The sequence below is a fragment of the Streptomyces sp. NPDC005784 genome (genome assembly GCF_042871525.1).
Classification (GTDB): Bacteria; Actinomycetota; Actinomycetes; order Streptomycetales; family Streptomycetaceae; genus Streptomyces.
This window is the reverse complement of sequence record NZ_JBIAIQ010000004.1, coordinates 433,295-488,701: the sequence shown is the minus strand read 5'-3', so window position 1 is coordinate 488,701 and position 55,407 is coordinate 433,295. Positions and strand designations below refer to the sequence as shown.

Below are 55,407 nucleotides of genomic sequence, written 5' to 3'. Positions count from 1 at the left end.
TCGACTCGATCTACTCGCCGGTGCTGAAGGTCACGTACAAGGTCGAGGCGACCCGTGTCGAGCAGCGCACCGACTTCGACAAGCTGATCGTCGACGTCGAGACCAAGCAGGCCATGCGTCCCCGTGACGCCATGGCGTCGGCCGGCAAGACCCTGGTCGAGCTGTTCGGTCTGGCCCGCGAGCTCAACATCGACGCCGAGGGCATCGACATGGGCCCGTCCCCCACGGACGCCGCCCTTGCCGCCGATCTCGCGCTGCCGATCGAGGAGCTGGAGCTCACGGTCCGCTCGTACAACTGCCTCAAGCGTGAGGGCATCCACTCCGTGGGTGAGCTCGTCGCCCGCTCCGAGGCCGACCTCCTGGACATCCGCAACTTCGGTGCGAAGTCCATCGACGAGGTCAAGGCGAAGCTGGCCGGCATGGGCCTGGCCCTCAAGGACAGCCCGCCCGGATTCGACCCGACCGCCGCCGCCGACGCCTTCGGCGCCGACGACGACGCGGACGCGGGTTTCGTGGAGACCGAGCAGTACTGAGCCAGTACTGGGACGGCTTCCGTCCTCCGGGGTCCTTCGGGACCCCGGATCTTCGACGGGCAATCGCCCGCTCGGACACTGTCCCCGGTACCTGATACGGCCGGGGCAGACACCTAGGAGAAACAATGCCGAAGCCCGCCAAGGGTGCCCGTCTGGGCGGCAGCGCCGCGCACGAGAAGCTGCTCCTCGCGAACCTCGCGAAGTCGCTCTTCGAGCACGGCCGCATCACCACCACCGAGGCCAAGGCCCGTCGCCTGCGTCCCTACGCGGAGCGTCTGGTCACGAAGGCGAAGAAGGGTGACCTTCACAACCGCCGTCAGGTGCTCTCGGTGATCACGGACAAGAGCATCGTGCACACGCTCTTCACCGAGATCGGCCCGCGTTACGAGAACCGCCCGGGTGGCTACACCCGTATCACCAAGATCGGTAACCGCCGTGGCGACAACGCGCCCATGGCTGTCATCGAGCTGGTGGAGGCCCTGACCGTGGCCCAGCAGGCCACCGGTGAGGCCGAGGCGGCCACCAAGCGTGCCGTCAAGGAGACCGAGGCCCCGGCCAAGGTCGAGGACACCAAGGTCGAGGACGCCGCTGAGGCTCCCGCCGAGGAGTCGAAGGACGCCTGAGGCACTGCCTTGCTGTGAGCGGGTCCGTCCCTTCGGGGGCGGGCCCGCTTTCGCGTTGCCGGGGAGGAACCCGGTCCTGAGAGGATCTAGGTGTGAGTGACGAAGCGGAGCCCGGGTTCGTACGGGTGCGGTTGGATCTGTCGTACGACGGGACCGAGTTCTCCGGATGGGCCAAGCAGGCCGGGGGGCGCAGGACCGTGCAGGGCGAGATCGAGGACGCGCTGCGGACGGTGACGCGGACCAGGGACACCACGTACGAGCTGACGGTGGCCGGACGGACCGACGCCGGGGTGCACGCGCGCGGCCAGGTGGCCCATGTCGACCTGCCCGGGGAACTGTGGGCCGAGCACCGCGAGAAGCTGCTGAAGCGGCTGGCCGGAAGGCTGCCGAAGGACGTACGGGTGTGGTCGCTCACCGAGGCGCCGGCCGGTTTCAACGCGCGGTTCTCGGCGATCTGGCGGCGCTACGCCTATCGCGTCACCGACGAACCCGGCGGCGTCGACCCGCTGCTGCGCAGTCATGTCCTGTGGCACGACTGGCCGTTGGACGTCGACGCCATGAACCAGGCGGCCGAACGGCTGCTGGGTGAGCACGACTTCGCCGCCTACTGCAAGAAGCGCGAGGGCGCGACGACCATCCGTACGCTCCAGCAACTGAGCCTGGTGCGCGGTGCGGACGGTGTCATCACCGCCACCGTGCGGGCCGACGCCTTCTGCCACAACATGGTGCGGTCGCTGATCGGGGCCCTGCTCTTCGTGGGGGACGGGCACCGCGGGCCCGAGTGGCCGGGGAAGGTGCTCGCCGCCGCCGTACGGGACTCGGCCGTTCATGTCGTACGGCCGCACGGGCTGACGCTCGAAGAAGTCGGTTACCCCGCGGACGAGTTGCTGGCCGCGCGGAACAAGGAGGCCCGGAACAAGCGGACGTTGCCGGGTGCGGGCGGCTGCGAGACCTGCTGAGGGAGCCTCGACCGAGAGTGCTTCAACTGCCGGGTGCCGGGATCCACTTGACGACCGTGAACGATCGCGGGTGATCGTGGGTGCCCCGGCGGGGGTGGCGGAGCGGGGCGGCGGCCGTTGTTCGTCGGCCGCCGCCCGGAACCGCTACTGGTTGGCGGCGGCCGATGCCTGGGCCTGCCCCCGTCGGCTGATCTGGCGGAAGGTGAACTCCGCGAGATCGTCGCCGGTCGTGAACACCGCGGTGTCCTTCGCCGTCACGTCCTTGCCGTTGGTGAAGCCGGCGAGGGTGAAGTAGGCGTAACGGCCGTAGGCGTTGGTGGTCGAACGGCAGACGGCCGAATCGCAGAACGCCTTGATGCCGTTGCCGGGGAGCGAGGCGATGATGCTCTTGTTGTCCGCGTCGCCCTTGGCCTTGGTCGCCTGGGCCTCGGTGTCGAAGACCGCGACGCCGACCGTCACCGCCACCCCGTCCTTGACGTAGGTGACGCGCAGGAAGCGGGTGCAGCCGTCCTTGGTGAGGACCGGCGGCAGTGTGCCCTTCGCGGCCGAGGAGCAGTTCTTCGTGTCGGCCGTCGGACCCTTGCGGTACACGCGGTTGCCCATGGTGAGCTGCGTACCGGGGAAGAGGATGTCCGGGCTCAGCGGCGCAGTGTCCTTCTGCGCGCTGGCTATGAACTGCTTCGGATCCAGCGGCGGCGGAGCCGAGGTCGGCGCGAAGGACGGAGCCGGCGTCGTGGCACCCGGGATGTCCGCGCTGGCCGGCAGTTTGGACGGCTGATTCCCCGCCTGGTTACTCCCGTTCGCGTTGGCGACGGCCATGGCCACGGCCGCGCCGACCGCGACGGTGGCCAGCGCCCCGCCCACGATGAACAGCACTTTGCGGCGCCTGTTGCGCGTTTCGGAAGCCTCTGCCATTGCGGCCCAGTCGGGATTCCCGCCGGACCGCTGATTGCCCCACTGAGGCGGTTGCTGAGACCCCGGCTTCCAGGGGTCCCACGGGGGCTGCCCCTGCCCACCCTGCCCATAACTCATGCGCCGCATCTTAGACGGGCGTTGGGGGGTGCCGGTCCGCTCCACCGGGCACTTGAGCCCCTAGCGTGATCTGAATGCGTACGGGCAAAAGTGACATCTCCGGGTGGTTGGTACGTAGGGCCTCCTGGCGCGCGTGGGCGGTGTCGGGTGCGGTGCTCCGCGCGCATGCCGTGGGGGTCGCACGACACCGCGACAGGCGGGACGGACAACGCGATCCGCCTCGGGGTGCTCGGCCCCGCCCGGCTCGCGCTGGGCTTCGCGCCCTTCGGGCACCTGGTCCCGCTCGGCAACTGGACGGTGACCACCGCCGCGGCGCTGCCCCTCGCCCTGCTGCCGGCCGCGTGGGAGCGGTGGGGGTGGGCCGGTGTCGTCATCGGCGCGGCCCTCGTCCTGAAGCCGCGGCCCGCGTCCTGAAGCCGCTGCTCGCGCCCGTGGCGCTGCTCTTCCTCTACCTCTTCGCGCACAGGTGGCGGGGGCCGGCCGCGGTGGTCCTGGCGTCTGGCGCTGCTGATGCACGATCCTGCGGGATTCGTCACACGGACGCTGCCGTTTCTGCTGCGGAGCCATGATCGATTCGTACGTCTTTACGAAGCTTCTCCGGTGGTGGTGCTGCCGCGGCTCGGGGTGCCGTCGTGGGCGGCGGTCCCGCTCGCCTGCGCGGCGGCGGGTGCCGGGGGTCCTGGGCGCGTACCGCCGTTGGGCGCGCGGGGTTCCCGGGCCCCCGCGGCTCGTTGGGGCCGCGGTGCTGCTGATGCTCTCGGCGTTCCTGGTGTCCCGGCCGCCGTATGACCACCATCTGCTCGTCGTGGTGCCGCTGCTGCTCGCGGGGCTGCCGTATCCCGGTTCGGCGGCCCGTGGGCCCTGGTTCCGGCCGGCTCTGATGCCGCAGGTGCCCGGCGCCGACTGGCCCTGGCTGGAACCGATGACCCGGCGTTCCTTCCGTGACTGCTTTACCCTGTGTGTATTGACTGCATCGGTGGCGCTCCGGCGTCCCCGGCATCTGCCGCTCGGCGGCCCCGACCACTTCGTCGCTCCGCGACAGGGACGACGGGCCACGAGGGCGTGAGCACTCGCGTTTTGACCCTTCCGGGGCAGCGCGGGTAAGCTTGCAGTTCGTTATGTGTATTGGCTTGCTCATTCTCACGTGAGGGGCCCTTACACCGGTCCACCGGGGCTGATGACCAGCGACCAGCACGCGGTATGCGTCACCGCAGTGCGGTCAGGGCTGTCGTGATCGTCCGTGGTGGCCATGTCAGGACCCACTCACTGAAGAAGCGAAGGCTACGACCGTGCGTACGTACAGCCCCAAGCCCGGCGACATCACTCGCCAGTGGTACGTCATCGACGCCCAGGATGTCGTCCTGGGTCGTCTGGCGACCACTGCTGCGAACATTCTGCGCGGCAAGCACAAGCCGATCTACGCGCCCCACGTCGACGCTGGTGACTTCGTCATCATCATCAACGCCGACAAGGTGCACCTCTCCGGCAACAAGAAGACCCAGAAGCTGGCGTACCGCCACTCCGGTTACCCGGGTGGTCTGCGCTCCGTCCGTTACGACGAGCTGCTGGCGAAGAACCCCGAGAAGGCCGTCGAGAAGGCCATCAAGGGCATGGTCCCCAAGAACACCCTGGGCCGTCAGGTGCTCTCGAAGCTGAAGGTCTACGCGGGCGAGAACCACCCGCACGCTGCGCAGCAGCCGGTCCCGTTCGAGATCACCCAGGTCGCGCAGTAGTTCCGGCCACCCCCTAAGACGAAAAAGAATCTGAGGAGAATCGTGGCCGAGACCACCGTTGAGCAGCCGGTCGAAGAGACTGAGACCGAGCTTGTCGACATCGAGAGCTACACCAGCGAGTCCGAGGTGCCCGTCGAGGGCGAGTACACCTCCGAGTCGCTCGCGGGCCGCTTCGGCGACCCGCAGCCGGCCGCCGGCCTGGGCCGTCGCAAGAACGCCATCGCCCGCGTCCGGATCGTCCCGGGCACCGGCAAGTGGAAGATCAACGGTCGCACCCTTGAGGACTACTTCCCCAACAAGGTGCACCAGCAGGAAGTCAACGAGCCCTTCAAGGTGCTCGAGCTCGACAACCGCTACGACGTTGTCGCCCGCATCTCGGGTGGCGGCGTCTCGGGTCAGGCCGGTGCCCTGCGCCTCGGCGTGGCCCGCGCGCTGAACGAGGCCGACGTGGACAACAACCGCGGCGCCCTCAAGAAGGCCGGCTTCCTCAAGCGCGACGACCGTGCGGTCGAGCGCAAGAAGGCCGGTCTCAAGAAGGCCCGTAAGGCCCCGCAGTACAGCAAGCGTTAATCTTCGCCGCTTGTTTCTGCGCGTAGTACGCGTAGCTCCGAACGCCCCGGCTGCACGCCACAGTGCCGCCGGGGCGTTCGTTTATCACAGTGGTTGGGCGTATAACGGCACAAGGTGCTCAAAGGCTCATGTGATCGGATGACCTCCGTATCCTTCGGGGGACTTCCGTACTCTGCAGCTTTTCTCAGGAGGACAAGTGGGACGACTCTTCGGCACGGACGGCGTGCGCGGTGTCGCCAACGCGGATCTGACGGCCGAGCTCGCGCTCGGGCTTTCCGTGGCAGCGGCGCACGTACTCGCCGAGGCGGGCACGTTCGCAGGTCACCGGCCCGTGGCCGTGGTCGGGCGGGATCCGCGCGCGTCCGGGGAGTTCCTGGAGGCCGCCGTGGTCGCCGGCCTCGCCAGCGCCGGCGTCGACGTCCTGCGCGTCGGTGTGCTGCCCACCCCGGCGGTGGCCCATCTCACCGGGGCGCTTGGCGCCGACCTCGGTGTGATGCTCTCCGCCAGCCACAACGCCATGCCCGACAACGGCATCAAGTTCTTCGCCCGCGGCGGGCACAAGCTCGCCGACGAGCTGGAGGACCGCATCGAGGGCGTCTACGAGGAGCACCGCACCGGCGCTCCCTGGGACCGCCCGACCGGCTCCGGCGTCGGCCGGGTGAACTCCTACAACCAGGGCTCCGACCAGTACATCGCCCACCTCATGGGCGTTCTCCCGAACCGCCTCGACGGTCTGAAGGTCGTCCTCGACGAGGCGCACGGCGCGGCCGCCCGGGTCTCGCCCGAGGCCTTCGCGCTGGCCGGTGCCGAGATCATCACGATCGGCGCGGAGCCCGACGGGCTCAACATCAACGACGGTTGCGGCTCCACCCACCTGGAGCTTCTCAAGGCCGCCGTCGTCGAGCACGGCGCCGACCTCGGCATCGCGCACGACGGCGACGCCGACCGCTGCCTCGCCGTGGACCACACGGGCGACGAGATCGACGGCGACCAGATCCTGGCCGTTCTCGCGCTGGCGATGCGGGAGCGTTCCGCACTGCGCTCCGACACCGTTGTCGCGACGGTCATGTCCAACCTGGGGTTCAAGCTCGCCATGGAGCGCGAGGGCCTTGCCTTCGTCCAGACGGGGGTCGGCGACCGCTACGTCCTGGAGGAGATGAAGCGGCACGGCTACGCCCTCGGCGGCGAGCAGTCCGGGCACGTCATCATCCTCGACCACGCCACCACCGGCGACGGCACGCTGACCGGCCTGCTGCTCGCCGCCCGGGTCGCCCAGACCGGCCGTACGCTCCGGGACCTCGCCTCGGTCATGGAGCGGCTGCCGCAGGTCCTCATCAACGTGCCCGACGTCGACCGGTCCCGGGTGGGCACCTCCGCCGAGCTGGCCGCCGCGGTGGCCGACGCCGAGCGCGAACTCGGCACCACCGGACGGGTGCTGCTGCGCCCCTCCGGCACCGAGCCGCTCGTCCGCGTCATGGTCGAGGCCGCCGACATCGACCACGCCCGTTCGGTGGCCGCCCGTCTCGCCGACGCGGTGAAGTCGGCGCTCGGCTAGGACCGGACAGGTCCTGCACTTCCGCCTGAATCCGTGAGGCCCGCCGCCCCAGGTGTCTACCTGGGGCGGCGGGCCTCACGGCTGTGCGCGGCGGGCGCCGCCGCCGGGTGGTCTGTTGCCTGTTACCCGGCGGGGTCCGGCCGGGCGACCCGGCGCTTGCGCTGCATGGCCCAGAACCACTTCTGGGCGAGCAGCGTGAGCGTGCCGGCGACCACGATGCCGAGCAGGTTGAACAGCAGCTGCTTGGTGGATCCCCAGGTCTGGGCGTAGTCCGAGTAGCTGAGGGCCACGGCGGCGTTCGCGGCGGCCGGGACCGTGGTCACCGAGATCGCGACGCCGATCAGGGCGCCCGACTTGGCGGACGTGAGGGACAGCGTCCCGGCGATTCCGGCGAGGAACGCCACCACGAACGACATCCAGTCCGGCTTCCAGATGAACGCCGTGTTCGGCCGGGGCGCCTCCACCATGGACTTCTCGAACAGCCCGAAGACGTCCATCAGCCAGCTGAAGCCCGCGGTGATGACCATGGCCGCGGCGAAACCGGCGAGCAGCGCCCACAGCGACCGCCACACGAGATGCGGGGCGCGCTGCACCAGCGCGGTGCAGATGCCCGCCAGCGGTCCGAACTCAGGGCCCACGGCCATCGCGCCGACGATCAGGATCGCGTTGTCGAGCATCACACCGCAGGCCGCCAGCATCGTGGCCACGGTGAGGAACGCGAGATAGGTGACGTTGAGCGTCGACTCCTCGTGCGTCGCGTCCCGCAGCTGCTCCCACAGCACCGCGTCCGCGCCCTCGCCAGGGGCCTCCTCCTCCGCCCGGTCGGCCCGCTCCGACAGCGACAGCTCGATGGTCTCGACGGCGATCGACCCGGTCCGGTCGAGCCCCGACTCCCGGAGCGCGCCGATGAGTTCATCGCCCGCCTCGCGCGCGACGTCGCACATCACGACATCGCCCGCCGGATTGCGGGCGGCACCCGGGAGCACGACGAGGTGCGTGGTACCGACCGTCTTCTCGATCAGGCGTACGACGTCGTCGGTCCGGTCGGCGGGAGTGATCAGGCGCAGGTGCAGCATGGCCGCAGACTAGTCGGACGTATGGGAGCGCCGTACGGGCGGTTGTACGAGGCCGACGCTCAGGACGGTCGCACGGGACCGGCCGTCGGGGGACTACAGCTTGCGCAGGCTGAGGCGCTGCACCTTGTGGTCCGGGCCCTTGCGCACGACGAGGGTCGCCCGGCCGCGGGTGGGGGCCACGTTCTCCAGCAGGTTCGGCTTGTTGATGGTGCGCCAGGTCGTACGGGCGTAGTCGAGGGCCTCCTCCTCCGAGACCTGGGTGTACCTGCGGAAGTACGAGTCGGACTTCTGGAAGGCCGTCGCGCGCAGCTTGCTGAAGCGGTTCAGGTACCAGCGCTCGATGTCCTCGGGGCGGGCGTCGACGTACACGCTGAAGTCGAAGTAGTCCGCGAGGCCGACGCGGGTGCGGCCGTCCTTGCCGGGCAGCGCCGGCTGCAGCACGTTCAGGCCCTCGACGATGAGGATGTCGGGGCGGCGGACGGTGAGCCGTTCGCCGGGCACGATGTCGTAGATCAGGTGCGAGTAGACGGGCGCGGTCACCTCGTCCTTGCCCGCCTTGATGTCGGCGACGAACCGGGTCAGGGCCCGGCGGTCGTACGACTCGGGGAAGCCCTTGCGGGACATCATCCCGCGCGCTTCCAGTTCCTTGGTGGGGAGCAGGAAGCCGTCCGTGGTGACCAGCTCGACGCGGGGGTGCTCGGGCCAGCGGGAGAGGAGGGCCTGGAGCAGTCGGGCGACGGTGGACTTGCCGACGGCCACGGAACCGGCGACGCCTATGACGAAGGGGGTGCCGGACTGCGAGCCCTTCTCCCCGAGGAAGGTGTTGAGCGCGCCTCTGAGTCCGTCCGTGGCGCCGACGTACAGGTTCAGCAGTCTGGACAGCGGCAGATAGATGTCCCGCACCTCGTCGAGGTCGATGACATCGCCCAGGCCGCGCAGTTTCTCGAGCTCCTCGGCGTTCAGCGTGAGCGGCGTCTTTTCACGCAGCGCGCTCCACTCGGCACGGGTGAGATCGACGTAGGGAGTCGCCTCCGGCTTTGACCGGTGGGCGCTCCGCGGCAACGGGGAGACCGGAGAGATCACAGTCCATTGTTAACGGAGTTTGAACGGGGTGGGAGGTGGGGTGCGTCACGTGGGGCCCGCGCCCCGACGTGCGGGGGTGGGTCACGCGGGTGCCGGACCCCCGACGTGCCGCGTGGGGCGGGCGGAGTCCGCCCCGCCCCGCCCCGCGCCTCGGCGCCAGTCGGTCCGGTCGTTGAATCCTTCGCCCTCGTGGCTGCTGGAAATTTCCGATATCGGGCACGGTCGGCCCGATTCGGAAGGGCGATGAACCGTACGCTGCCGCCATGTGCGGAATCGTGGGTTATGTGGGGTCGCAGTCGGCGCTCGACGTGGTGATGGCCGGACTGAAGCGACTCGAGTACCGGGGATACGACTCGGCGGGTGTCGCCGTGCTGGCGGACGGGGGGCTCGCCGTCGCGAAGAGGGCCGGGAAACTGGTCAACCTGGAGAAGGAACTGGGCAGTCGGCCGCTGCCGGCCGGAACGACGGGGATCGGGCACACCCGCTGGGCCACCCACGGGGGACCCACGGACGCCAATGCCCATCCGCACCTCGACAACGCGGGCCGGGTCGCCGTCGTCCACAACGGCATCATCGAGAACTTCGCCCTGCTCCGCGCCGAACTGGCCGAACGGGGCCACGACCTGGCCTCCGAGACGGACACCGAGGTGGTCGCCCATCTGCTCGCCGAGGAGTTCTCCGCGTGCGCGGACCTGGCGGAGGCGATGCGGCTGGTGTGCCGACGTCTGGAGGGGGCGTTCACGCTGGTCGCGGTGGACGCCGACGATCCGGACGTGGTCGTGGGCGCGCGCCGGAACTCGCCGCTGGTCGTCGGTGTCGGCGAGGGCGAGGCCTTCCTCGCCTCGGACGTCGCCGCGTTCATCTCCCACACCCGCTCCGCGATCGAACTGGGGCAGGACCAGGTGGTCGAGCTGCGCCGCGACGGTGTGACCGTCACCGGGTTCGACGGCAGGCCCGCCGAGGTCCGCTCGTACCACGTCGACTGGGACGCGTCGGCGGCGGAGAAGGGCGGCTACGACTACTTCATGCTCAAGGAGATCGCCGAGCAGCCCAAGGCGGTCGCCGACACCCTGCTGGGCCGGATCGACGCGGCCGGTTCGCTGACGCTCGACGAGGTGCGCATCCCGGTCCAGGTGCTGCGCGAGGTCGACAAGGTCGTCATCGTCGCCTGCGGGACCGCCTTCCACGCCGGGCTGATCGCCAAGTACGCCATCGAGCACTGGACGCGCATCCCCTGCGAGGTGGAGCTGGCCAGCGAGTTCCGCTACCGGGACCCGATCCTGGACCGCCGTACGCTCGTCATCGCGATCTCGCAGTCCGGCGAGACCATGGACACGCTGATGGCGCTGCGGCACGCCCGCGAGCAGGGCGCCCGGGTGCTGGCGATCTGCAACACGAACGGCTCGACGATCCCGCGCGAGTCCGACGCGGTGCTGTACACGCACGCGGGCCCCGAGGTCGCCGTCGCCTCCACCAAGGCGTTCCTGACCCAGCTCGTGGCCTGCTACCTGGTGGCGCTGTACCTGGGCCAGGTGCGCGGCACCAAGTGGGGCGACGAGATCCAGGCCGTGATCCGGGAGCTGTCCCGCATCTCCCGCGAGGTCGAGCGGGTCCTGGAGACCATGGAGCCCGTACGGGAACTCGCGCGCTCCCTCGCCCACAAGGACACCGTGCTGTTCCTCGGGCGGCACGTGGGCTATCCGGTCGCGCTCGAAGGCGCCCTGAAGCTCAAGGAGTTGGCGTACATGCACGCCGAGGGCTTCGCGGCGGGCGAGCTGAAGCACGGCCCGATCGCGCTGATCGAGGAGGACCTGCCGGTCGTCGTCGTGGCCCCCTCGCCGCGCGGGCGCTCGGTCCTGCACGACAAGATCGTCTCCAACATCCAGGAGATCCGGGCCCGGGGCGCCCGCACGATCGTCATCGCGGAGGAGGGTGACGAGGCGGTCGTCCCGTACGCCGACCACCTCATCCGTATCCCGGCCACACCCACCCTCCTCCAGCCGCTGGTGTCGACGGTCCCCCTCCAGGTGTTCGCCTGCGAACTGGCGACGGCCCGCGGCAACGAGGTGGACCAGCCGCGCAACCTGGCGAAGTCGGTGACGGTGGAGTGAGCGGCGCCGCAGCATGAGGCCGGGCCGCGGTCCCGCCCTCTAGGGTGCGGACATGAGCATCATCGGGGTCGGTATCGACGTGGCCGAGATCGACCGGTTCCGGGCTTCGCTGGAGCGGACGCCCGGGCTGGCCGAACGCCTTTTCGTGGAGCGCGAGTTGCTGCTGCCCAGCGGTGGCCGGCGGGGCATCGCCTCGCTCGCGGCCCGGTTCGCCGCGAAGGAGGCGCTCGCCAAGGCGCTGGGCGCCCCGGCGGGACTGCACTGGACGGACGCCGAGGTCTATGTGGAGGACAGCGGCCAGCCGCGGCTGCGCGTGAAGGGCACGGTGGCGGCCCGAGCGGCCGAACTGGGCGTTCGTTCCTGGCATGTGTCGCTCAGTCACGACGCGGGGGTGGCCTCGGCGGTGGTGGTGGCGGAGGGGTAGCCGGGGCGGCCCCGGGGCCGCCGGTCCAGGAGGGCCCGCCCGGCCAAGTCCGCACCGCGCCCGGCCCGGTTCTGCGCCGCACCGCGCCCGGCCAGGTCCGCGCCGCGTCCCGCCCGGCCAGGTCCGCGCCGTGCTGCGCCTGGCCAGGTCCGCGCCGCGCCCGGCCAGGTCCGCGCCGCGTCCCGCCCGGCCAGGTCCGCGCCGTGCTGCGCCTGGCCAGGTCCGCGCCGCGCCCGGCCCGGTTCCGCGCCGCGTCCCGCCCGGGCAAGTCCGCGCCGTGCTGCGCCCGGCCAGGTCCGCGCCGCGCTGCGCCCGGCCAGGTCCGCGCCGCGCTGCGCCCGGCCAGGTCCGCGCCGTGCCGCGCCCGTGCCAGGTCCGTGCCGCGCCCCGCCCGGCTCTGCCCTGTGCCGCGTCCCGGCCGGCTCCGTTCTGCGCTGTGTTCCGTCCGGTCCCGCCGTGCCGTGTCCCGCTGCGCCACGCTCTGCCGCGCCGTGTCCTGCCGCGCCGTGTCCTGCCGTGCAGCGCCCTGTCGTGCAGCGCTCCGCCGCGCCGCGTTCCGCTCCGGACAGGGGTGGCACCGCGCGCCGGGAGGTGTTCTGGACGGGGCGCACGGTGGGGGTCGGTGCGGGAGACTCGGCTGCATGCGTACTGCGTACAGCGTGGAGACAGTGAGGGCCGCCGAGCGGGAGTTGATGGCACGGCTCCCCGAGGGGGCGTTGATGCAGCGGGCGGCCGCCGGGCTCGCCGCCGCCTGCGCGGATCTGCTGGGCCGGGTGTACGGCCGCCGAGTGGTGCTGCTGGTGGGCAGCGGGGACAACGGCGGCGACGCCCTGTACGCGGGGGCGCGCCTCGCCCGGCGCGGCGCCGGCGTCACCGCGGTGCTGCTCGCTCCCGAACGGACCCACCCGGGGGGACTGGCGGCGCTGCTGCGCGCCGACGGCACCTCGGCCGTGCCCGGCGCCGCCGAACCGCTCGTGCGGCGGGCCGATCTCATCGTGGACGGCATCGTCGGGATCGGCGGCAAGGGCGGCCTGCGGCCGGATGCCGCGCGGCTCGCCGAACTCGCGCACGCGTCCCGTGCCGCCGTCGTCGCCGTCGACCTCCCGAGCGGGGTCGAGGCGGACACCGGAGAGGTGCTCGGCGCGGCCGTCCACGCCGACCTCACCGTCACCTTCGGCACCCACAAGCCGGGGCTGCTCGTCGACCCGGCGCGCGGGTACGCCGGTTCCGTACGCCTCGTCGACATCGGGCTCGACCTGCCGGACCCGGCCGATCTGGAGGCTCTCCAGCACGCCGACGTCGCGGCCCGGCTGCCCCGGCCGGGCGCGGAGAGCGACAAGTACCGGCGCGGGGTCGTCGGGATCGCCGCGGGGTCCGCCCGCTACCCGGGAGCCGCGGTGCTCGCCGTGTCCGGGGCGCTGCGGGGCGGCGCCGGGGCCGTTCGGTACGTCGGGCCCGCCGCGGACGCCGTCATCGCGCGCTTTCCCGAGACGCTGGTGTCCGACAAGGGGCCGTCGAAGGCGGGCCGGGTACAGGCCTGGGTGGTGGGCCCCGGGGCCGGCGACGACGCCTCGGCGGTGGCGGAGGTGCTGGACGCGGACGTGCCGGTGCTGGTGGACGCGGACGGGCTGCGGCTCGCCGAGCGGGGGGTCGTGCGGGCTCGCACCGCGCCGACGCTGATGACCCCGCACGCCGGGGAGGCCGCCGCGCTGCTCGGGGTCGCCCGGGAGGCGGTGGAGGAGGCCCGGCTGGCTTCCGTACGGGAGCTCGCGGGGCTGTACGGGGCGACCGTGCTGCTCAAGGGGGCGACGACGCTGGTCGCCGATCCCGTGGGCGGGGCGGTGCGTGTCAACGCCACGGGGACGGCGTGGCTGGCCACCGCGGGGAGCGGCGACGTGCTGTCGGGGCTGGCGGGGTCGCTGCTCTCGGCGGGGCTCTCCGCGCTCGACGCGGGAAGTGTCGCCGCGTATCTGCACGGACTCGCCGGCCGCTTCGCCGCGGACGGCGCGCCCGCCGGCGCCCACGACGTGGCCGCCGCCATCCCGGAAGCCTGGCGCGACACCCTCGACTGACCAGCCCCGCCCCGCGCACGCCGTCCGTGTCGGCCGGGCCGCCCCGCCTCACGCGGGTTCCGCCTCACGCGGGTTCCGGCTCACGCGGGTTCCGGCTCACGCGGGCTCCCGCTCACGCGGGCTCCCGCTCACGCGGATTCCCCGCCTCACGCGGGGTTCCCCGGTCACGCGGGTTCCCCGGTCACGCCGGGCTCCCCGGGCCCGTAGGGCCGCCCCGTTCACGGTCTTCACGCCCGCCGGGGTGTCCTGCTCACGCGGTCTCCGCGCCCCCGGACCGGCGCCCGGGGAGGCCGCGCGCGGGCGCACCGGCTTCGGTCCGGGAGGGACCGTCCGCGGGTGTCGGACGGGCCGGGGATCGGGCGGCGGACGCGTTGCCCAGATCGGGGGACCCTTTCCGCGCGGCTCACCTGGGGGCGGCGCGTTATTGCGTATGGCTGTTCGCATGATGAGCAGACGAAAGGTGTGCCGGGGGATCGCGGTGCTGCTGGCGGTGGTGGTGGCCGTGCCCGTGGGGACGGCGGCGGCCGCGTCCGCGCCGCCGCTGCCCGCCGGGCCCGTCGGCCGGTCGCTGCCCGGTGCGGCGAGAGGACCGCATCCGTTCCGGCAGGGCGAGATCCCGGGCCGCCCGGTGCCGCGACCGGCCGTGGACAGCGACGTGGACACCGCCGGGGAGAACGCGCGGAACGCGCCCGAGGGCGCGGGCGCGCCGATCACGTTCGTGCCCTTCGGGGAGGCCGACGCCCGTCCGGCGGCGTGCCGCGGGCGCAGAGGCCCGTACCAGCGGCAGGCCGAGCGGTGGCTGAAGCTGAGGGTGGACGGGAAGCAGTCGGCGGCCGACTGCCGGGCCATCCGTGCCTTCCAGAAGAAGCACGGCATCAGGCCGGTCACCGGAATCGCCGGACCCGTGACCTGGGCCCGCATGCGGATGCTGTCCGCCCGGAGCGCCCCGCACGTCACCCGCGGTTGCCCGGCCCGCTCCTACCGGGTCGCCTGCGTGGACCTCACCCACGGGCTCACCTGGGTGCAGCAGCGCGGCAGGATCCTGTACGGGCCGGTGCCGATGCGCAGCGGCGGGGCCGGACACCGCACCAGGACCGGCTGGTTCAGGATCTTCTGGAAGCACCGGTACCACTGGTCGACCCTGTACAACACCCCCATGCCGTACGCCCAGTTCTTCAGCGGCGGGCAGGCCTTCCACGCCGTCTACGGCAGCATCCGCACGGTCGGCGGTTCGATGGGCTGCGTCAATCTTCGGCTCGCCGACGCCCGCGCGCTCTGGAAGGTGCTCAGGACCCGCGACCGCGTCTACGTCTGGGGCCGAAGGCCCGGCAGCTAGGACCGGTCCGGCGGACAGGTCCCGTTGCCGTCGCAGCGGCCGGAGCCGTCCCCGGGCCCGTCCCGGGGACCGGTGCCGGAGGGCTGTCCTGCGCCTCTGAGACACTGGGGCGCGATGACAGAGACAGCACACCCGCGGACAGCGCCCCTGCGCGCCCGCGCCGAGATCGATCTGGCCGCCCTGCGAGCCAACGTGCGGACCCTGCGTGCCCACGCGCCGACCGCGGCCGTGATGGCCGTGGTCAAGTCCGACGCGTACGGCCACGGGGCGGTCCCGTGTGCCCGCGCGGCGCGCGAGGCGGGCGCCACCTGGCTCGGCACGGCCACCCCGGAGGAGGCGCTCGCGCTGCGGGCGGCCGGCCTGCCGGGGCGCATCATGTGCTGGCTCTGGACCCCGGGCGGCCCGTGGGCCGAGGCCATCGAGGCCGACGTCGACGTGTCGGTCAGCGGGATGTGGGCGCTGCGGGAGGCCGCACTGGCCGCCGAGGCCGTCGGATCGCCCGCCCGGGTGCAGCTCAAGGCCGACACCGGCCTCGGACGCGGCGGCTGCCAGCCCGCAGACTGGCCGGAGCTCGTCGCCGAGGCCCTGGGCGCCGAGGCGCGCGGACTGATCACCGTCACCGGGCTCTGGTCGCACTTCGCCTGCGCCGACGAGCCGGGGCACCCCTCGATCCAGGCCCAGCTCGCGCTCTTCCGCGAGATGGTGGCGTACGCCGAGGAGCAGGGGGTGCGCCCCGAGGTGCGGCACATCGCCAACTCGCCCGCGACGCTGACCCTCCCCGAGAGCCACTTCGACCTCGTACGGACCGGGATCGCGGTCTACGGGATCTCGCCGAGCCCGGAGCTCGGCACCCCGGCCGACTTCGGACTGCGGCCGGTCATGACGCTGAGCGCGTCGCTCTCTCTGGTGAAGCACGCTCCGGCGGGCCACGGCGTGAGTTATGGCCATCACTACGTCACCCCCGGCGAGACCACCCTCGGCCTCGTCCCCGTCGGCTATGCGGACGGCATCCCGCGGCACGCCTCCGGCACCGGCCCTGTCCTGATCGGCGGGAAGTGGCGTACGGTCGCGGGCCGGGTCGCCATGGACCAGTTCGTCGTCGACCTCGGCGGTGACGAGCCGGAGCCCGGCGCCCGGGCGGTCCTGTTCGGGCCCGGCGACGGCGGCGAGCCCACCGCCGAGGACTGGGCGCGCGCGGCGGGCACGATCGCGTACGAAATCGTCACGCGCATCGGAACCCGCGTTCCGCGCGTCTACGTGAATGTGAAAGAGGAACAAGACGGGTAACACCCCTTAGTCGAACAGGCGCGCGGGGCGCCCGGCGAGCGCAGAGCGGCGGGCGGCACACGGTGGCCGGGAGCCGCACCGACGCGCGCACAGCCACAGCCAAAACCACAGCCAAAACCACAGCAGACACTGAACAGCCGAGAGCCGACAGCCGGAGCGAAGAGGAGCGGGACGTGAGCGAGAGCAGTGCGGAGGCCGTCGTGAGCGCGGCCTCGGCGGCCGCCGCCTCCGCCGGGAACTGGCGCAGGGCCGGAGTCGCCGGCGCCGCGATAGGCGTGGTCGCGGCGGGCGCCGCGGCCGGAGTCGCGATCGAGCGGCTCACGGTCGGCCGCGGCATGCGCAAGAAGGCGCGTCTCGCCCTCGACTCGACCGGCCCGTACGGCTCGCTGCGCGGCACGCCCGGCAAGGCGTACGCCGACGACGGCACCGAGCTGTACTACGAGGTCGACGAGGCCGAGCCGGAGGCCTCGCTCGCCCCGCGCCGGCGCAGGCTCTTCGGCCGCAAGGCCCCCGCCCCAGTCACGGTCGTCTTCAGCCACGGCTACTGCCTCAACCAGGACTCCTGGCACTTCCAACGCGCCGCGCTGCGCGGTGTCGTGCGCACGGTGCACTGGGACCAGCGCAGTCACGGGCGGTCCGGGCGGGGTGTCGCCCAGATGGAGGACCGGACGCCGGTCACCATCGACCAGCTCGGCCGCGACCTGCTGGCCGTCATAGAGGCGGCGGTGCCCGAGGGCCCGATCGTGCTCGTCGGGCACTCCATGGGCGGTATGACCGTGATGGCGCTCGCCGATCACTTCCCCGAGCTGATCCGCGACCGGGTCGTCGCCGTCGCCCTGGTCGGTACGTCGTCGGGGCGGCTCGGCGAGGTCAACTTCGGGCTGCCCGTCGCGGGTGTCGCCGCCGTGCGGCGGGTGCTCCCCGGTGTGCTGAAGGCGCTCGGGCAGCAGGCCGCCCTGGTGGAGCGGGGACGGCGGGCCACGGCCGACCTGTTCGCCGGGGTCATCAAGCGGTACTCGTTCGCGAGCCGGGACGTCGACCCGGCCATCGAGCGGTTCGCCGAGCGGATGATCGAGAGCACCCCGATCGACGTGGTCGCCGAGTTCTACCCGGCGTTCACCGAGCACGACAAGACCGCCGCGCTCGCCCGTTTCACCGAGATGCCCGTCCTCGTCCTCGCCGGGGTAAAGGACCTGGTGACGCCGAGCGAGCACAGCGAGGCCATCGCCGACCTGCTGCCGGACGCGGAGCTGGTGCTCGTCCCGGACGCGGGACACCTGGTCATGCTGGAGCATCCCGAGGTCGTCATAGACCGCCTCGCCGACCTCCTCATGCGCGCGGGAGCCGTGCCGGCAGGCGCTACCGTTGGCGGCTATGGAAGCACCAGCAGCAGCGCACAACCCGGCTGAGCCCGCCCAGGACGGCGTCGGCGTGCAGATCACCGTCAACTCTCCCGAGCAGATGCAGGAGTTGGGCCGCAGACTGGCCAAGCTGCTGCGCGCGGGCGACCTCGTGATGCTGAACGGCGAGCTGGGCGCCGGCAAGACGACGCTGAGCCGCGGACTCGGTGAGGGGCTCGGTGTCCGCGGCGCGGTCACCTCGCCGACCTTCGTCATCGCCCGCGTGCACCCCTCCCTCGGCGACGGACCGCCGCTCGTGCACGTGGACGCGTACCGCCTCGGCGGCGGGCTCGACGAGATGGAGGACCTCGACCTCGACGTCTCGCTCTCCGACTCCGTGATCGTTGTGGAGTGGGGCGAGGGCAAGGTCGAGGAGCTGACCGACGACCGTCTGCACGTCGTCATCCACCGGGCCGTCGGGGACACCACCGACGAGGTGCGGCACGTGACCGTCACGGGACTCGGACAGCGCTGGGCCGCCGCCGACCTGACCGTCCTCGCTGCCTGACGGCGACATGCTCGCCGCCTGAGGGCGAGGTGTTCGCTGCCTGACGGCGACATGTTCGCGCCCCGCGGCGACATCTTCGCGACCCGACCGCGCCGAGCTCGCGACCCGACCGCGCCGAGCTCGCGACCCGACCGCGCCGAGTCCGCGGCCTGTTCGTGCCGAGCCTGCGGCGTCTCCGCGCCAAGCCCGCGGCCTGTGCGGGCCGAGTCCGCGGCCCTGTCCGCGCCGAGCCTGCGGCCTGTTCGCGCCGACCCCGCGGCCCTGTTCGTGCCGAGCCTGCGGCCTGTCCGCGCCGAGCCCGCGGCCTGTGCGGGCCGAGTCCGCGGCCGTGTCCGCGCCGAGCCTGCGGCCTGTTCGCGCCGACCCCGCGGCCCTGTTCGTGCCGAGCCTGCGGCCTGTGCGTGACGGGGCCGCGGCCTGTTCGCGACGGGGCCGCGGGCTTGCCGGGGGCTTCGCGGCGTGGGCGTCTTCGCTCGTACATTCGGCCAACGTTTCCGACAGGACGTCGGCAAAATATTGCGTTCGGCGTCCCGGCCGTGGTCACATGGACATCAGTACGTAGTTAGGTCTACCTAACCGCGCTTGCCCCCGAAGCCCGAGGAGGCGTCCATGTCGGCATCAGAGTCGGCTGCAGTGCCGGCTTCAGAACGTGACGTGCCGGCCGTGCCGCGCGCGATGGTCGGGGTGTCGATGCGGGATCTGCTGGCGGCGTGCGCCGCGGCGGAGGCGGTGTCCAGGCCGCCCCGCGCGCCCCAGAGTGAACCGAGCGCTGCCGAGCGACCCCACAAGGCCGCCTGACGCCGACGCGGCGCCGGGAGGTCCGTGGTCCCGTACGGCGGCCGCCCGGACGTCGGCGCGGCAGGGCGCCGTTACCTGACGACGACGACCTTCGCGCCCACGGTCGCGAACGCCCACATCGCGTCGCCGTCGGCACGCGAGGCACGGATGCCGCCGAGCTTCTTCTCGGGGTCCGGGGCGTCCGTGGAGCCGTCCACCGCGGCGCTGAAGCCGATCGCGATGCCGTTGACCAGCGTGAACCGTACGACGTGCTCGATCTGCGTGCCGTCGGACCCGGTGACAGCGCCGGCCCGTGTCGTGACGGCGTAGGTGCCGGCGGCCGGGTCGACCGTGCCCGGGGTGACCTTGAAGGTGCGCCGCACCTTGTTGCCCGCGCCGACCAGCCAGACGCGGTCGCCGCCGGTCGAGTAGACGACCCGCACACCGGTGCCGGAGGTCGGCAGAGCGGCCGGGTCCTTCTTCTGGGGTGCCTTGTGGGCGGAGGACTTGGCCGACACGTTCGGGCTCGGTTTGCCCAGGGTCTCCGGAACGTTCGCGGATGCCTGGAAGGCGAGGAAGCCGACTGCCGCGATCGCCGCCACGGTGAGCCCGGCCACGATTCCCGAGCTGCTCCTAGCCACCTTGTGTGCCCACCTCTCGACCTTCGTACATCCTTGCTGTGACGGTAGCAGCCGAGGGATGGGATTCTCGGGCGGCCTTGCGTCAGGCTCCGGCGCCGTACGCTGTTTGCGTGCTCTTGCTCGCTCTGGATACCGCCACCCCCGCCGTGACCGTCGCCCTGCACGACGGCACGTCCGTCATCGCCTCGTCGAGCCAGGTGGACGCGCGCCGGCACGGGGAGCTGCTGCTGCCGGCCGTCGACCGGGTGCTCACCGAGGCAGGCCTCAAGCTGGACGCCGTCACCGGCATCGTCGTGGGCGTCGGCCCCGGCCCGTACACGGGGCTGCGCGTCGGCCTCATGACCGCCGACACCTTCGGACTCGCGCTCGGCGTGCCCGTGCACGGTGTGTGCACCCTCGACGGGCTCGCGTACGCGGCCGACGTGGAGGGTCCCTTCGTCGTCGCCACGGACGCCCGGCGCAAGGAGGTCTACTGGGCGCGCTACGCCGACCGCCGTACCCGGCTGTCGGAGCCCGCCGTGGACCGCCCCGCCGAACTCGACGGGACGGTCACCGCGCTGCCCGCCGTCGGCGCGGGCGCCTTCCTGTACCCCGACACCTTCCAGGACGCCCGCGCGCCCGAGTACGTCTCGGCCGCCGCGCTCGCCTCTCTGGCCGCGGAGCGGCTGGCCGCCGGTGAGGAACCGGAGCCGCCCCGGCCGCTGTATCTGCGCCGCCCGGACGCCCAGGTGCCCAAGAACTACAAGGTGGTCACCCCCAAGTGACCGCCGTGCTGCGCGAGATGCGCTGGTGGGACATCGATCCCGTACTGGAGCTGGAGAAGGAACTCTTCCCCGTGGACGCCTGGTCCCGGGGCATGTTCTGGTCCGAGCTGGCCCACTCCCGAGGGCCGCAGGCGACCCGGCGCTATCTGGTCGCCTGCGACGGCGACCGGCTCGTCGGATACGCCGGGCTCGCCGCCGCGGGAGACCTGGGCGACGTGCAGACCATCGCGGTGCGGCAGGACCAGTGGGGCACCGGCCTCGGCGGTCGGCTGCTCACCGAACTGCTGCGCGCCGCGAGCGACTTCGACTGCGCCGAGGTGATGCTCGAATGCCGCGTGGACAACGTCCGCGCGCAGAAGCTGTACGAGCGCTTCGGCTTCGAGGCCATCGGTTTCCGGCGCGGCTACTACCAGCCGGGGAATGTGGACGCCCTGGTGATGCGCCTGCACGACCCATCGACCTCCGTACAAGGAACAGAGACCCATGGCTGACGAACCTCTCGTCCTCGGCATCGAGACCTCCTGCGACGAGACCGGCGTCGGCATCGTCCGCGGTACCACCCTGCTCGCGGACGCGATCGCGTCGAGCGTGGACGAACACGCGCGCTTCGGCGGGGTCGTGCCGGAGGTCGCGTCCAGGGCGCACCTGGAGGCGATGGTGCCGACCATCCAGCGGGCGCTGAAGGACGCGGGGGTGTCGGCCAGTGACCTGGACGGCATCGCCGTCACGGCGGGACCCGGGCTCGCCGGGGCGCTGCTCGTCGGGGTCTCGGCCGCGAAGGCGTACGCCTACGCCCTGGGCAAGCCGCTGTACGGCGTCAACCACCTCGCCTCCCACATCTGTGTGGACCAGCTGGAGCACGGCGCGCTGCCGGAGCCGACGATGGCCCTGCTGGTGTCCGGCGGCCACTCGTCGCTGCTGCTGTCCACCGACATCACCTCCGACGTACGGCCGATGGGCGCGACCATCGACGACGCGGCCGGCGAGGCCTTCGACAAGATCGCGCGTGTGCTGAACCTCGGCTTCCCGGGCGGCCCGGTCATCGACCGGTACGCGAAGGAGGGCGACCCGAAGGCGATCGCGTTCCCGCGCGGTCTGACCGGGTCGCGCGATCCGGCGTACGACTTCTCCTTCTCCGGTCTGAAGACCTCCGTGGCCCGCTGGATCGAGGCCAAGCGGGCGGCCGGGGAGGACGTGCCGGTGCGCGATGTGGCCGCGTCCTTCCAGGAGGCCGTGGTGGACGTGCTCACCCGCAAGGCCGTCCGCGCGTGCAAGGACGAGGGCGTCGACCACCTCATGATCGGCGGTGGCGTGGCCGCGAACTCGCGGCTGCGCGTGCTCGCCCGGGAGCGCTGCGAGGCGGCCGGGATCCGGCTCAGGGTGCCGCGCCCCAAGCTGTGCACGGACAACGGCGCGATGGTCGCCGCGCTGGGCGCCGAGATGGTCGCCCGGAACCGGGCCGCCTCCGACTGGGATCTGTCGGCGGACTCCTCGTTGCCGGTGACGGATCCGCACGTGCCGGGGCGCGGGCATGCGCACACGCACTCGCACGATCATGTGCACGAGGTCGCGAAGGAGAACCTCTACCCGTGACCGTCGCGCTGATGTGGGAGGCGCGGGCCGTCGCCGGCCGGGGCGAGGAGCTGCTCGCCTGGGTGCGGGGGCAGGAGATCCCGGGCGCCCCGGTGCGGCGGGAGATCCTGCGGGCGCCCCAGGACCGGGTCCTCGTCATCACCTGGTGGGACGCGGCGTACGACGCGGAGCTGCCCGAACTGCCCGAACCGGACGCTGAGTTGGTGACCCGGGCGGTACACAGGTGGCGCTTCGAGTCGGTCCACACGGACTGACCGCCGCCCTTCGGTCGACGGGCACCGATGGGTCCCGCGCCCCTGCGGTTGACCACCGGTGGGTCCCGCGCCCACGCGGCTGACCACCGGTGGGTCTCGCGCCCACGCGGCTGACCACCGGTGGGTCTCGCCGCCCGGGGCGCGGGCCGGATGCCGGGGCTGGATCCCCTGGGGGCCGGTCGCCGACTCCTCACCCGGCTCCCGGCCTCCCGGAGCGCCCTCCGTCGGATCAGGACACCTGCGCGACCTCGGTCTCGCAGCGCATGCGCCGGTCCGTGCCCAGCTTCCGCACCGGACCCGTCAGGTTCAGCCGGGCCGTGTGGCGCACGTCCGCGCTGGAGGCGGCGAGCCGCAGCTCCAGGGCGCCCGGTTCGACGATCCGGGTGCCGGTGCGGTCGGTGAACGCCGAGAGGTCCGCGTGGAAGCGGAAGGTCACCCGGCGGGCCTCGCCCGGTGCCAGGTCCAGACGCCTGTAGCCGATCAGCCGCACGTCCGGGCGGGTCACCGAGGCCACCGGGTCGTGCAGGTACAGCTGGACGACCTCGGCGCCCGCGCGCTCACCGGTGTTGCGGACGGTCACCGACACGTCGTACGAACCGGCGGTGTCGATCTCGGTGCCGATCCCGGTCTCGGGAACATCGGCCGGCTCCCAGTCGAAGGACGTGTACGAGAGGCCGTGGCCGAACGGGTACAGCGGCGTCGGGTCCAGGTTGCTGACCTCGCCCTTCAGGCCCAGTGGCGGCTGGAGGTACGTCCACGGCTGGCCGCCCGGGTCGCGCGGCACGCTCACCGGCAGCCGGCCCGACGGGCCGACCCGGCCGGACAGCACGCCCGCCACCGCGGGGCCGCCCTCCTCGCCGGGGAAGAACGCCTGGACGACGCCACCGAGACGGTCCTGCCAGCGGCCCAGCGCGTAGGGGCGGCCGGTGAGCAGTACCAGGACCACCGGGACCCCCGTGGCGACCAGGGCGTCCAGCAACTCGCCCTGTACGCCCGGCAGGCCGAGGTCGGCCGCGTCGCAGCCCTCGCCCGAGGTGCCCTGGCCGAACAGCCCGGCACGGTCACCGAGCACCGCCACGCACACGTCGGCCTCGGCGGCCCGTGCCACCGCCTCCTCGAAACCGGACCGGTCCGCGTCCGAGACCCCGCAACCCTGCGCGAACGTCACTTTGGCGTCCGGCAGTTCGGCACGCAGGGAGTCGAGCACGGTCGGTATGTCCACGCCGATCGGCACCTCGGGGTGGTGCGTGAGCACGTGCGAGGGGAACGAGTAGCAGCCGAGCATCGCCAGGGGGTCCGCCGCGCGGGGACCGACCACCGCGATCCGGGTGTCCGGGGCCAGCGGCAGCACGCCGTCCGCGTTGTCCAGCAGGACCACCGACTCCTCGGCGAGCTTGCGGGCGAGTGCCCGGTTGCCCGCGGAGTCCAGGTCGACGCTCCGGCCGGTCTCCGGCCGCCAGTCCTCGTCCAGCAGGCCGAGTTCGCACTTCTGGAGCAGCACCCGGTGGGCAGCCCGGTCGATCAGCGACTCGGGGACGGTGCCCGCGCGGACGGCGGCCACCAGCGGCTCGCCGTAGCACTTCAGCGTGGGCAGCTCGACATCGATGCCGGCCTCCAGCGCCTTGTGCGCCGCCTCGGCCTCGCTGCCGGCCACCCGGTGCAGGCTCTGGAGGAAGCCGACACCGAAGTAGTCCGAGACCACCGTGCCGGTGAAGCCCCACTGGTCGCGCAGCAGCTCGGTCAGCAGCTGCGGGTCGGCCGACGCGGGGACGCCGTCCGTGTCGTTGTAGGCGGCCATCACCGAACGGGCGCCGCCCTCGCGCAGGGCCATCTCGAACGGCGGCAGCGTGATGTCGGCGAGCTCGCGCACACCCGCTCGCACCGGCCCCAGGTTCCGGGCACCGGCCGAGGCCGCGTACCCGGCGAAGTGCTTGAGCGTGGCCACGATCCCGGCCGACTCCAGGCCCCGCACATAGGCGGTGGCGACGGTGCCGACCAGGTACGGGTCCTCGCCGATCGTCTCCTCCACCCGGCCCCAGCGCAGGTCGCGGACCACGTCCAGGACCGGGGCGAGCCCCTGGTGGACGCCGACCGAGCGCAGGTCCTCGCCGATGCGCCGGCCCAGCTCCTCCACCAGCTCCGGATGGAAGGTGGCGCCCCAGGACAGCGGGACCGGGTACGCCGTCGCCTGCCATGCCGTGAAGCCCGCCAGGCACTCCTCGTGGGCGACCGCGGGTATGCCGAAGCGGCTCGCTTCGATGATCCGGCGCTGGGCGCGGGCAAGGGCCTGCGCGCCCAGCGCCGGGTCCACGGGGGCGGTGCCGAACGAGCGGGTGAGCTGGCCGAGACCGAGGGCGATCAGCTCGTCCCAGTCGTAGTCTGAGGACATCTCGCTCTGGAGCGGGGCGACTCCGCCACCGTCCGTGGCGGCACCCACCCACACGCCGTAGAGCTGGGCGGTCTTCTCCTCCAGGGTCATCCGGGAGAGCAGGTCGTCGACGCGGGTCGCGGCGGGCAGGGCGGGATCGCGCCAGGGAGCGGTGGTCATGGAACTCCTGTCGGGGAAAGGGGGGTTCGAGCGCCCCTGGTCGTACACGTTCACTTGCCGCCCACACCCATGAGGCCGCCGACCAGCGCGCGCCGGGCCACCAGGTACACGATGAAGATCGGGACACCGGAGAGGACGACCGAGGCGAGGATCGCGGGAATGTTCACGCCGAACTCGCTCACGTAGTCGAACAGACCGAGGGTCAGCACCCGTGGCCCGTCGGACTGGGTGAAGATCAGCGGGAAGAGGAAGCCGTTCCAGGCCTGGAGCGCCGCGTAGATGACGACGGTGCTGATGCCGCCCTTGGACATCGGGATGACGAGCTGGAACAGCATCCGGGTGGTGGAGGCGCCGTCCAGCGCCATCGCCTCGTACATCTCCTCCGAGATGTCCCGCAGCGTGCCGGTGAGGATCAGCACCGACACCGGCATGGCGAACGCGGCCGTCGGCAGCACGATCGCGAGCAGGCTGTCGTAGAGGTTCAGCTTGGCGATCATCAGGTAGAGGGGCACCACGACGGCCTGCGCCGGGATCGCCACGCCCAGCAGGAACAGCCGGAACGCGGCCCCCGACCAGGCGCTGCGGGTCCGCACGGCCACGTAGGACAGCGGGACGCACAGCACCAGGACGATCAGGACGACTCCGGCCGCCGCCAGCACCGTGTTCCACAGCAGGTGGCCGAAGCCGTTGTGCAGGACGGTGTTGTAGTTGTCCAGGGTCGGACGGGACGGCGGCTTCAGGGCGTTGTGGCCCAGCGCCTCGTCCTGGTGGGTGAGCGAGGCCGAGAACATCGCGTAGATCGGGATGATCACGACGGCCAGCCAGATCAGCGTTCCGGCGCCGGCGAGCGGGTTGGCGCGCCTGGCCCAGTGCCTGCGGCGGCGCGCGGGCCGCTCGGCGGACGGGGCGGAGTCCGTCTTCACGGGACGGGACAATGTGTCGTGTGACATGCCGTCACATTCCTTCCCGGGTACTGCGCATCGCGCCGAAGCCGGACAGCTTCACCATCAGCAGGGACAGCGCGGTCGCCGCGAGCACCAGGAACGAGGCGACGGCGCTCGCGTAGCCGAAGTCGTAGCTCTTGAAGCCTGCCTCGTACATCAGGTACGGCAGGATCGCCGTGTCGGTGCCCGGACCGCCCTGGGTGAGGATCAGGACCGTCTCGAAGTACGTCAGCGAACCGACGACCATCAGCACACCGGACGTCGTCGCCGTGTTGCGCAGCTGCGGCAGCGTGATCGAGAAGAACTGCCGCAGACGTCCGGCCCCGTCGATCGCCGCCGCCTGGTAGAGCACCTCGGGGATCTGCCGCGCCCCGCCCTGGTAGATCAGGGTGTGGAAGGGGATGAACTGCCAGCCGCCGACGAACACGATCGCGAGGAACGCGCCGCTGGTCGTGCCGAGGGTGTCCTTGTGGATGATGCCGAAGTTCGGGTCAAGGAGCGCGTAGAACAGCAGGGAGATCGCCGTCGACGACAGCAGGAACGGCACGAAGAAGATCGCCGAGAGGACCGCGCGGTTGCGCTGTCTGCCCGCCGCCCAGACGCCCAGCAGCAGCGAGATCACCGTCTGGAACGCCCAGCTCACCACGGTCAGTGCGACGGTGACCGTCAGCGACTGGGTCAGCCGGTCGTCGCTCAGCAGCTTGCGCCAGTTGGCCAGACCGACCAGTTGCGGGTCTCCCAGGCCGTTCCACTTGGTGAACGACAGGTAGAAGGCCAGGACCATCGGGGCGAGGGCGAAGAACGCGAAGAACAGGACGCCGGGAAGGGCCAGCGCCGCGCTCGGGCGGCCGGCCCTGTTGCGTCGGCCGGAGCGTGGGCGGCCCGCGTCGTTCCGCGGGCCGCCCTTGACCTGCGTGACGCTCACTTCAGCTCCTTGAGCGCCGACACGAACTGCGTCGGCGAGGACTTGCCCACGAACAGCTTGTTGACCTCGGTGAGCATCGGGGTCGACACGTCCGGGTCGACCGCCTGGTCCCAGCTCAGCGTGAACGCGGGGGCCTTCTGCACCATCTCGTACTGGAACTTGGCGAACTCCGGGTTCGGCGAGGCGTCCAGGAGGGTCGCCGCGTTCGAGGTGGCCGGGACGTCGCCGTTGGCTATGAGTTCCTTCGTGTACGCGAGAGAGGCGGAGTCCCGCAGGAAGGCGATCGCCGCGTCCTTGTTGGAGGTGTGGGCGTTCACCGACCAGTAGTTGGTGGGGTTGCCGACCACGTTGCGGATGTCGCCGGCGCCGCCCTCGATCTGGGGGAAGGCGCACCAGCCCATGTTCTTCTTGGCGAAGTCGGGGAACTTGCCGAGCTGCGTGGAGTACTCCCACGAACCCATCAGATGCATCGCCGCCTTGCCCTTGGCGAAGACCGCGGGAGCGCCGCCGTTGCCGTAACCCACCGAGCTGTAGCCCTTGCCGAAGGCGCCGTCGTCGATGAGCTGCTTGACCGTCTGCGCGGCCTTGAGGACGGCCGGGTCGCCCCAGGCGGAGGCGTCACCGTTCTTGATCTTCTCGAAGACCTGGGGGCCGCCGATCCGGTCGACCAGGTACTCCAGCCACATGAGTTCGGGCCAGATGTCCGCGCCGCCCAGGGCGAACGGGGTGATGTTCGCCTTCTTCAGCTTGGTGTTGATGTCCAGCAACTGGTCCCAGGTGGTGGGCGGCTGGAGCTTGTTCTCCTCGAAGACGGTCTTGTTGTAGAAGAGGATCACGGGCTGCATGCCCCGCATCGGCACGCCGTAGTTCTTGCCGTCCAGTCCGCCCGACGCCAGCACCGACGGCAGGAAACCGCTCTTGAGCACGGAGTCGGAGGCGATGACGTCGGTCAGGTCGACGAGCTGGCCGGCCTCCTGGTAGGCCTTGATGGAGCCGCCGCCCCAGTTGAAGAACACGTCGGGGGCGTTGGGCGAGCCCATGGCCGTGCGCAGCTTGGCCGGGTAGTCGGTGGCGGGCACCTTCTGGAGCTTGATCGTGCCCTTGGCCTTCTTCGCGGCGGCCGACGCGTTGAACCGGTTCACGGACTTGACCTGGATCTTCGCCGCGTCGTCCCCGTATACGAACGCGGTGAGCGCCCCGTCGGCGCCCGAGCCGCCGCCGGAGCCGCAGGCGGTGAGCCCGCCGACAGAGGCAAGCGCGACCGTGCCCGCGCCGAGGAACCAACGTCTGCTGTGGGACTCCATAGGAGGGCACCTCTCGGTAGGCGCGAAGGATCGCCGATGATCCATCGCGAATGTTTCGAGTCATTTTTCGAATGTTCCGGGAAGGTAAGACGATCCGAGGGGCCCGTCAAGGGGTCGCGCAGATATACGATCGCCGCCATGAAGCCTGGGAAGTCCGCAGAACCACAGACGGCGACGCTGGCCGAGATCGCCCGGGAGGCCGGCGTTTCGGCTCCGACTGTTTCGAAGGTCCTCAACGGTCGCGCCGACGTCGCCCCCGCGACCCGCTCCCGCGTCGAGGAGCTGCTGCACGCCTACGGCTACCGTCGCCGCCGGGCCGAGGCCTCCCGCTCGCCGCTGATCGACCTGGTCTTCCACGAACTGGAGAGCGCCTGGGCGATGGAGGTCATCCGGGGCGTGGAGAACGTCGCCCGGGACGCCGGCCTCAGCGTGGTGCTCTCCGAGTCCGCCGGGCGGCTCACCCCTGGCCGGACCTGGGCCGACCAGGTCGCGGCCCGCCGCCCGCACGGCGTGATCCTCGTCCTCTCGGGCCTCGACGACTCCCAGCGCGCCCTGCTGAACAGCAGGTCCATCCCGTTCGTGGTGATGGATCCTGCGGGCGACCCCGGAGTCGACGTGCCCTCCATCGGCGCCACCAACTGGCAGGGCGGCCTCGCCGCCACCCGCCACCTCGTCGAACTCGGCCACACCCGGATCGGCGCCATCAGCGGGCCGTCACGGATGATGTGCAGCCGGGCGCGGGTCGACGGCTACCGTGCGGCGCTGGAGACGGCCGGGCTGCCGGTCGACCCCTCGCTGATCGTCGCCGGAGACTTCCACCACGAGGCCGGCCGCCGGATCGGCCTCGATCTGCTGCGCCGCCCCGACCGGCCCACGGCCGTCTTCGCCGGCAACGACCTCCAGGCGCTCGGCCTCTATGAGGCGGCCCGCGAGCTGGGGCTGCGCATTCCCGAGGACCTCAGCGTCGTCGGCTTCGACGATCTGCCGGTGGCGCGCTGGGTGGGGCCGCCGCTGACGACCGTACGGCAGCCGCTGACGGAGATGGCCGAGGCGGCGGCGAAGCTGGTGCTCGACCTGAGCCGCCAGGAAAGGCCGTCGGCCGGGACGAGGATGGAACTGGCGACGAGCCTGGTCGTGCGCAGCAGCACGGGGGCGCCTCCGGCGTGAGGCCGGGCGCCTCCGGCAGCTCGCCCGTGTCGTTCGCGGTTCGGTCCGGTGGGGGGGGGGTCGGGTCCGTGCCGGTGCATCAGCCCGTCGCCGTTGTGTGAGGCGTGGGCGTCGGTGGCGACGGGCATCGATGTACCGGCACGGCCCCTCGCGCGCGTCGCCGGGTGCGGGTGATTCGTAGTGGCCGTTCTGCCTTTCGGCCCCGGCCGGGAAATTTCATCCCCTCCGGTGTGTTCGAGGAGCGGGGTCGGGGCGGGGGGCGTGAGGCCGGATCGGCTCGAAGTTGGCCGGGGGACCGTATTGACGGGTGGGGCATCCCCCTCCACACTCCAGCGAAGTCAATCGGTTGTACGACCGAAACTTTCGGAGGCACCCGCCATGAGAACCTCCAGAACCCGCCCCTTACGCCGCCGCGTCGCCGCCCTGTTCGCAGGAGTCGTGACCGTGGGCGCCCTGCTCGCGGCCGGTACGACGGCGCACGCGGCCGACACCCCGCTGCGCGACCTCGCCGCCGCCAAGGGCAAGGTCATAGGCACCGCCGTCACCGGCTCCAAGCTGACGGGGACGTACGGCGACATCGCCGGGGCCCAGTTCAACTCGCTGACACCGGGCAACGCCATGAAGTGGGGCACCGTCGAGCCCACCCGGGGCAGCTTCAACTGGGCCGAGGCCGACCAGATCGTCGCGTTCGCGCAGGCCCACAACCAGCAGGTGCGCGGTCACACCCTGGTCTGGCACAGCCAGAACCCGAGCTGGCTGACGAACGGCACCTGGACGACCGCCGAGCTGAGCGGTCTGCTCCAGGACCACATCACCACCGAAGTCACCCGCTACAAAGGGAAGCTGGCCGCCTGGGACGTGGTCAACGAGCCCTTCAACGAGGACGGCACCTACCGCTCGACCCTCTGGTACAACGGCCTCGGTGCCGACTACATCGCGCAGGCGCTCACCTGGGCGCACGCCGCCGACCCGAGCGCCAAGCTCTACATCAACGACTACAACGTCGAGGGCGTCAACGCGAAGAGCACCGCCCTCTACAACCTGGTCAAGTCCCTCAAGGCTCGCGGCGTCCCGATCGACGGCGTCGGCCTCCAGGCCCACCTCATCCTCGGCCATGTTCCGGGCACCCTCCAGCAGAACATCCAGCGCTTCGCCGACCTCGGTGTCGACGTCGCGATCACGGAGCTGGACATCCGGATGCAACTGCCCTCCGACGGCACCAAGTTGGCGCAGCAGGCCGCCGACTACAAGGCCGTGTTCGACGCCTGCGTCGCGGTGACCCGCTGCTACGGCGTGACGGTCTGGGGCTTCACCGACTCCGACTCCTGGATCCCGGACGTCTTCTCGGGCTACGGCGCGGCGACACCGTACGACGAGAACTACGCGCCCAAACCGGCGTACAACGCCATCGCCACCTCGCTCGGCGGCGGAACCTCGACGCCGCCGCCCACGGGCGCGTGCGCGGCGACGTACAGCGTCCAGAGCCAGTGGAACACCGGGTTCACGGGGCAGGTGCGCATCGCGTGCTCCGGGGCCGCGCTGGCGTCGTGGAAGGTGAACTGGACGTACGGCGCGGGCCAGCGGATCACCCAGGCCTGGAACGCGACCTGCACCCAGACCGGCACAGCGGTGAGTTGTGCCAATGCCTCCTACAACGGGACCGTCCCGGACGGCGGTTCGGTGACGTTCGGGTTCAACGCCTCCTGGAGCGGCAGCAATCCGGCGCCGACGGTGACGCTGGGCTGAGGTCGGACCGGGGTTGTACTGGGGCCGGTGTGAGGTCGTTCTGAGAAGCGTGAGAGTTTTCGAAGAAACGTCACATCGAACCTCCGCTCGTAATATTTCGGACTTACGTTCCTCCTCGTGACGGGACACAAAGAGGGCGGGGACGGAGTCGGGCCGGTGGGCCGGCGGTCGCGGGTACTGAAGGCCGTCGGTCTCACCCTGGCGGGAGTGCTGGTGCTGGGCATCGGCACGGCGGGCTGGGCCTACTGGCATCTGAACCACAACATCAAGGGCGTCGACATCAACAGCGCGCTCGGCGGCGACCGTCCCGCGAAGGCCGTGTCGACGCCCTCGTCCCCGGCGTCCGCGTCGGCCTCCGCCTCCCCGCTGCCCAGTGGCGCCCTCAACATCCTGGTCCTCGGCTCCGACTCGCGCAGCGGCAAGGCGAACGCGAAGCTCGGCGGCGGCGACAGCTCGGGCGCCCGTTCCGACACGGCGATGGTCGTGCACATCGACGCCGGACGCACCCGGGCGACCGTGGTGAGCATCCCCCGGGACACCTTGGTGACCAGGCCGGCCTGCCCCACCTCCTCCGGGGGGACGACGGCGGTGGCGTACAACGCGATGTTCAACAGCGCCTATTCGATCGGCGGCCCGGTCTGCGCGGTGAAGACGGTCGAGTCCCTGACCGATGTCCGCATGGACCACTACATCGAGATCGACTTCTCCGGCTTCGCGGCCCTCGTGGACGCGCTCGGCGGTGTCACGGTCACCACGGACGAGAACATCGACGACGACAAGAGCCATCTGCACCTCGCCGCCGGCGAACACCACCTCGACGGCACGCAGGCGCTGGCGCTCGCCCGCACCCGGCACGGCATAGGCGACGGCAGCGACCTGGGCCGCATAGGTCTCCAACAGAAGCTCGTAAAAGCCCTGTTGGCGCAGATCTCATCGGCCGGCCTGCTCACCGACCCGGCCAAGCTCTACAACGTCGCGAACGCGGTGACCGGCAGCCTGACGACGGACACCGGGCTGGACTCGCTCGGCGAGTTGACGAAACTCGGCCAGAGCCTGAAGTCCCTCTCCTCCGACGCGGTCGAGACGGTGATGATGCCGGTGGTGGCAGCTCCCTCGGACCGCAACCGAGTGGTCGCGAACGAGCCGGAGGCGAGCGATCTGTGGGCTTCGCTCAAATGAACGAGGAGAAGGTCCGCGGGACTTGAGCTTCGGGGGCCGGGATTCGAGCCTCTTTTGTATGGAATGGGTGGGAGGCTCAACCCACCCTCCCTCCCTCGTTGACGGCCGAAGTGCCGTCCGGGCCAGGGGATATGACTTTTCGTGATCAGGTCGCGGCGGAGCGTGGCGGACGTGTAGCGTGCGCCGCGAAAGCACGACCCCCGTGGGTGTTGGAGCACCGCGCGGGGGTCTGACCGATGAGAGCGAAACGAGACTTCGACCCATGGCTGTTACTCAGCTTAGTGCTGCCCCGCGCCCCTCCGCCCATCCCCTCGCCAATCCGGGCTATGGAAAACGGTCGGCGCCCGACCAAACCCCACGTACGGGTCGGGACTTCGTACATCTGCCCACCCGCGAGGCATCGATCGCGACGTACATCGACCGGCTCGCCGACGAGTCCGACCTCTCGATCAAGACCCTCGCCAAGCACCTCCCGTACGGCCAGTGCGCCCTCTCCACGGCCCTCAACAACCTTTCCGCGGCAGGCCATTTGCGCCGGGTACGCCGTCCCGTCACCGTCGACGGCTGCCCCCGCTGGGTCTGGCACACCTTCTTCTCGCGCACCGCTCACGACGACGCCTGGTGGAATTCCTTCCTCGCCGGAGAGACGCCCGTGACCGAGCGGCCCCCGGCGCAGGCGGCGCGCTCGACGGCGTACAGCGTGCTGGCGCGGCTCGGCCGGATCGACGCCCGCTTGACGCTGTCGGCGGGGGAGTGCGCGGCACTGGAGGGGGAGGCCGCCGAGTGGTTCGCGCGGGGTGCGGGTGAGCCACAACTCGTCCAGGCGCTGACGGCTGGGCTCCCGGAACGCGTGGCGCACGCCTACGCCTTCGTACGCGCCCGGCTGCTCGCCAAGCTGCCCCCGCGGCCCGAGCCGCAGCCACCGGCGCCCCGCTACGAGGTGGTCTGCACGGCATGCGGGGAGCCGGGCGGGGACGGTGTCGAGCTGCGGGGCGGGTTGTGCGGAGCGTGCTGGGGCGGGCGGCCCGCCCTCGCGGCCCATGAGGTGCGCGCCCATGCCGGACGGCTGCGCGCCGCTCTGCGTACCGGGACCCGCACGGAGGAAACCGAGAAAGGAGCAGGCACATGACGACCTTGCAGCACGGTCCGCCCCTGACCGGGGCAGGATGGAGGGGAGGAGGAGAAGCCATGACCCCCAGCCCCAGCCCGTCCGACCGGCCCCAGATGCTCGTCGAGGAGTTCGAGGAGCTCGCTCGTCACGCACCCGAGTCGGCGCGGCTGGAATTCCTGAACGGAAAGATCGGGGTCAAGCCCATGCCGGACGGCAACCACGGCGAGATCGTCGCCTGGCTCCTCAAGCCTCCGAGCCCGCGGGTGTCCTGATGGTCGTCGAGGTCACCTCGCACGACCGGGACGCCGACCGGCGCGACCGGATCGAGAAGCCCGACGGATATGCGGCCGCCGGAATCCCCGTCCACCTCCTCGTCGACCGGGACACGGACAGTGTGACCGTGCACTGCGACCCCGAGGGGGGCGTCTACCGCTCTCTCACCACCCGGGCGTTCGGAGCGGCGATCGAGCTGCCGGATCCGGTCGGGTTCACGCTGGACACACAGAAGCTCAAGGACTTCGCCGACTGACCCGATGACCCAATGACCCGATGCCCCGTCTGGTCCCGCCCGGAGAAAGAAATCAAAGAAATCCGGGGACGGTGTCGAAACCGGTGTCTCCCGTTCGACGCACGGGTGAGAGGCAGGGAGAAGCCCCGCCTCCGAGGCACCGAAGACACGAGGAGTCACCATGCCCCGCTATCTTTCGCTGGTCCAGATCGACGAGAGCACCGCGCCCGCCGAGGGGCCCAGCCCCGAACTGATGCAGCGGATGGGCGAGCTCATCGAGGAGATCACCAAGGCGGGCGTCATGCTCGAGACCGATGGCCTGACGCCCACCGCGCAGGGCAAGCGCGTCCACTGGTCGGGCGGCCAGCTGTCCGTCACCGACGGTCCCTTCACGGAGTCCAAGGAGGTCGTCGGCGGCTACGCGATCATGCAGTGCAAGGACATGGCCGAGGCCGTGGAGTGGACCAAGCGGTTCCTGAAGACGCACGAGGAGTTCTGGACGGTCACCTGCGAGGTGCGGGAGATCGCCGGAGGCTGAGTGCTCTCCTCGGCCTGAGCGGTCCTCACGGCCTGAGTGGGCCCTCGGCGCGAGCGGTCCCCACGGCCCGAGTGGTCTCCTTGGCCTGACGCCGCCGCGGGTGTCTGATGGTGAACTGTGGAACAGCAGCCCACCCGAGCACCCGCAGACGGTGTCGACACGGCCGTCGAGACCATCTTCCGCATCGAGTCCCCGCGCATCATCGCGGGCGTCGCCCGGATCGTGCGTGACGTCGGCATCGCCGAGGAACTCGCGCAGGACGCCCTGGTCGCGGCGCTGGAGCAGTGGCCGAGGGACGGCGTGCCGGACAATCCCGGCGCCTGGCTGACGGCCACGGCCAAGCACCGGGCGATCGACCTCGTACGCCGCCGGGAGCGTTACGCGCGCAAGCTGGAGGAGGTCGGGCGGGACCTCTCGCTGTCCGCGCCGCACCACATCGACGAACCCGCCGATCCGGACGACATCGACGACGACCTGCTCCGGCTGGTCTTCACCGCCTGCCATCCCGTCCTGTCCGCCGAGGCCCGCATCGCGCTGACGCTGCGGCTCCTCGGCGGGCTGACGACGTCCGAGATCGCCCGCGCCTTCCTCGTCCCGGAGGCGACGATCGCCCAGCGCATCGTGCGGGCCAAGCGGACGCTGGCGACGAAGGGGGTCGCCTTCGAGGTGCCGTACGGCCCTGACCGCGAAGCCCGGCTCGGGTCCGTACTGGAGGTCATCTACCTCATTTTCAACGAGGGGTACGCGGCCACGGCCGGCGACGACCTGCTCCGTCCGGCGCTCTGCGAGGACGCGCTCCGGTTGGCCCGCGTGCTCGCCGAGCTGATGCCCAAGGAGCCCGAGGTGCACGGTCTCGCCGCCCTGCTGGAGCTCCAGGAGTCCCGGGCGGCCGCCCGCACCGGGCCCGGTGGCGAACCCGTCCTCCTCAAGGACCAGAACCGCCGCCGCTGGAACCGCATGCTGATCCGCCGCGGCTTCACCGCGCTGGGCCGCGCCAACGCCGTCGCCACCGGCAGCCCGGGGCCGTACGCCCTCCAGGCCGCCATCGCCGCCTGCCACGCGCAGGCCTACACCTACGAGGACACGGACTGGCGGCAGATCGCCACCCTGTACGGCCTGCTGGCGGCCCGCACGCCCTCTCCGGTCGTCGAGCTGAACCGTGCCGTGGCCGTCTCCATGGCCGACGGGCCAGGCCCCGCCCTGGAGATCGTGGACGCCCTCGCCGGTGAACCCGCCCTGCGCGACTACCACTTGCTGCCCAGCGTGCGCGGTGACCTGCTCGCGCGGCTGGGGCGTACGACGCAGGCGCGGGCGGAGTTCGAGCGGGCGGCCTCGCTGGCGCGGAACGAGCGGGAGCGGGAACTACTGACGGCACGGGCCCGTGAGCTGCGATGTTCGTGAAGTTCCCGTTCGGTAACCCCGTTCCCAACGTGATCACCAAGGGCTTACAGTGGCGCCGCTGCCGTACACGGGAATGACGCTCTCCGTTCACCCCGTAGGCCCCCGTGAGGCGTGGTCCGGCAGCCCATCGCACCTACCTGGGGGGGGTACACCCATGAAAATCTCCACGCGCCGCAGACTCGTGGCGCTCACCGCGGTGACGGCCCTGGCGGCCGGCACCGCGATCGCGCTGGCACCGGGCGCGTCGGCCGACGTCGCCGGGTGGCCGGCGACCGACGGCCGGATCGCCGTGTCCAACGACGGCATCATGTCGGTGGACGTCAACGGCAACGACGAGAAGCGCATCTCGGGCAGCACCGACGACGTGTCGCCTGCCTGGTCGCCCGACGGCAGCCGCGTGGTCTTCGAGATCGCCGGATCGCTGGACACCATCAGCGTGACCGGCAGCAGCAGGACGCACGTCTACGAGGGGGCCGACAGCGGCCCCTCGGCGTCCCATCCGACGTACTGGACCTACGGACGAGCGATCGTCTTCTCCGCGGCCAAGAAGCTCTACTCCGTTCAGGCCGGCGGCGGCACCGCGGTCCGGCTGCTGGCCACCGGCGGCTGCGACCTCGTGCCGAGCGGCGACGCGACCGGCAAGCTGCTGGCCTTCCAGCGCAACGGCACCGGCTGCACCACCACTACGCCGTCGGTCGTGCTCTACAACGCCACCACCAAGACGGAGACCAAGCTCGCCGCGGGCGGCTCGCCCGCCCTCTCGCCCGACGGCACCAAGGTCGCGTTCGTCCGTACCGTCGACGGTCATCGCCAGCTGTTCTCGATCAACACCGACGGCACCGGCGAGCGCCGCCTGACGAACGACACCGGCGACTACGACACCCCCTCGTGGGCGCCCGCGAGCGACCGGCTCGTCGTGCACTTCAACCGGCCCATCAGCGGCGGCCGCCAGGAGAGCAACGTCGTCATGACGATCACCGCGGACGCGGTGACGGAGGGCCAGCCCTTCCCGTGGGGCGGCCGTTCGCCCGCCTGGCAGCCGCTGCGCAAGAACACCGTCGCCCGTGTCTGGGGCGCCGACGTCTACGGCAGCAACGTCGCCGCGTCCCGCTGGACCTGGAACACGGTCGGCAAGAGCGAGCCGGGCCTGATGAACGCCTCGTCCGCCGTGCTGGTCTCCCAGAGCAGCCAGCCGTACGCGCTGACGGCCCCCGCCCTCGCGGGGAAGAAGCACGGCCCGGTCCTGATGACCCCGGGCAGCTCGCTGTCGACGTCCGTCCAGAACGAGCTCAAGCGGACTCTCAAGCCGGGCGCGAGCGTCTACCTCGTCGGCGGTACGTCGATCCTCAGCAGCTCCGTCTCCTCGAAGATCTCCGCGCTCGGCTTCACCCCGAAGCGGCTGGCGGGCACCTCGCGCTACTCGACTTCGGTGGCCGTCGCCAAGTCGATCACCAGCGCGCCGGACTACGTCTTCATCGCGACCGGTACGGACTACCACTCGGCGCTCGCCGCGGCGTCCGCCGCGGGTGCGGACGGGACGAGCGGCAAGGCCGTCGTCGTGCTCAACGAGGGCAACACGCTGACGGCGTCCGTGAAGTCGTACCTCAACAGCCTGGACCCGCGTGACACCTACATGATCCCGGTCGGCGGTACGGCGAAGTACGCGCTGACGCACACGAGGTTCTCCAACTGGCCGTCGTCGTACACCTATTACCCGGTCACGGCGAGCACCAACGCGGGCACCGCGGTCGCCCTCGCGCGCTTCTGGTGGGGCGGTCCGGGCACCGTGGCCCTGGCCTCCACGGACAGTTGGCTCGGTGGCACCTCGGCCGCGGCGGCGATGAACGTGTTCGGCCCGCTGCTGTGGACGGACGTCGCCGGCCTCTCCTCCGAGACCAAGTCCTACCTGGTCAACGGTGCCGCGAACATCAACGACGTGAGTGTCTTCGGCGGCACCGGTTCGGTGTCGGCGGCGGCGCTGAACTCCGCGGGTACGGCGATCAGCGCGAGCAGCAGCCAGTGGACGTACGCGCCGTACTACAACGGCATGGCGCCGATGGCGAGTTCGTACTCCTCGGCCGGATCGGCCGCGGGTGCTCCGGCGGTGCGGACCGGCACGGCGCCGCGGCCCGTCGCCGAGCCTGACCTCGGTGCGCTCAGCGCCCGCCACCAGCAGTAGGCGGCTGTGCGGGTGCCCCCACCAGCATGGTCGGGGCGCCCGCCACCCGGGTCAGGAACACCGTCGCGGACCGGGGGCCCCGCGGCTTCACCTTCCGCCGCAGCTCCTCCGGCTCGACGGCCGACCCGCGCTTCTTCACGGTCAGGACGCCGACCTCCCGCTCCCGGAGCAGCGCCTTCAACTTCTTCATGTTGAAGTGGAGTTGATCGGTGATCTCGTAGGCGGAGGCGTACGGTGTCGGGCGCAGTTCGTCAGCGGTGACGTAGGCGATCGTCTCGTCGACCAACCCGCCGTCCAGATCCTCGGCCACCTCGGCGACGAGGTGTGCGCGGATGACGGCGCCGTCCGGTTCGTACAGATAGCGTCCGACCGCTCGCACCGCCGGATTCGGCAGCCCGCGTCCGCGCAGCTCGCGCGGGCCGGGCAGCAGAGTGGCGCGTACCAGGCCGGGCTCCGTGCCGAACCACAGCACCGCCTCCTTCACGTCGCCGCCGTCCGAGATCCACTCGGCCTCCGCCTCGGCGGGGATCGCCTCGTGCGGGATGCCGGGGGCGATCTTCAGGGCGGCGATCGGAGCCCGCAGGGCCGCCCCGACCGCCCAGGACAGCGGCGGCGAGTACCCCTCCGGGTCGAAGATCCGGCCCCGGCCGCCGCGGCGCGCCGGGTCCACGAAGACCGCGTCGTACGACGAGGTGTCCACCTGCGTCACATCCGTCTCGCGCACCTCGATCAGGTCCGCGAGCCCCAGCGCGTCGGCGTTCGCGCGGGCGGCGGCGGCCGTCAGCGGATCGCGGTCGACGGCGAGTACACGGATTCCGGCGCGGGCCAGCGCGATGGCGTCGCCGCCGATGCCGCAGCAGAGGTCGGCGACGGAGCGGACCCCCAGCGCGCGCAGCCGCTCGGCGCGGTGTGCCGCCACGGTCGTCCGGGTGGACTGCTCGACCCCGTTCGGGGTGAAGAACATCCGTCCGGCGTCCTCGACCCCGAATTTCGCCACCGCCCGCTGCCGCAGCCGTGCCTGTCCGAGGGCCGCCGAGACCAGTTCGGCGGGGTGCTCGCGGCGCAGCCGGGTGGCGACGGCCAGTTCCTGTGCCGGTTCGGTGGCGCGGACCTCGTCGAGCAGGGCGCGGCCCTCGGCGGTGAGGAGGGGGGCGAAGGAGGCGTCGTTCACCCGGCCATTGTGGGCCAGTCGGTGGACGGTGTGCTTCCGGCGGCGGTGTCGGGGCCTTCGCGGGGGCGGTGACCTGGGAGGATCCGGCTCCATGCGACCCGTACGACAAAATGATAAAAACGGCGCAAACGGGGCCGGTGCGTGCTGGGGAGTCGGCGTGCTCGCCCTCGCCCTCCTCGTCTCCGGCTGTGCCGAGAACGGCTCCGGCGCAGGCGCCGACGGAGCCAAGCCGGTCCACGGCCCGCAGGTCGGGCTCCAGGCGCCCCCCGTCCGTGCCCTAGCCGCGTACGCCTCCCGGCTCCGCATGGCGCAGGCCCGGCGCGCCGCCGTCGCCAGGCGCTGGGGGTTGGCCGAGGTGCCGCTGACACCCCCGGCACCGCCCGCCGGTAAGCCGGTCATCGAGCCCCGCAAGGGGTTCGAGGTGGACGACCAGGAGGAGCTGGGACTGCCGCCGGTCTTCACGACCGTCCCCACCAAGGACAAGGTCGTCTTCCTCACCGTCGACGACGGCGAGGAGAAGGACCCCGCGTTCCTGCGGATGATGAGCGACCTGAAGATCCCGTACACCGCCTTCCTCAGCGACTACCTCGTCGAGGACGACTACGGGTACTTCCGGAGGATGCGCGATCGCGGCATCACGCTCAACAACCACACGCTGCACCACCTCTATCTGCCCGCCCTGTCCTACGAGCGGCAGAAGCACGAGATCTGCGGCGTGCAGGACGTGATGGAGAAGGAGTTCGGCAGGCGCCCGACCGTCTTCCGCCCGCCGTACGGCAACTACGACCAGGACACCCTGCGCGCCGCCAGGTCCTGCGGCATCAAGTACGCGCCCATCTGGGACGAGGAAGTCTTCGTCGACCACTGGGAGTACCGCGAGGAGGACCAGGACCTGCACCCCGGCGACATCGTCCTCACCCACTTCAGGGGCCGCGAGGACTGGAAGGGCACCATGCCCGACATGGTCCGTCGCTTCCTGAAGACGGTCACGGCCAAGGGGTACGCGGTCGCGCGCCTGGAGGACTACCTGTGAGGGTGCGGGCACGGGTGCGGGTGCCGGTCGCCGCCCTGCTCGTGGCGGTGCTGCTCAGCGGCTGCGCGCAGTCCGTCGACCCCATCGAGCGGCTCGGCAAGAAGGCGGCCCAGCGGGTGCGTCCGCAGGAGTCGGCGTACCGCCGCTGGGGTCTGGCCACCCCGCTCGCCCCGGCGCCGAAAGTACCCGCCCGGACCGCCGCGCGCACCGCGGGTCCGGGACTTCCGCCCGTCGTGGACCATGTGCGCACCCGCGACAAGGTGGTCTTCCTGACGTACGACGACGGGGCGGAGCGCGATCCGCGGTTCGTCGACATGGTCCGCGAACTGCGGCTGCCGGTCAGTGTGTTCCTCACGGACAGTGTCGTCGGGCCGGGGTACGGGCACTTCGCACGGCTGCGCGCGGTCGGCGCGAGCGTCCAGAACCACACCCTCGACCACGCCTCCCTGCGCGGTCTGCCCTACGCCGGCCAGCGCGCCGAGATCTGCGGACAGCAGGACAAGCTCAGGCGGCGCTTCGGTATCCGGCCCCGGCTGCTGCGGCCTCCCTACGGCCGGTACGACGAGACCACCCGGCGGGCCGCCGCCGACTGCGGGGTCGCCGCGATCGTCCTGGGCCGGGCGGCCGACGCGCACAGGCTCCGGCCGGGTGACATCCTCGCCGGCTTCGGCGAACCGAATCTCACGGACGCCACGCTCCGGCTGCTCCGCCGGATCCAGCGGGAGGGCTTCACTCCGGCGCGGCTGGAGAACTACCTCTAGTCGGCGGGAGAAGCTCCTCCAGGGGGCCGCCGTTCGGCGCGGCCGGAGAGCTACCTCCAGCGGGCCGCCGTTCGGCGGGATCCGACGCCGTTCGGGCTGCGCCACGCCGACGCCTTTGGCACTCCGCTTGACCGAGTGCTAATCGCAGTCATAGTCTCAGGTCTGGCACTCCCCCCTGGAGAGTGCCAATAGCGACAGGCAGATCCGGCACCCGCGACGACGGATCCACCTGGTCGCCACCTCAGACAGTTAACCCCGTGAGATCTCCGAAGGGGGAGGTCGGATCGTGACGACCACCAGCTCCAAGGTTGCCATCAAGCCGCTCGAGGACCGCATTGTGGTCCAGCCGCTCGACGCCGAGCAGACCACGGCCTCTGGCCTGGTCATCCCGGACACCGCCAAGGAGAAGCCCCAGGAGGGCGTCGTCCTTGCCGTGGGTCCGGGTCGCTTCGAGGACGGTAACCGTCTTCCGCTCGACGTCACCGTCGGCGACGTCGTGCTGTACAGCAAGTACGGCGGCACCGAGGTGAAGTACAACGGCGAGGAGTACCTCGTCCTCTCGGCTCGCGACGTGCTCGCGATCATCGAGAAGTAATTCACCCGGTAAGGGCGTTCGGGGTCATTCCCCGGACAACCCCGCACCAAGCATTGCAGTGAACTGCGCCCCTGGCCCCCGCTACCTTTGATGAACCGGGCGCTGGGGGCGCCGTTCGTTTCTCCCAAGTTTTCCGAGAGGGCTGAACCGCTCCCATGGCGAAGATCCTGAAGTTCGACGAGGACGCCCGTCGCGCCCTTGAGCGCGGCGTCAACAAGCTTGCCGACACGGTGAAGGTGACGATCGGCCCCAAGGGCCGCAACGTCGTCATCGACAAGAAGTTCGGCGCCCCCACCATCACCAACGACGGTGTCACCATCGCCCGCGAGGTCGAGCTCGACGACCCGTTCGAGAACCTCGGCGCGCAGCTGGTGAAGGAGGTGGCGACCAAGACCAACGACATCGCGGGTGACGGTACGACCACCGCCACCGTGCTGGCCCAGGCGCTCGTCCGCGAGGGCCTGCGCAACGTCGCCGCCGGCGCGTCGCCCGCCCTCCTGAAGAAGGGCATCGACGCCGCGGTCAAGGCCGTCTCCGAGGAGCTCCTCGCGACGGCCCGCCCGATCGACGACAAGTCCGACATCGCCGCCGTGGCCGGGCTCTCCGCCCAGGACAGCCAGGTCGGCGAGCTCATCGCCGAGGCGATGGACAAGGTCGGCAAGGACGGTGTCATCACCGTCGAGGAGTCCAACACCTTCGGTCTGGAGCTGGACTTCACCGAGGGCATGGCCTTCGACAAGGGCTACCTGTCCCCGTACATGGTGTCCGACCAGGAGCGTATGGAGGCCGTCCTCGACGACCCGTACATCCTCATCCACCAGGGCAAGATCAGCTCCATCCAGGACCTGCTGCCGCTGCTGGAGAAGGTCATCCAGTCGAACGCCTCCAAGCCGCTGCTGATCATCGCCGAGGACGTCGAGGGCGAGGCCCTGTCGACCCTGGTCGTGAACAAGATCCGCGGCACGTTCAACGCCGTCGCCGTGAAGGCCCCCGGCTTCGGTGACCGCCGCAAGGCCATGCTCGGCGACATCGCCACCCTCACCGGTGGTCAGGTCATCGCCGAGGAGGTCGGCCTCAAGCTCGACCAGGTCGGCCTGGACGTGCTGGGCAGCGCCCGCCGCGTGACCGTCACCAAGGACGACACCACCATCGTCGACGGTGGCGGCAGCTCCGACGAGGTCCTCGGCCGCGTCAACCAGATCAAGGCCGAGATCGAGAACACCGACTCCGACTGGGACCGCGAGAAGCTCCAGGAGCGCCTCGCGAAGCTGGCCGGCGGCGTGTGCGTGATCAAGGTCGGCGCCGCCACCGAGGTGGAGCTCAAGGAGAAGAAGCACCGTCTGGAGGACGCCATCTCCGCGACCCGCGCCGCGGTCGAGGAGGGCATCGTCTCCGGTGGTGGCTCCGCGCTCGTCCACGCCGTGAAGATCCTCGAGGGCAACCTCGGCAAGACCGGCGACGAGGCCACGGGTGTCGCGGTCGTCCGCAAGGCCGCCGTCGAGCCGCTGCGCTGGATCGCCGAGAACTCCGGCCTGGAGGGTTACGTCATCACCGCCAAGGTCGCCGAGCTCGACAAGGGCCAGGGCTTCAACGCCGCGACCGGCGAGTACGGCGACCTGGTCAAGGCCGGCGTCATCGACCCGGTCAAGGTAACCCGCTCCGCCCTGGAGAACGCCGCCTCCATCGCCTCCCTGCTCCTCACGACCGAGACCCTGGTCGTCGAGAAGCCGGCCGAGGACGAGGGCGACGCCGGTCACGGCGGCCACGGGCACTCCCACTGACACACACGGAGAGCGCCGCCAGGCCATGAGCCGGCGCTGACGTCCCCCAGCGGGGGTGCCGTCGGCTGAACCGGTCCCGGCGACTTTGCCCCGCCGTTCTGCGGCGGGGCAAAGTGCTGTCAGAAGGTCGGATGCGCATCGGGCGGACAGGCGAAGGCGAGTCGGCCGTTCCCGACGCTCGCGGCGGGCAAAGGCCCGGATCGACCGCGGTACCCGCGCTGGGCGCCGGGCCCTGGCCCGGTCGTGCTTCGGACAGCCCCTCGGCCGTGTCGAACCGGTTCGTCAGTCGCGGCGGATCAGCTCCGGATCGATCCGGCGGCCGGCCAGCGGCAGTGAGCCCGCTGCCGCGGCCACCACCACTCCCGCCACCGCCAAGGACAGCAGGGGGATGCCGGCGACATCCCAGCGGATCGCCCCGCCACCGGTGACCAGGTAGCTGGACTCGGCGAGTTTCCCGGTGACGGCCGCCAGGGCGAGACCGAGACCGAGCGGCAGTACCACCTGGAGGCACTGCACGGCCCGCATGGTCCGTGTCCGGGCACCGATCAGTGTGATGGCGGTGACCTGCGCCCGGCGTTCGACCGCGCGGTCGGTCACGGACACCAGGAACGCGGCCACGCCGATGACCAACCCCATGATCATGCCTAGGGCCAGCAGGGTTTCGACGACCGATATTTGTTCGAGTCCCTGGACGTTCAGTCCGACCAGCTCCACCTCGGCGATCGGGGCGATCGCCCCGATGCCGTCGAGGACCTTGCGGACCTGGCCAGGCTCCGAGCTGCTGGTGAGCACGAGCTCGGCGTCACGGGGGCGAGTGTGTTCAGGCAGTGCCGACGGAGGAACGAGAAGCACGGCGTCGCCCACGGCGGATGCGGAGTACCCGCTGTAGACGATCCGGGCGGCGGGAAAGCCGATGTCGAGGTGCCCGGCCTTGCTCCCCGAGAGACGGAACCGGAAGGGCGTGCCTGGCTTCACGCCGGATCCGACGCTGGAATTGGGGTCGACGAGCCGCATCACCTTGCCGTCCACGCAGCCCTCGGAGCGCCGGACCATGCGGTCCAACTGCGCACAGCTGGCGATCAGGGCGGTGGCCGACGAAGCGAACGCGTCCCCAGGGCTCTTCCTCTCGAAATCGACCCAGGAGTTCATCGTGACGGCGTGGGTGCGAACACCGGCCATGTCGCCCAGTTCCCTCTGCTGGCTCGAGGCGAGGGCGGACAGGGACAGGGAGTAGTCCTGCACGGGTCCGGACGGCCGGCTGACCTGTTCCAGCTGGATGAGAACACCCTGAGCGAGCGAGGCGGCGTAGACGAGGAGCACGAGACCGGTGACGACCCGCATCGTGCTTCCGGGCTCGGCCTCATTGCGTCGCATCGCCAGGTTGAGCGTGAGGGACTGGGTGGAGGCCGCCACCCGGCGGGCGAGAACGTACGAGATCAACGGGAGCGTGAGCACGAGCCCGACTCCGGTCAGCACGACGCCGCCGACCACGAGCAGCGCGTTCACGCCCACACTCGACGCGGGGTGTCCGAGCAGACCGCTGATGCAGAAACCGGACACGATGCCCATACCGGCGACAAGGAGGAGAGCGCCCCACTTGGACGGTGGCCGCGGGAGCGCGGTGCGGCGTACGGCCAGCGGGTTGGCGGCGGCTTCCCGCGCACTCTTGCGGCCGACGAACCAGGCCAGCGCCGGGCAGCCGATCAGACACACGGCGACGGTCGTCGTGGACAGGGCACCGTCGCCCGGATACCACCGCAGCGCGGGCAGTCCCGTCCGGGACATCACCTGGTTGAGAACCCAGTACTCCCCGAGGCCGAGTACGGCGCCGAGCAGTGCGGCCATCACGGTCTCCGCGGCGTTCACACGCTGGGTGCCCTTGACACTGAGGCCCAGCAGGCGCAGCGCCGCCAGGCGCCGCATGCGGCTGGCGGCGGATAGACGCGCACAGACGGTGAGGAAGATCCCCAGGGGCAGCAGAACCAAGGTGGCCAGAGCGAAGCGCACGTCCGTCAACGTGGACGGTTCCACGGCAGGGGACGGGGCGTAGTCGTACCCGAACCCCTTCAGGATCCGGCCCTCGTGGGCGATCCGGCCGCGCGTGGTGCCGATGTACGCGTACAGCTCGTCCGGGTGCGCGAGCCCGGCTCCCGCGATGGTTCCCTTCTCACGTCCGGGCAGCAGCCCCTTGACGGCGGGTGCCTCGCGCAGGAGGTCGTGGACCCGCGGCGAGACGAACACCTCGCCGGGGCCGGGGAGCCGGGGCAGACCAGGTGGGGCCGACCGTGTTCCCTCGGTGCCCCGGGCGATGAACACGCGGGTGAACGGCCTGGATCCGTACGCGTCGGAGCGCTGGACGACGAGCGTGCCGTCCGCCGACCCTTTGGAGGAGGTGACGGGCTGTCGTGCTGCGGCCCGGCCGTCGTGGGCGTGCAGGATCGCCGGAACGGTGAGAACGAGGGCCAGGCAGCAGACACCGATGGAGCCTCCGGCCGCCATCAGGAAGAAACGTGTGCGGTTGCCTCGGCCTGCGCCGAGGAGCAGCCGCAGGCCGAGCAGGAATTCGGTCACGCCGCACCTCGCGGCGTGAGTATCCCGTCCGCCATCGTGTAGCGGGTGTCGGCCTGTGCGGCCACCCCGTGGTCGTGCGTCACCAGAATGACGGCGGTGCCCTGTGAGCGGGCCAGCCCGAGGAACTCCTTGAGTACGGCGGAGGCGTTGGCACTGTCCAGGGAGCCGGTCGGCTCGTCCGCGAAGACGACCGCGGGCTGGTGGACCAGGGCGCGTGCCACCGCGGCGCGCTGGCTCTGTCCGCCCGAGACCTGTGAGGGCCGGCGGTGACGCAGCTCGCCGAGGCCGAGCCGCTCCAGCACTTCACCCGCTCTGGCGAGGGCGGGCCGCTTGCGCTGTCCGGTCAGGCGCAGTGGCAGTGCGGTGTTCTCCTCGATGGTCAGTTCCGGCAGCAGTTCGCCGTACTGGAAGACGAACCCGAAACGTTCCCGGCGCAGGGCGCTGATCTCGTCGTCGGAGAGGTCACCGAGCGAGCGCCCTTCGAAGCGCACCTGGCCGCGGGTGGTGGGCAGCACCCCGGCCAGGCAGTAGAGAAGTGAGGACTTGCCGGAGCCGCTCTGCCCTGTGATGGCCACGACCTCACCCGGGGCGACCGAGAGGTGGGCTTCGCGGACAGCCGGCTGGTTGCCGTAGGAGAGGTCGACTCCCGCGGCTGAAATGATGTCTGACGTACTGATGGCTTCCCCCAAGAAGCGAGCGGGCCCAGGAGCATGTGTCCCTGGGCCCGCGGTGCTGTCGAAGCGCCGACTACCTCTGGTAGTGCTTCGTCGACGAACAGTTGTCAGGGTTGAGCGAGCCCTTGTCACGGCAGACGCGGATGTAGGCGTCATCGGTGTGCAGAGCGGCGCCGTCCCAGTTCAGCTTGTCGAGCGGGACGCTGTGCTTCTGCGTGCCGCTGTAGCGGCTCCAGTCGTAGCCCTCGACACGGACCTGTATGTAGACGTTGTGACCGTCACCGTTGTCGGTGTCGTTCAGGTTGCCCGCCCACTCGAAGGCGCCGTGGTTCTGGTTCGAGGGCCAGAAGGCGTACTGGCCGCTGGTGAACGAACCGCCGCCGGTGGTCAGCGGAGTGATGGTGTGCCATGAGACGGCGGCCGCCGTCCCCGCGCTGACGGCGAACAGGCCCGCGGCGATCGCGCCGACTGCCAACTTGCGCATGTTTGCGTCCCGTTGTTGTGTAAAACCCCGGATGGTCAGGTCCGGAGCCGTCGTGAACCTAGCAGCCGTGAAGGAGGGGCAATGGCATGGTCAATTCGATTCAGTCCACTTTCGATCATGTTTCGAGATGGGCGACTTTGCCTCTGTTTGGCCTTTGCTTGGCTTTGACTTGCCCGCTATCTGAGCTTTTTCTAACGTATGGTGACGAATCGTCAGTTGTGAGCGGTCGGGAATTCGGTACCGTCGCACCACTGGCCGCGACTGCCCAGACGGTCTTGCCGGGGGCGGATCGTTCCCCGTAGTTCGGCGTCCCGGCCGGGCGCCCGGCCGTGGCTGACTGAGTTCGCGGCCGGCTCGGCGACGATCAGCTCGACGGTGTCGTGGATCGGGCTGCCGTGAGGCCGGCCCCGGACGTCCATCTGGTGCGAGGCGAGACGGCGGGCCGGACGGGCGCCGCGCGGGGTGGGGCTGAAGTGGAGGACGAAGGTGGTCATGACCCGAAGATCCCGTCTCCGGGAGGTCTCCGACCAGGTGTGACGGGCCTACGGACACCTTCTGCAGGGGTGGCCTCGGGGTTTGTGGGGGGTGCCGGCCCGTGGGCGCGAAAACCCGGGCGGCGGCATCGACCGGGCATGTATCGGTTCTCCGGACTCGTACCGGATCCTTGTACCGGTCGAGTGGTACCGTAAGGCTGTACCACTTCTTGGGAGGATGAGTCCATGGCCATCACCGCCAGCGAGGCCCGAGCCAGGCTGTTCCCGCTCATCCAGCAGGTCAACGACGATCACGAGCCGGTCGAGATCACCTCCAAGGGCGGCAACGCCATACTGATGTCGGCCGACGACTTCCGCTCCTGGCAGGAGACCATCTACCTGCTCCGCAGCCCTGCCAACGCCGCTCGCCTCATGGCGGCCGTCGCCGAGGACAAGGCCGCCGAGACACCGTTGATCACCAGGCCCATGGACGAGCTGACGGCCATGGCGGAGGACGGGCAGTGAGGGATGTGCGATTCCGTCCCACCGGATGGGAGGACCTCCTCTACTGGCAGTCCGCCGACAAGAAGCTGTTCGGCAAGCTGATCCGCCTGATCAGGGAGATCCAGCGCGACCCTTTCACGGGGATCGGCAAACCCGAACCGCTGAAGGGTGAGCTGTCGGGCTACTGGTCACGCCGGATCGACGACGAGCACCGGCTGGTCTACCGGGCCACCGAGAAAGAAATCGTGATCATCAAGGCTCGGTACCACTACTGAGGGATCGCCGCGCACAGGCCCGTGTGGGGCGACTGCGTCGAAGTCCTGCCGCGGTGGTTGATGCCCTGCAGCACCTGGTACTCGCGTCGGGCAGCCCGGTCCACCTTCGCGCGCTGCTCCTCGGAGGCGGCGGCTCCGGTGTCCTCGCCGTACAGGAGGCGGTTCTGCCAGTAGTGGAGGCCTGTTGTCGCCTGGACACCGGGACCTCCATGAAGGTGCCCGTGTGAGTGCCGTTCATGGCCCACCGCATGCAAACGCAGCCGCCCTCCGCCAGGTACGCCTCGCCGGAAAACGCGAAGCCGAAGTCACTGCGGCACATTCCGATTTTGCTCCGCACCGGCGACCGGGCGCGTGCTCAGGCCACCCGGACCGCCGACAACGCAAGGAAAGTACGGACGGTCACGCTCAGAGCTTGTCGTCGCGCACCACGTCCAGGTCCGTGAACGTCGGCATCCCGTCGCAGAGCGCCACCATCTCCTGGAAGATCGTCTCGGTCTCCGGAAGCTTCGAGTTCCGCATCGCCTCTTCGTACGACGGGAACTCCACGATCTCCACGAAGTGGTTCGCGTTGGAGCGGTCCTTGCCGATGACGCTGTGCGTCGCGGTCCGTGTCCCCTTGGTCTTCTCGACCCATGTGTCCATCAGCTGGTTCAACTCGTCGAACCGACTGGTTTTGCAGTCAATCAGCTGTACGAAAGTCATGGCGCCGCCTCCGGCTCCCCTGGTCCGGTTGAATCGGTCGAATCACCCTCAATCCTCCCACCGGAGGGGCGACACCACCCACCGCACGATCATCGCGAGCGTCCGCCCCGCGATCCCCGCGCCCCACGTGATCGCCCTTTCTGGGGGCCGTACTTCACTGGGGTCCGTACTTCCGCCCGGTCTTCGACGTGATCCCGCCCAGCAACGCCCGCGGGGTCACCTTCACCACGCCCATCAGCACCTTGTAGCGCGGATCCGGGACGGACAGGGTTCTTCCGCGCGCCAGATCGGCGAGCGCGGCTGCGACCAGCTTGTCGGCGTCGAGCCACATCCAGTTCGGAATGTTGTCCGTTCCCATGCCGGCCCGCTCGTGGAACTCGGTGCGCACGAAACCGGGAGCGAGCGCCATCAGTCGCACCCCGCTGCCCGCGAGATCCTTCGCCGCGCCCTGCGTGAACTGCACGACCCACGCCTTCGACGCCCCGTACGTACCCCGGGGCACGAACGCGGCCACCGACGCGACGTTGACGACGCCGCCCCGGCCGCGCTCCCGCATGGCCTCGGTCGCCGCCGACGTCAGCCGGAGCACCGCCTCGCAGTGCACCTTGAGCATCTTCAGCTCGTCCGCCATCGATACGTCCAGATAGCGGCCCTTGTTGCCGAAGCCGGCGTTGTTGACCAGCAGGTCGACCGGGTGCTTGCGGTCGGAGAGACGGGCGGCCACCGCTTCGATGCCCTCGTCCGTCGCCAGGTCCGCCGTGAGCACCTCCGCCTCGATGCCGTGCCGGTCGTGCAACTCGGTCGCCTGCTCCCGCAGCCGCTTCGTGTCCCGCGCCACCAGCACGAGGTTGTGCCCGTCCGCCGCCAGCCGCCGCGCGAAGGCGGCACCGATTCCCGCGGTCGATCCCGTAATCAGAGCCGTTGTCATGGCGCAAGGTTAGTGACCGGCCGGGGCCCCCGCCGCCCGGTGCCGCCCAACGCCCGACCGCGCTCCACGCGTTCCCCGCACCCCGGCCGCCAAGGGAACGGACACCCCATGGACATCCCTGGGGTGCCGCTCGGGCCGCCCCTAACCGCCGTACTTCGCCACGCACTCCAGAGCCGTCTTCCGCGACTCGGTGTGCAGTGCGCTGCCCGCCGCCAACAGCCTTGGCAGCAGCTCCCGTTCGGTCGTCGAGGCGCGGAACTGGACGGCGACGGTGACATCGTGGCCGGGTCGGTGCGCGATCTCGATCGGGTCCCCGGAGCGGATCTCACCGGACTCGATCACCCGCAGATAGGCGCCGGGCGCGCCCCGCTGCGTGAACCTCTTCACCCAGCCCCTCTCGCCAAGGTGCTCCTGGAAGGTGCGGCAGGGGATGCGCCCGCAGGTGACCTCCAGGACGACATCGGAACCTATCCGCCAGCGCTCGCCGATCAGCGCGCCGGACACGTCGAGCCCCACCGTCGTGAGGTTCTCGCCGAACACGCCGTTCGGCAGTGCCCGGCCGAGCTCGCGCTCCCAGCCGTCGAGGTCCTCGCGCGCGACCGCGTAGACGGCCTGGTCGTCACCGCCGTGATGCCGCAGGTGGCACACCGCGTCCCCGGCGAGCCCGCTCCCGCCGACGCCCTTGGGCCCCGGTGCCGTCACGCGTACCGGCCCGTCGACCGGTCGCTTGTCGATGCCGGTCATGCCCTCCGGCTGGTCCGTGTACTCGACGGACCGCGCCCGGCCCAGGTTCAGCGACAAGAGCTTCATGGCACCAAGCTAGGTGATACAGCCCAAAGCGTCGACGCGATATTCGCCGCCCCATCCAAGATGCGCTTATGCTCGAACGGTGATCGAGGCCCGTCATCTCCGTGTCCTGCGCGCCGTCGCCACCACCGGATCCTTTTCGGCGGCGGGCCGCGAACTGGGCTGCACCCAGCCCGCCGTCAGCCAGCAGATGAAGGCACTGGAGTCGTCCGTCGGCACCCCCCTGCTCGTCCGGACGGGACGCGAGATGCGTCTCACCCAGGCGGGTGAGGCCCTCGTCAAGCACGCCACGAGCATCCTGGCCGGCCTCACGGCCGCCGAGGAGGAGGTCGCCGCGATCGCCGGTCTGCGCGCTGGCCGCGTCCGGCTGGTCTCTTTCCCCAGCGGCAGTTCCACCCTCGTTCCCACGGCCCTCGCCGCGCTGCGCGCCGCTCACCCCGGCACCCGCGTCTCCCTGGAGGAGGCCGAACCGCCCGAGTCCGTCGAGAAGCTCCGGGCCGGCGACTGCGACATCGCGCTCGCGTTCCGTTACGAGGGCGCTCCAGGCGTCGAGGAGTGGGACGACCTCGTCGTACGGCCCCTGCTGATGGACCGCCTTGTCGGTCTGGTGCCCGAGGGACATCCGCTCGCGCGGGCGGAGTCCGTCTCGATCGGCGAGTTCGCCGGTGAGTCGTGGATCGCAGGCTGCCCACGCTGCCGTGGCCAGCTCGTCGAGGTCTGCCGCGACGCCGGTTTCGAGCCTCGTATCGACTTCGCCACCGACGACTATCCGGCCGTGGTCGGGCTCGTGGGCGCGGGACTCGGCGTCGCCGTCCTGCCGGAGCTCGCGATCGAGTCCGTGCGTCCGAAGGGGGCGCGCACCGTGACGGTGGAGCCCGCGGTGCGCCGCGAGATCGTCGCTCTCACCCTGCCGGACCTCGCCGAGGTGCCGGCGGTGGCCGCGACGCTGGACCGGCTGGCACGGGCGGCGGCCCGCTAGGGGCCTCCCCGCACGCACAGCCCATGCGCACAGCCCCGTCTATGTACAGCCCTGTCTACGTACGGTCCGGCGCGCTGTAGACGCCTGCTTGGTACGCACCTGCCCGCACGCACCTGCCCGTAAGTGCCTGCCGTTGCACCTTCAGGGCAGAAACGTTCCTTCAGTTGTTCGAAGCGGCAGCGTTTCCGGTGGCCGATGCCGAGACCAGTCGGTTGCGTGCCCGTCCCATGAGTTCTTCGCGCTCGTCCTCGGTCAGTCCGCCCCACACGCCGTACGGTTCGCGCACCGCCAGGGCGTGTGCCGCGCATTCCGCGCGCACCGGGCATCTCATGCAGACCTCTTTGGCCGAGTTCTCACGAGCGCTCCGTGCCGCACCGCGCTCGCCCTCCGGATGGAAGAAGAGCGAGCTGTCGACCCCGCGGCAGGCCGCGAGGAGCTGCCAGTCCCAGAGGTCCGCGTTCGGACCGGGAAGGCGGGAGAAATCTGCCATTGCGTGTCCCCTTGTTGCCGTTCTGGGCTGCTCTGTGCCCACCGACCGTACATCTACGATCTAAGGAGATGAAAATATGACTCATTGCGAATCTAGCCTCAGACACCAGCAAATGGGAAGAAAACAGGCTAAATGGGGCATGGGTTGTGATGAAACGTTGAGGGTCGGCGCGCATGTCTGCACCGTGTCCGCGCCCTCACGTACAGTGCCGATGACGGCCGACTGCCCCGTAACTCTTTCGAGTGACCATCGTTGAGATGGCTGAGGCGGTTGAAGGAACAAGCGCTCGGGTAGGCGGTCATATCCGCCTGCGAGTGTCGACCGCACAGGTGACGATTCGTAACAGCCTGGAGGCTCAAGGTGACGCGCATCAGCTGCGGAGGACGGTCATGACATCCGTCCTCGTCTGCGACGACTCCCCGCTTGCCCGAGAGGCGCTCCGCCGTGCGGTCGCGACCGTGCCCGGTGTCGAGCGCGTGACGACGGCGGCCAACGGCGAGGAAGTCCTCCGCCGCTGGGGAGCCGACCGTTCGGATTTGATTCTGATGGACGTACGTATGCCCGGACTGGGCGGCGTGGAGACGGTCAGGCGGCTGCTGTCCGCCGACCCCGGTGCGCGCATCATCATGCTCACCGTGGCCGAGGACCTGGACGGTGTGGCACTCGCCGTCGCCGCCGGCGCCCGCGGCTATCTGCACAAGGACGCCTCGCGGGCGGAGCTGCGTGCCACCGTGACCCAGGCGCTCGCCGACCCGACCTGGCGGCTCGCGCCGCGCAGACTGCGTTCGGCGGAGATGGGCGCCGCGCCCACCCTCACCGCGCGTGAGATCCAGGTCCTCGAGGGAATGAGCCACGGCCGCTCGAACGCGGAGATCGGCCGTGAGCTTTTTCTCTCCGAGGACACGGTCAAAACCCACGCCCGGCGGCTCTTCAAGAAGCTCGGCGCCTCGGACCGGGCGCACGCGGTCGCGCTCGGATTCCGGTGGGGCCTGGTCCGCTAGGTGAGTCGCCTCGCGGGTATCACAGCAGTAGTCCCTGCCCGCCGGACGGCGGGTGGGGCCGGGCCCTCGGAGAGAGCCTCTTCGGTGTCCGATCCCCGTTTCCCGGCGGATGCCGCATCCTTGAGGTGTGGAGTTCCTTGGGGACAAGTCGGTCGAGCGGAAGGGGAGGGCGCAGGAGATGAGTTCCGGCGCACCTGCTCATAACGCTTCGGTGCACAACTATGGACGCGGTGCCACGGACAGGACGACGTCAAGGCACCATGGACCGATGCGTGAAGACGAGACGACGGGGATCGGTGCGCTCGTCCATCGCGCGGTCGACGGTGACGAACAGGCCACACACGACCTGCTCGCCCACGTACACCCGCTCGCGCTGCGTTACTGCCGCGCCCGTCTGTCCCGGCTTCCGGGGGACGCGCGGCACTTCGTGGAGGACCTGGCGCAGGAGGTCTGTGTCGCGGTGCTCCTGGCGCTGCCGCGCTACAAGGACACCGGGCGCCCCTTCGAGGCGTTTGTCTTCGCGATCGCCGCGCACAAGGTCGCCGACCTCCAGCGCGCCGCGATGCGCCATCCGGGGTCCACGGCCGTTCCGTCCGACGAGATGCCGGAGCGGCCCGACGACTCCCTCGGCCCCGAGGAGCGCGCGCTGCTCAGCAGCGACGCCGAGTGGGCCAAGAAGCTCATGGCCAACCTCCCCGAGAACCAGCGCGAGCTGCTCCTTCTGCGCATCGCGGTGGGCCTCACGGCCGAGGAGACGGGCCAGATGCTGGGAATGTCACCGGGCGCCGTCAGGGTGGCCCAGCATCGGGCGCTCAGCCGGCTGCGGGCGCTGGCGGAGCAGTAGGAATGCGTCCGGTCGCGGCGACGCGACCGGGGCGGCATGTTCCCAACGCGTCGACCGGCTCCCGGTCGACCCCCGTCCGGAGCGGCACGTTCCGGTGATGCCGACCTGCACCCGGTCGGGCGACCCGGTTGAGCGTGCCGCCACGCCGGATCCCTTTCCTTCCGCAAATTGCAGGCAAAAGGTGGCGGGCCCCGGCGGCGCCGGACCGGCTCGCCGAGGACGGTCGGCGCCTTCCCCTCCACCACGGAGTCGGGGTGCCGGCCGGCGAAGACCCACCCGGGCGGAGCGCTCCCGGCCAGGGCCTCGGCGCCTTCTCCGGGCACGGGTCTGAACGGGGACGACCTTCATCCCGTACGAACATACGAAGCCGAAGCCCACCCTCAACCGTGGAATGAGAGAGCCATGCTTCCCGTTAGCATGGACATCCGCACCGATCAAGGCCATTTGGGGAAGGTGTCATGACTGCCAACGTCGACGGAGTGCCCGCCAAGTTCGCGACACTCGGGCTGACCTACGACGACGTGCTGCTGCTGCCGGGCTCGTCGGACATGGCGCCCGACCAGATCGACACCGCCTCGCACATCTCGAAGAACGTCCGGGTCAACATCCCGCTGCTGTCCGCCGCCATGGACAAGGTCACCGAGTCGCGCATGGCGATCGCGATGGCCCGCCAGGGTGGCGTCGGTGTTCTGCACCGCAACCTGTCCATCGAGGACCAGGCCAACCAGGTCGACCTGGTGAAGCGCTCCGAGTCCGGCATGGTGACCGACCCGATCACCGTCCACCCGGACGCCACGCTCGGCGAGGCCGACGCGATCTGCGCCAAGTTCCGCATCTCCGGTGTCCCGGTCACCGACGGCGGCGGCAAGCTGCTCGGCATCGTCACCAACCGCGACATGGCCTTCGAGACCGACCGCTCGCGCCAGGTGCGCGAGGTCATGACGCCGATGCCGCTGGTCACCGGCAAGGTCGGCATCTCGGGCAACGACGCGATGCAGCTGCTGCGCCGTCACAAGATCGAGAAGCTCCCGCTGGTCGACGACGCGGGCGTCCTCAAGGGCCTCATCACGGTCAAGGACTTCGTCAAGGCCGAGAAGTACCCGATGGCCGCGAAGGACGCCGAGGGTCGCCTGCTGGTCGGCGCGGCCGTCGGCGTGGCGGGCGACGCCTTCGAGCGCGCCCAGGCGCTGATCGAGGCGGGTGTCGACTTCATCGTCGTCGACACCGCGCACGGCCACTCCCGGCTGGTCGGCGACATGGTCGCCAAGATCAAGTCGAACTCCTCGGGCGTGGACGTCATCGGCGGCAACATCGCCACCCGTGACGGCGCGCAGGCCCTCATCGACGCCGGTGTCGACGGCATCAAGGTCGGTGTCGGCCCCGGTTCCATCTGCACCACCCGTGTCGTCGCCGGCATCGGCGTACCGCAGGTGACGGCCATCTACGAAGCGTC

At 70.7% G+C, this 55,407-nt stretch carries 54 protein-coding genes and 1 pseudogene (2 of these 55 only partly in view); 37 read left to right on the top strand and 18 right to left on the bottom strand.

Annotated elements, in window-relative coordinates:
* From ACFYR3_RS10015 to truA, 3 genes are all read left to right on the top strand, one after another.
* Nucleotides 1-533: the 3' portion of a DNA-directed RNA polymerase subunit alpha gene (locus ACFYR3_RS10015; protein WP_003966937.1), read on the top strand. It extends 490 nt beyond the left edge of the window; 533 of the gene's 1,023 nt are visible here — the last part of the coding sequence; its start codon lies beyond the left edge, outside the window; the stop codon is at nucleotides 531-533.
* A gap of 125 nt (nucleotides 534-658) precedes the next feature.
* Entirely contained in the window at nucleotides 659-1,156 is a 498-nt protein-coding gene (gene rplQ / locus ACFYR3_RS10010; RefSeq protein ID WP_266761767.1) for a 50S ribosomal protein L17, read from the top strand.
* Nucleotides 1,157-1,248: 92 nt separating this feature from the next.
* Entirely contained in the window at nucleotides 1,249-2,115 is an 867-nt protein-coding gene (gene truA / locus ACFYR3_RS10005; RefSeq protein WP_355843955.1) for a tRNA pseudouridine(38-40) synthase TruA, read from the top strand.
* Nucleotides 2,116-2,259: 144 nt separating this feature from the next.
* On the opposite strand, the gene ACFYR3_RS10000 is transcribed toward truA, so the two are convergent.
* Nucleotides 2,260-3,147 carry a hypothetical protein gene (locus ACFYR3_RS10000; RefSeq protein ID WP_355843958.1) on the bottom strand — a complete coding sequence of 296 codons (888 nt, stop codon included), beginning with the start codon at nucleotides 3,145-3,147 and terminating at the stop codon, nucleotides 2,260-2,262.
* A 165-nt stretch (nucleotides 3,148-3,312) separates the two neighbouring features.
* Here ACFYR3_RS10000 and ACFYR3_RS09995 point away from each other — a divergent pair, with 165 nt between their 5' ends.
* The 5 genes from ACFYR3_RS09995 to glmM all read left to right on the top strand — a co-directional run bounded on the left by ACFYR3_RS09995 (nucleotide 3,313) and on the right by glmM (nucleotide 7,005).
* Nucleotides 3,313-3,561 carry a hypothetical protein gene (locus ACFYR3_RS09995; RefSeq protein ID WP_389282349.1) on the top strand — a complete coding sequence of 83 codons (249 nt, stop codon included), beginning with the start codon at nucleotides 3,313-3,315 and terminating at the stop codon, nucleotides 3,559-3,561.
* A gap of 337 nt (nucleotides 3,562-3,898) precedes the next feature.
* Nucleotides 3,899-4,213: a hypothetical protein gene (locus tag ACFYR3_RS09990; protein WP_389282347.1), complete on the top strand. Its 315-nt coding sequence runs from the start codon at nucleotides 3,899-3,901 to the stop codon at nucleotides 4,211-4,213.
* 223 nt (nucleotides 4,214-4,436) lie between these two features.
* On the top strand, nucleotides 4,437-4,880 hold the full coding sequence (rplM, locus tag ACFYR3_RS09985; RefSeq protein WP_168529673.1) for a 50S ribosomal protein L13: 444 nt from the start codon (nucleotides 4,437-4,439) through the stop codon (nucleotides 4,878-4,880).
* 42 nt (nucleotides 4,881-4,922) lie between these two features.
* Nucleotides 4,923-5,450, top strand: coding sequence for a 30S ribosomal protein S9 (gene rpsI / locus ACFYR3_RS09980; protein ID WP_355843961.1), 528 nt, complete (start codon nucleotides 4,923-4,925; stop codon nucleotides 5,448-5,450).
* 196 nt (nucleotides 5,451-5,646) lie between these two features.
* On the top strand, nucleotides 5,647-7,005 hold the full coding sequence (gene glmM, locus ACFYR3_RS09975) for a phosphoglucosamine mutase (protein WP_355843964.1): 1,359 nt from the start codon (nucleotides 5,647-5,649) through the stop codon (nucleotides 7,003-7,005).
* A gap of 122 nt (nucleotides 7,006-7,127) precedes the next feature.
* On the opposite strand, the gene ACFYR3_RS09970 is transcribed toward glmM, so the two are convergent.
* Both ACFYR3_RS09970 and coaA read right to left on the bottom strand, forming a co-directional pair.
* On the bottom strand, nucleotides 7,128-8,081 hold the full coding sequence (locus tag ACFYR3_RS09970) for a DUF389 domain-containing protein (protein ID WP_355843967.1): 954 nt from the start codon (nucleotides 8,079-8,081) through the stop codon (nucleotides 7,128-7,130).
* A 93-nt stretch (nucleotides 8,082-8,174) separates the two neighbouring features.
* A complete protein-coding gene (gene coaA, locus ACFYR3_RS09965) occupies nucleotides 8,175-9,164 on the bottom strand; it encodes a type I pantothenate kinase (protein WP_355843970.1) in 990 nt (329 codons plus the stop codon).
* Nucleotides 9,165-9,427: 263 nt separating this feature from the next.
* On the opposite strand from coaA, the gene glmS reads away from it, so the two are divergent.
* The 7 genes from glmS (at nucleotide 9,428) to tsaE (ending at nucleotide 18,302) form a co-directional block, all read left to right on the top strand.
* Nucleotides 9,428-11,275, top strand: a complete 1,848-nt coding sequence (gene glmS, locus ACFYR3_RS09960; protein ID WP_355843972.1) for a glutamine--fructose-6-phosphate transaminase (isomerizing) — start codon at nucleotides 9,428-9,430, stop codon at nucleotides 11,273-11,275.
* Between the two features lie 52 nt (nucleotides 11,276-11,327).
* Complete coding sequence (locus tag ACFYR3_RS09955) at nucleotides 11,328-11,699, top strand: holo-ACP synthase (RefSeq protein WP_355843975.1); 372 nt, start codon at nucleotides 11,328-11,330, stop codon at nucleotides 11,697-11,699.
* Between the two features lie 641 nt (nucleotides 11,700-12,340).
* Nucleotides 12,341-13,771 (top strand): NAD(P)H-hydrate dehydratase, encoded by a 1,431-nt coding sequence (locus ACFYR3_RS09950; RefSeq protein WP_355843977.1) that lies wholly within the window; start codon nucleotides 12,341-12,343, stop codon nucleotides 13,769-13,771.
* A 442-nt stretch (nucleotides 13,772-14,213) separates the two neighbouring features.
* A complete protein-coding gene (locus ACFYR3_RS09945) occupies nucleotides 14,214-15,107 on the top strand; it encodes a L,D-transpeptidase family protein (RefSeq protein WP_355843980.1) in 894 nt (297 codons plus the stop codon).
* A 114-nt stretch (nucleotides 15,108-15,221) separates the two neighbouring features.
* Entirely contained in the window at nucleotides 15,222-16,394 is a 1,173-nt protein-coding gene (gene alr / locus ACFYR3_RS09940) for an alanine racemase (protein ID WP_356784158.1), read from the top strand.
* A 173-nt stretch (nucleotides 16,395-16,567) separates the two neighbouring features.
* Nucleotides 16,568-17,803, top strand: coding sequence for an alpha/beta hydrolase (locus ACFYR3_RS09935; protein ID WP_355843986.1), 1,236 nt, complete (start codon nucleotides 16,568-16,570; stop codon nucleotides 17,801-17,803).
* Entirely contained in the window at nucleotides 17,769-18,302 is a 534-nt protein-coding gene (tsaE, locus tag ACFYR3_RS09930; RefSeq protein WP_356784155.1) for a tRNA (adenosine(37)-N6)-threonylcarbamoyltransferase complex ATPase subunit type 1 TsaE, read from the top strand. The genes ACFYR3_RS09935 and tsaE overlap by 35 nt, the downstream gene beginning before the upstream one ends.
* 869 nt (nucleotides 18,303-19,171) lie before the next feature.
* On the opposite strand, the gene ACFYR3_RS09925 is transcribed toward tsaE, so the two are convergent.
* Entirely contained in the window at nucleotides 19,172-19,720 is a 549-nt protein-coding gene (locus ACFYR3_RS09925; RefSeq protein ID WP_355843992.1) for a hypothetical protein, read from the bottom strand.
* Nucleotides 19,721-19,830: 110 nt separating this feature from the next.
* Here ACFYR3_RS09925 and tsaB point away from each other — a divergent pair, with 110 nt between their 5' ends.
* From tsaB to ACFYR3_RS09905, 4 genes are read left to right on the top strand one after another with little or no spacing between them, the layout of a single operon-like run.
* Entirely contained in the window at nucleotides 19,831-20,484 is a 654-nt protein-coding gene (tsaB, locus tag ACFYR3_RS09920) for a tRNA (adenosine(37)-N6)-threonylcarbamoyltransferase complex dimerization subunit type 1 TsaB (RefSeq protein WP_355843995.1), read from the top strand.
* 17 nt (nucleotides 20,485-20,501) lie between these two features.
* Nucleotides 20,502-20,975 carry a ribosomal protein S18-alanine N-acetyltransferase gene (gene rimI, locus ACFYR3_RS09915; RefSeq protein WP_355844311.1) on the top strand — a complete coding sequence of 158 codons (474 nt, stop codon included), beginning with the start codon at nucleotides 20,502-20,504 and terminating at the stop codon, nucleotides 20,973-20,975.
* Nucleotides 20,968-22,077, top strand: coding sequence for a tRNA (adenosine(37)-N6)-threonylcarbamoyltransferase complex transferase subunit TsaD (gene tsaD / locus ACFYR3_RS09910; RefSeq protein WP_389282340.1), 1,110 nt, complete (start codon nucleotides 20,968-20,970; stop codon nucleotides 22,075-22,077). The genes rimI and tsaD overlap by 8 nt, the downstream gene beginning before the upstream one ends.
* A complete protein-coding gene (locus ACFYR3_RS09905; RefSeq protein WP_355844001.1) occupies nucleotides 22,074-22,331 on the top strand; it encodes a hypothetical protein in 258 nt (85 codons plus the stop codon). The genes tsaD and ACFYR3_RS09905 overlap by 4 nt, the downstream gene beginning before the upstream one ends.
* A 229-nt stretch (nucleotides 22,332-22,560) precedes the next feature.
* Here ACFYR3_RS09905 and ACFYR3_RS09900 read toward each other — a convergent pair whose 3' ends face one another.
* Genes ACFYR3_RS09900 through ACFYR3_RS09885 form a run of 4 tightly spaced genes read right to left on the bottom strand, consistent with a single transcriptional unit; the run spans nucleotide 22,561 to nucleotide 28,052 of the window.
* Nucleotides 22,561-24,879: a glycoside hydrolase family 3 N-terminal domain-containing protein gene (locus tag ACFYR3_RS09900; RefSeq protein WP_389282338.1), complete on the bottom strand. Its 2,319-nt coding sequence runs from the start codon at nucleotides 24,877-24,879 to the stop codon at nucleotides 22,561-22,563.
* A gap of 50 nt (nucleotides 24,880-24,929) precedes the next feature.
* Entirely contained in the window at nucleotides 24,930-25,829 is a 900-nt protein-coding gene (locus ACFYR3_RS09895; RefSeq protein ID WP_389282336.1) for a carbohydrate ABC transporter permease, read from the bottom strand.
* Nucleotides 25,830-25,833: 4 nt separating this feature from the next.
* The gene (locus ACFYR3_RS09890; RefSeq protein ID WP_355844010.1) at nucleotides 25,834-26,748 is read right to left on the bottom strand and encodes a sugar ABC transporter permease; all 915 of its coding nucleotides are present in this window, start codon (nucleotides 26,746-26,748) and stop codon (nucleotides 25,834-25,836) included.
* Entirely contained in the window at nucleotides 26,745-28,052 is a 1,308-nt protein-coding gene (locus ACFYR3_RS09885) for an extracellular solute-binding protein (protein WP_355844013.1), read from the bottom strand. Before ACFYR3_RS09885 ends, ACFYR3_RS09890 begins: the two co-directional genes overlap by 4 nt.
* Nucleotides 28,053-28,190: 138 nt before the next feature.
* Between ACFYR3_RS09885 and ACFYR3_RS09880 the strand changes: the two genes are divergently transcribed.
* From ACFYR3_RS09880 to ACFYR3_RS09845, 8 genes and pseudogenes are all read left to right on the top strand, one after another.
* A complete protein-coding gene (locus ACFYR3_RS09880) occupies nucleotides 28,191-29,219 on the top strand; it encodes a LacI family DNA-binding transcriptional regulator (protein ID WP_356784144.1) in 1,029 nt (342 codons plus the stop codon).
* 378 nt (nucleotides 29,220-29,597) lie between these two features.
* A complete protein-coding gene (locus ACFYR3_RS09875) occupies nucleotides 29,598-30,965 on the top strand; it encodes an endo-1,4-beta-xylanase (RefSeq protein WP_355844018.1) in 1,368 nt (455 codons plus the stop codon).
* Between the two features lie 117 nt (nucleotides 30,966-31,082).
* On the top strand, nucleotides 31,083-32,144 hold the full coding sequence (locus ACFYR3_RS09870) for an LCP family protein (protein WP_389282333.1): 1,062 nt from the start codon (nucleotides 31,083-31,085) through the stop codon (nucleotides 32,142-32,144).
* 262 nt (nucleotides 32,145-32,406) lie between these two features.
* The gene (locus tag ACFYR3_RS09865) at nucleotides 32,407-33,273 is read left to right on the top strand and encodes a hypothetical protein (protein WP_355844024.1); all 867 of its coding nucleotides are present in this window, start codon (nucleotides 32,407-32,409) and stop codon (nucleotides 33,271-33,273) included.
* A 59-nt stretch (nucleotides 33,274-33,332) separates the two neighbouring features.
* A pseudogene (locus tag ACFYR3_RS09860) lies at nucleotides 33,333-33,784 on the top strand (Uma2 family endonuclease).
* Between the two features lie 160 nt (nucleotides 33,785-33,944).
* Nucleotides 33,945-34,301 carry a YciI family protein gene (locus ACFYR3_RS09855; protein ID WP_355844027.1) on the top strand — a complete coding sequence of 119 codons (357 nt, stop codon included), beginning with the start codon at nucleotides 33,945-33,947 and terminating at the stop codon, nucleotides 34,299-34,301.
* A 117-nt stretch (nucleotides 34,302-34,418) separates the two neighbouring features.
* The gene (locus ACFYR3_RS09850) at nucleotides 34,419-35,702 is read left to right on the top strand and encodes an RNA polymerase sigma factor (protein WP_355844030.1); all 1,284 of its coding nucleotides are present in this window, start codon (nucleotides 34,419-34,421) and stop codon (nucleotides 35,700-35,702) included.
* Nucleotides 35,703-35,856: 154 nt separating this feature from the next.
* Nucleotides 35,857-37,881 carry a cell wall-binding repeat-containing protein gene (locus ACFYR3_RS09845; RefSeq protein ID WP_389282330.1) on the top strand — a complete coding sequence of 675 codons (2,025 nt, stop codon included), beginning with the start codon at nucleotides 35,857-35,859 and terminating at the stop codon, nucleotides 37,879-37,881.
* Here the strand turns inward: ACFYR3_RS09845 and ACFYR3_RS09840 are convergent.
* The gene (locus ACFYR3_RS09840) at nucleotides 37,859-39,052 is read right to left on the bottom strand and encodes a methyltransferase domain-containing protein (protein ID WP_389282328.1); all 1,194 of its coding nucleotides are present in this window, start codon (nucleotides 39,050-39,052) and stop codon (nucleotides 37,859-37,861) included. The genes ACFYR3_RS09845 and ACFYR3_RS09840 overlap by 23 nt on opposite strands.
* Nucleotides 39,053-39,143: 91 nt before the next feature.
* Between ACFYR3_RS09840 and ACFYR3_RS09835 the strand changes: the two genes are divergently transcribed.
* The 4 genes from ACFYR3_RS09835 (at nucleotide 39,144) to groL (ending at nucleotide 43,222) form a co-directional block, all read left to right on the top strand.
* The gene (locus ACFYR3_RS09835) at nucleotides 39,144-40,085 is read left to right on the top strand and encodes a polysaccharide deacetylase family protein (protein WP_389282326.1); all 942 of its coding nucleotides are present in this window, start codon (nucleotides 39,144-39,146) and stop codon (nucleotides 40,083-40,085) included.
* Nucleotides 40,082-40,846 carry a polysaccharide deacetylase family protein gene (locus tag ACFYR3_RS09830; RefSeq protein WP_389282324.1) on the top strand — a complete coding sequence of 255 codons (765 nt, stop codon included), beginning with the start codon at nucleotides 40,082-40,084 and terminating at the stop codon, nucleotides 40,844-40,846. The genes ACFYR3_RS09835 and ACFYR3_RS09830 overlap by 4 nt, the downstream gene beginning before the upstream one ends.
* Before the next feature lie 286 nt (nucleotides 40,847-41,132).
* The gene (groES, locus tag ACFYR3_RS09825; RefSeq protein WP_261705370.1) at nucleotides 41,133-41,441 is read left to right on the top strand and encodes a co-chaperone GroES; all 309 of its coding nucleotides are present in this window, start codon (nucleotides 41,133-41,135) and stop codon (nucleotides 41,439-41,441) included.
* 155 nt (nucleotides 41,442-41,596) lie between these two features.
* A complete protein-coding gene (groL, locus tag ACFYR3_RS09820; RefSeq protein WP_355844042.1) occupies nucleotides 41,597-43,222 on the top strand; it encodes a chaperonin GroEL in 1,626 nt (541 codons plus the stop codon).
* Between the two features lie 282 nt (nucleotides 43,223-43,504).
* Here the strand turns inward: groL and ACFYR3_RS09815 are convergent, their stop codons facing one another.
* The 4 genes from ACFYR3_RS09815 to ACFYR3_RS09800 form a co-directional block, all read right to left on the bottom strand.
* Nucleotides 43,505-45,793 (bottom strand): ABC transporter permease, encoded by a 2,289-nt coding sequence (locus ACFYR3_RS09815; protein WP_389282322.1) that lies wholly within the window; start codon nucleotides 45,791-45,793, stop codon nucleotides 43,505-43,507.
* Nucleotides 45,790-46,482 (bottom strand): ABC transporter ATP-binding protein, encoded by a 693-nt coding sequence (locus tag ACFYR3_RS09810; protein ID WP_355844048.1) that lies wholly within the window; start codon nucleotides 46,480-46,482, stop codon nucleotides 45,790-45,792. The genes ACFYR3_RS09815 and ACFYR3_RS09810 overlap by 4 nt, the downstream gene beginning before the upstream one ends.
* 58 nt (nucleotides 46,483-46,540) lie before the next feature.
* Nucleotides 46,541-46,951 carry a hypothetical protein gene (locus ACFYR3_RS09805; RefSeq protein ID WP_355844051.1) on the bottom strand — a complete coding sequence of 137 codons (411 nt, stop codon included), beginning with the start codon at nucleotides 46,949-46,951 and terminating at the stop codon, nucleotides 46,541-46,543.
* Between the two features lie 212 nt (nucleotides 46,952-47,163).
* Nucleotides 47,164-47,445, bottom strand: a complete 282-nt coding sequence (locus ACFYR3_RS09800) for a hypothetical protein (protein WP_389282319.1) — start codon at nucleotides 47,443-47,445, stop codon at nucleotides 47,164-47,166.
* Nucleotides 47,446-47,670: 225 nt separating this feature from the next.
* On the opposite strand from ACFYR3_RS09800, the gene ACFYR3_RS09795 reads away from it, so the two are divergent.
* Together ACFYR3_RS09795 and ACFYR3_RS09790 are read left to right on the top strand one after the other, a co-directional pair.
* On the top strand, nucleotides 47,671-47,949 hold the full coding sequence (locus tag ACFYR3_RS09795; protein ID WP_355844056.1) for a type II toxin-antitoxin system Phd/YefM family antitoxin: 279 nt from the start codon (nucleotides 47,671-47,673) through the stop codon (nucleotides 47,947-47,949).
* Nucleotides 47,946-48,203: a Txe/YoeB family addiction module toxin gene (locus tag ACFYR3_RS09790; protein ID WP_355844059.1), complete on the top strand. Its 258-nt coding sequence runs from the start codon at nucleotides 47,946-47,948 to the stop codon at nucleotides 48,201-48,203. Before ACFYR3_RS09795 ends, ACFYR3_RS09790 begins: the two co-directional genes overlap by 4 nt.
* Here ACFYR3_RS09790 and ACFYR3_RS09785 read toward each other — a convergent pair.
* The 4 genes from ACFYR3_RS09785 to ACFYR3_RS09770 all read right to left on the bottom strand — a co-directional run bounded on the left by ACFYR3_RS09785 (nucleotide 48,197) and on the right by ACFYR3_RS09770 (nucleotide 50,643).
* Nucleotides 48,197-48,448 (bottom strand): hypothetical protein, encoded by a 252-nt coding sequence (locus tag ACFYR3_RS09785; RefSeq protein WP_389282407.1) that lies wholly within the window; start codon nucleotides 48,446-48,448, stop codon nucleotides 48,197-48,199. The genes ACFYR3_RS09790 and ACFYR3_RS09785 overlap by 7 nt on opposite strands.
* A gap of 160 nt (nucleotides 48,449-48,608) precedes the next feature.
* Entirely contained in the window at nucleotides 48,609-48,905 is a 297-nt protein-coding gene (locus ACFYR3_RS09780) for a hypothetical protein (protein ID WP_355844065.1), read from the bottom strand.
* 154 nt (nucleotides 48,906-49,059) lie between these two features.
* Nucleotides 49,060-49,833, bottom strand: a complete 774-nt coding sequence (locus ACFYR3_RS09775; protein ID WP_355844068.1) for an SDR family oxidoreductase — start codon at nucleotides 49,831-49,833, stop codon at nucleotides 49,060-49,062.
* Between the two features lie 141 nt (nucleotides 49,834-49,974).
* Nucleotides 49,975-50,643, bottom strand: a complete 669-nt coding sequence (locus tag ACFYR3_RS09770; protein ID WP_389282316.1) for an MOSC domain-containing protein — start codon at nucleotides 50,641-50,643, stop codon at nucleotides 49,975-49,977.
* Nucleotides 50,644-50,722: 79 nt separating this feature from the next.
* Here ACFYR3_RS09770 and ACFYR3_RS09765 point away from each other — a divergent pair, with 79 nt between their 5' ends.
* Nucleotides 50,723-51,619, top strand: a complete 897-nt coding sequence (locus ACFYR3_RS09765) for a LysR family transcriptional regulator (RefSeq protein WP_355844074.1) — start codon at nucleotides 50,723-50,725, stop codon at nucleotides 51,617-51,619.
* A gap of 160 nt (nucleotides 51,620-51,779) precedes the next feature.
* On the opposite strand, the gene ACFYR3_RS09760 is transcribed toward ACFYR3_RS09765, so the two are convergent.
* Nucleotides 51,780-52,109: a WhiB family transcriptional regulator gene (locus ACFYR3_RS09760; protein WP_261705375.1), complete on the bottom strand. Its 330-nt coding sequence runs from the start codon at nucleotides 52,107-52,109 to the stop codon at nucleotides 51,780-51,782.
* 389 nt (nucleotides 52,110-52,498) lie between these two features.
* Here ACFYR3_RS09760 and ACFYR3_RS09755 point away from each other — a divergent pair, with 389 nt between their 5' ends.
* The 3 genes from ACFYR3_RS09755 to guaB all read left to right on the top strand — a co-directional run.
* Nucleotides 52,499-53,110, top strand: coding sequence for a response regulator transcription factor (locus tag ACFYR3_RS09755; RefSeq protein ID WP_003948568.1), 612 nt, complete (start codon nucleotides 52,499-52,501; stop codon nucleotides 53,108-53,110).
* A gap of 268 nt (nucleotides 53,111-53,378) precedes the next feature.
* The gene (locus ACFYR3_RS09750; RefSeq protein ID WP_315903658.1) at nucleotides 53,379-53,954 is read left to right on the top strand and encodes a sigma-70 family RNA polymerase sigma factor; all 576 of its coding nucleotides are present in this window, start codon (nucleotides 53,379-53,381) and stop codon (nucleotides 53,952-53,954) included.
* Between the two features lie 458 nt (nucleotides 53,955-54,412).
* Nucleotides 54,413-55,407 carry the 5' portion of an IMP dehydrogenase gene (gene guaB / locus ACFYR3_RS09745; protein WP_355844078.1) on the top strand. The gene runs 514 nt beyond the window's last position, so the window shows 995 of its 1,509 coding nt (coding positions 1-995); the start codon lies at nucleotides 54,413-54,415; its stop codon lies beyond the right edge, outside the window.

Excerpts from the sequence above, each read along its gene's own strand:
- rplQ (WP_266761767.1), top strand. The coding sequence starts at position 659 with ATGCCGAAGCCCGCCAAGGGTGCCCGTCTGGGCGGCAGCGCCGCGCAC.
- ACFYR3_RS10000 (WP_355843958.1), bottom strand. The coding sequence starts at position 3,147 with ATGAGTTATGGGCAGGGTGGGCAGGGGCAGCCCCCGTGGGACCCCTGG.
- ACFYR3_RS09995 (WP_389282349.1), top strand. The coding sequence starts at position 3,313 with ATGCCGTGGGGGTCGCACGACACCGCGACAGGCGGGACGGACAACGCG.
- ACFYR3_RS09990 (WP_389282347.1), top strand. The coding sequence starts at position 3,899 with ATGCTCTCGGCGTTCCTGGTGTCCCGGCCGCCGTATGACCACCATCTG.
- ACFYR3_RS09970 (WP_355843967.1), bottom strand. The coding sequence starts at position 8,081 with ATGCTGCACCTGCGCCTGATCACTCCCGCCGACCGGACCGACGACGTC.
- glmS (WP_355843972.1), top strand. The coding sequence starts at position 9,428 with ATGTGCGGAATCGTGGGTTATGTGGGGTCGCAGTCGGCGCTCGACGTG.
- ACFYR3_RS09955 (WP_355843975.1), top strand. The coding sequence starts at position 11,328 with ATGAGCATCATCGGGGTCGGTATCGACGTGGCCGAGATCGACCGGTTC.
- ACFYR3_RS09950 (WP_355843977.1), top strand. The coding sequence starts at position 12,341 with ATGCGTACTGCGTACAGCGTGGAGACAGTGAGGGCCGCCGAGCGGGAG.
- ACFYR3_RS09945 (WP_355843980.1), top strand. The coding sequence starts at position 14,214 with ATGATGAGCAGACGAAAGGTGTGCCGGGGGATCGCGGTGCTGCTGGCG.
- alr (WP_356784158.1), top strand. The coding sequence starts at position 15,222 with ATGACAGAGACAGCACACCCGCGGACAGCGCCCCTGCGCGCCCGCGCC.
- tsaE (WP_356784155.1), top strand. The coding sequence starts at position 17,769 with ATGGAAGCACCAGCAGCAGCGCACAACCCGGCTGAGCCCGCCCAGGAC.
- rimI (WP_355844311.1), top strand. The coding sequence starts at position 20,502 with ATGCGCTGGTGGGACATCGATCCCGTACTGGAGCTGGAGAAGGAACTC.
- tsaD (WP_389282340.1), top strand. The coding sequence starts at position 20,968 with ATGGCTGACGAACCTCTCGTCCTCGGCATCGAGACCTCCTGCGACGAG.
- ACFYR3_RS09900 (WP_389282338.1), bottom strand. The coding sequence starts at position 24,879 with ATGACCACCGCTCCCTGGCGCGATCCCGCCCTGCCCGCCGCGACCCGC.
- ACFYR3_RS09895 (WP_389282336.1), bottom strand. The coding sequence starts at position 25,829 with ATGTCACACGACACATTGTCCCGTCCCGTGAAGACGGACTCCGCCCCG.
- ACFYR3_RS09885 (WP_355844013.1), bottom strand. The coding sequence starts at position 28,052 with ATGGAGTCCCACAGCAGACGTTGGTTCCTCGGCGCGGGCACGGTCGCG.
- ACFYR3_RS09880 (WP_356784144.1), top strand. The coding sequence starts at position 28,191 with ATGAAGCCTGGGAAGTCCGCAGAACCACAGACGGCGACGCTGGCCGAG.
- ACFYR3_RS09875 (WP_355844018.1), top strand. The coding sequence starts at position 29,598 with ATGAGAACCTCCAGAACCCGCCCCTTACGCCGCCGCGTCGCCGCCCTG.
- ACFYR3_RS09865 (WP_355844024.1), top strand. The coding sequence starts at position 32,407 with ATGGCTGTTACTCAGCTTAGTGCTGCCCCGCGCCCCTCCGCCCATCCC.
- ACFYR3_RS09855 (WP_355844027.1), top strand. The coding sequence starts at position 33,945 with ATGCCCCGCTATCTTTCGCTGGTCCAGATCGACGAGAGCACCGCGCCC.
- ACFYR3_RS09845 (WP_389282330.1), top strand. The coding sequence starts at position 35,857 with ATGAAAATCTCCACGCGCCGCAGACTCGTGGCGCTCACCGCGGTGACG.
- ACFYR3_RS09835 (WP_389282326.1), top strand. The coding sequence starts at position 39,144 with ATGCGACCCGTACGACAAAATGATAAAAACGGCGCAAACGGGGCCGGT.
- groL (WP_355844042.1), top strand. The coding sequence starts at position 41,597 with ATGGCGAAGATCCTGAAGTTCGACGAGGACGCCCGTCGCGCCCTTGAG.
- ACFYR3_RS09805 (WP_355844051.1), bottom strand. The coding sequence starts at position 46,951 with ATGCGCAAGTTGGCAGTCGGCGCGATCGCCGCGGGCCTGTTCGCCGTC.
- ACFYR3_RS09800 (WP_389282319.1), bottom strand. The coding sequence starts at position 47,445 with ATGACCACCTTCGTCCTCCACTTCAGCCCCACCCCGCGCGGCGCCCGT.
- ACFYR3_RS09795 (WP_355844056.1), top strand. The coding sequence starts at position 47,671 with ATGGCCATCACCGCCAGCGAGGCCCGAGCCAGGCTGTTCCCGCTCATC.
- ACFYR3_RS09780 (WP_355844065.1), bottom strand. The coding sequence starts at position 48,905 with ATGACTTTCGTACAGCTGATTGACTGCAAAACCAGTCGGTTCGACGAG.
- ACFYR3_RS09775 (WP_355844068.1), bottom strand. The coding sequence starts at position 49,833 with ATGACAACGGCTCTGATTACGGGATCGACCGCGGGAATCGGTGCCGCC.
- ACFYR3_RS09770 (WP_389282316.1), bottom strand. The coding sequence starts at position 50,643 with ATGAAGCTCTTGTCGCTGAACCTGGGCCGGGCGCGGTCCGTCGAGTAC.
- ACFYR3_RS09760 (WP_261705375.1), bottom strand. The coding sequence starts at position 52,109 with ATGGCAGATTTCTCCCGCCTTCCCGGTCCGAACGCGGACCTCTGGGAC.
- ACFYR3_RS09755 (WP_003948568.1), top strand. The coding sequence starts at position 52,499 with ATGACATCCGTCCTCGTCTGCGACGACTCCCCGCTTGCCCGAGAGGCG.
- ACFYR3_RS09750 (WP_315903658.1), top strand. The coding sequence starts at position 53,379 with ATGCGTGAAGACGAGACGACGGGGATCGGTGCGCTCGTCCATCGCGCG.